General features: G+C 57.6%; 39 protein-coding genes, 3 tRNA genes, 3 rRNA genes and 1 pseudogene (2 of these 46 running past the window's edge). 13 read left to right on the top strand and 33 right to left on the bottom strand.

Going from position 1 to position 57671, the window contains the following annotated elements; all coding sequences use genetic code 11:
- The 3 genes in view from mtnC to GQR90_RS14930 are tightly spaced (each overlapping or abutting the next) and all read right to left on the bottom strand, a layout consistent with a single transcriptional unit that may run on beyond the window.
- On the bottom strand, positions 1–265 hold the beginning of the coding sequence (gene mtnC / locus GQR90_RS14920) for an acireductone synthase (protein ID WP_158774797.1). 416 nt of this gene lie to the left of the window's left edge; 265 of the gene's 681 nt are visible here — the first part of the coding sequence; the start codon lies at positions 263–265; the stop codon falls past the left edge of the window.
- On the bottom strand, positions 262–858 hold the full coding sequence (locus tag GQR90_RS14925) for a 1,2-dihydroxy-3-keto-5-methylthiopentene dioxygenase (protein ID WP_158774798.1): 597 nt from the start codon (positions 856–858) through the stop codon (positions 262–264). Before GQR90_RS14925 ends, mtnC begins: the two co-directional genes overlap by 4 nt.
- The gene (locus GQR90_RS14930) at positions 855–1523 is read right to left on the bottom strand and encodes a methylthioribulose 1-phosphate dehydratase (RefSeq protein WP_158774799.1); all 669 of its coding nucleotides are present in this window, start codon (positions 1521–1523) and stop codon (positions 855–857) included. Before GQR90_RS14930 ends, GQR90_RS14925 begins: the two co-directional genes overlap by 4 nt.
- 471 nt (positions 1524–1994) lie before the next feature.
- Between GQR90_RS14930 and tsaA the strand changes: the two genes are divergently transcribed.
- Positions 1995–2714 (top strand): tRNA (N6-threonylcarbamoyladenosine(37)-N6)-methyltransferase TrmO, encoded by a 720-nt coding sequence (gene tsaA / locus GQR90_RS14935; protein WP_158775573.1) that lies wholly within the window; start codon positions 1995–1997, stop codon positions 2712–2714.
- A gap of 190 nt (positions 2715–2904) precedes the next feature.
- Positions 2905–3483 (top strand): NADPH-dependent FMN reductase, encoded by a 579-nt coding sequence (locus tag GQR90_RS14945; protein ID WP_158774800.1) that lies wholly within the window; start codon positions 2905–2907, stop codon positions 3481–3483.
- Positions 3484–3640: 157 nt separating this feature from the next.
- On the opposite strand, the gene purC is transcribed toward GQR90_RS14945, so the two are convergent.
- The 4 genes from purC to dapA all read right to left on the bottom strand — a co-directional run bounded on the left by purC (position 3641) and on the right by dapA (position 7303).
- A complete protein-coding gene (gene purC, locus GQR90_RS14950; protein ID WP_158774801.1) occupies positions 3641–4357 on the bottom strand; it encodes a phosphoribosylaminoimidazolesuccinocarboxamide synthase in 717 nt (238 codons plus the stop codon).
- Positions 4358–4557: 200 nt separating this feature from the next.
- Positions 4558–5340 carry an MBL fold metallo-hydrolase gene (locus GQR90_RS14955; protein WP_158775575.1) on the bottom strand — a complete coding sequence of 261 codons (783 nt, stop codon included), beginning with the start codon at positions 5338–5340 and terminating at the stop codon, positions 4558–4560.
- Between the two features lie 140 nt (positions 5341–5480).
- Positions 5481–6419 (bottom strand): hypothetical protein, encoded by a 939-nt coding sequence (locus GQR90_RS14960; RefSeq protein ID WP_158774802.1) that lies wholly within the window; start codon positions 6417–6419, stop codon positions 5481–5483.
- On the bottom strand, positions 6419–7303 hold the full coding sequence (gene dapA, locus GQR90_RS14965) for a 4-hydroxy-tetrahydrodipicolinate synthase (RefSeq protein ID WP_158774803.1): 885 nt from the start codon (positions 7301–7303) through the stop codon (positions 6419–6421). Before dapA ends, GQR90_RS14960 begins: the two co-directional genes overlap by 1 nt.
- A gap of 432 nt (positions 7304–7735) precedes the next feature.
- Between dapA and GQR90_RS14970 the strand changes: the two genes are divergently transcribed.
- On the top strand, positions 7736–8212 hold the full coding sequence (locus GQR90_RS14970) for a peroxiredoxin (protein ID WP_158774804.1): 477 nt from the start codon (positions 7736–7738) through the stop codon (positions 8210–8212).
- A 111-nt stretch (positions 8213–8323) separates the two neighbouring features.
- Here GQR90_RS14970 and GQR90_RS14975 read toward each other — a convergent pair whose 3' ends face one another.
- A complete protein-coding gene (locus GQR90_RS14975) occupies positions 8324–9400 on the bottom strand; it encodes an AI-2E family transporter (RefSeq protein ID WP_158774805.1) in 1077 nt (358 codons plus the stop codon).
- Entirely contained in the window at positions 9397–9702 is a 306-nt protein-coding gene (locus GQR90_RS14980) for a sulfurtransferase TusA family protein (RefSeq protein WP_233266342.1), read from the bottom strand. Before GQR90_RS14980 ends, GQR90_RS14975 begins: the two co-directional genes overlap by 4 nt.
- Before the next feature lie 204 nt (positions 9703–9906).
- Here GQR90_RS14980 and GQR90_RS14985 point away from each other — a divergent pair, with 204 nt between their 5' ends.
- Positions 9907–11421, top strand: coding sequence for a M48 family metalloprotease (locus GQR90_RS14985; protein WP_158774806.1), 1515 nt, complete (start codon positions 9907–9909; stop codon positions 11419–11421).
- A gap of 143 nt (positions 11422–11564) precedes the next feature.
- On the opposite strand, the gene nadA is transcribed toward GQR90_RS14985, so the two are convergent.
- The 12 genes and pseudogenes from nadA to purL all read right to left on the bottom strand — a co-directional run bounded on the left by nadA (position 11565) and on the right by purL (position 27330).
- The gene (nadA, locus tag GQR90_RS14990; protein WP_158774807.1) at positions 11565–12644 is read right to left on the bottom strand and encodes a quinolinate synthase NadA; all 1080 of its coding nucleotides are present in this window, start codon (positions 12642–12644) and stop codon (positions 11565–11567) included.
- 278 nt (positions 12645–12922) lie between these two features.
- Positions 12923–12997: transfer RNA gene (locus GQR90_RS14995), tRNA-Lys, on the bottom strand.
- 16 nt (positions 12998–13013) lie between these two features.
- Positions 13014–13088, bottom strand: a tRNA-Lys gene (locus GQR90_RS15000).
- A 37-nt stretch (positions 13089–13125) separates the two neighbouring features.
- A tRNA-Lys gene (locus tag GQR90_RS15005) sits at positions 13126–13200 on the bottom strand.
- A gap of 227 nt (positions 13201–13427) precedes the next feature.
- Positions 13428–14288: a 23S rRNA pseudouridine(2605) synthase RluB gene (gene rluB / locus GQR90_RS15010; protein ID WP_158775579.1), complete on the bottom strand. Its 861-nt coding sequence runs from the start codon at positions 14286–14288 to the stop codon at positions 13428–13430.
- Between the two features lie 1066 nt (positions 14289–15354).
- Positions 15355–15883 (bottom strand): annotated as a pseudogene (gene scpB, locus GQR90_RS15015) (SMC-Scp complex subunit ScpB); the annotation flags it as partial.
- Positions 15880–16941 carry a segregation and condensation protein A gene (locus GQR90_RS15020; protein WP_158774808.1) on the bottom strand — a complete coding sequence of 354 codons (1062 nt, stop codon included), beginning with the start codon at positions 16939–16941 and terminating at the stop codon, positions 15880–15882. The gene GQR90_RS15020 and the pseudogene scpB, both read right to left, overlap by 4 nt.
- A gap of 158 nt (positions 16942–17099) precedes the next feature.
- Complete coding sequence (locus tag GQR90_RS15025) at positions 17100–18314, bottom strand: tryptophan--tRNA ligase (protein WP_158774809.1); 1215 nt, start codon at positions 18312–18314, stop codon at positions 17100–17102.
- Between the two features lie 140 nt (positions 18315–18454).
- Positions 18455–20293, bottom strand: a complete 1839-nt coding sequence (locus GQR90_RS15030) for a DEAD/DEAH box helicase (protein WP_158774810.1) — start codon at positions 20291–20293, stop codon at positions 18455–18457.
- A gap of 186 nt (positions 20294–20479) precedes the next feature.
- The gene (locus GQR90_RS15035) at positions 20480–21301 is read right to left on the bottom strand and encodes a crotonase/enoyl-CoA hydratase family protein (protein ID WP_158774811.1); all 822 of its coding nucleotides are present in this window, start codon (positions 21299–21301) and stop codon (positions 20480–20482) included.
- A gap of 174 nt (positions 21302–21475) precedes the next feature.
- The gene (locus tag GQR90_RS15040; protein WP_199269438.1) at positions 21476–23122 is read right to left on the bottom strand and encodes an FMN-binding glutamate synthase family protein; all 1647 of its coding nucleotides are present in this window, start codon (positions 23120–23122) and stop codon (positions 21476–21478) included.
- Positions 23123–23415: 293 nt separating this feature from the next.
- Positions 23416–27330 carry a phosphoribosylformylglycinamidine synthase gene (gene purL, locus GQR90_RS15045; RefSeq protein WP_158774812.1) on the bottom strand — a complete coding sequence of 1305 codons (3915 nt, stop codon included), beginning with the start codon at positions 27328–27330 and terminating at the stop codon, positions 23416–23418.
- Between the two features lie 183 nt (positions 27331–27513).
- On the opposite strand from purL, the gene mltF reads away from it, so the two are divergent.
- Positions 27514–29007 (top strand): membrane-bound lytic murein transglycosylase MltF, encoded by a 1494-nt coding sequence (mltF, locus tag GQR90_RS15050; protein WP_158774813.1) that lies wholly within the window; start codon positions 27514–27516, stop codon positions 29005–29007.
- 76 nt (positions 29008–29083) lie between these two features.
- Positions 29084–31039, top strand: a complete 1956-nt coding sequence (locus GQR90_RS15055; RefSeq protein ID WP_158774814.1) for a GGDEF domain-containing protein — start codon at positions 29084–29086, stop codon at positions 31037–31039.
- Between the two features lie 45 nt (positions 31040–31084).
- Here the strand turns inward: GQR90_RS15055 and tadA are convergent, their stop codons facing one another.
- The gene (tadA, locus tag GQR90_RS15060) at positions 31085–31561 is read right to left on the bottom strand and encodes a tRNA adenosine(34) deaminase TadA (protein ID WP_158775583.1); all 477 of its coding nucleotides are present in this window, start codon (positions 31559–31561) and stop codon (positions 31085–31087) included.
- A gap of 153 nt (positions 31562–31714) precedes the next feature.
- On the opposite strand from tadA, the gene GQR90_RS15065 reads away from it, so the two are divergent.
- Positions 31715–32578 (top strand): acyl-CoA thioesterase, encoded by an 864-nt coding sequence (locus tag GQR90_RS15065; RefSeq protein ID WP_158774815.1) that lies wholly within the window; start codon positions 31715–31717, stop codon positions 32576–32578.
- Positions 32579–33292: 714 nt separating this feature from the next.
- Here GQR90_RS15065 and rrf read toward each other — a convergent pair.
- From rrf to GQR90_RS15090, 5 genes are all read right to left on the bottom strand, one after another.
- Positions 33293–33408, bottom strand: a 5S ribosomal RNA gene (rrf, locus tag GQR90_RS15070).
- Between the two features lie 157 nt (positions 33409–33565).
- Positions 33566–36454 (bottom strand): 23S ribosomal RNA (locus GQR90_RS15075).
- Positions 36455–36695: 241 nt separating this feature from the next.
- Positions 36696–38236 (bottom strand): 16S ribosomal RNA (locus GQR90_RS15080).
- The 16S, 23S and 5S rRNA genes sit together here, the layout of an rRNA operon.
- Positions 38237–38743: 507 nt before the next feature.
- Complete coding sequence (gene cobA, locus GQR90_RS15085; protein WP_233266344.1) at positions 38744–39703, bottom strand: uroporphyrinogen-III C-methyltransferase; 960 nt, start codon at positions 39701–39703, stop codon at positions 38744–38746.
- Positions 39669–42521 (bottom strand): nitrate reductase, encoded by a 2853-nt coding sequence (locus GQR90_RS15090; protein ID WP_158775586.1) that lies wholly within the window; start codon positions 42519–42521, stop codon positions 39669–39671. The genes cobA and GQR90_RS15090 overlap by 35 nt, the downstream gene beginning before the upstream one ends.
- A 741-nt stretch (positions 42522–43262) precedes the next feature.
- Between GQR90_RS15090 and GQR90_RS15095 the strand changes: the two genes are divergently transcribed.
- The 3 genes from GQR90_RS15095 to nirD are packed head-to-tail and all read left to right on the top strand — an operon-like array spanning position 43263 to position 47805.
- On the top strand, positions 43263–44747 hold the full coding sequence (locus GQR90_RS15095) for an NAD(P)/FAD-dependent oxidoreductase (protein ID WP_158774816.1): 1485 nt from the start codon (positions 43263–43265) through the stop codon (positions 44745–44747).
- Positions 44744–47371, top strand: a complete 2628-nt coding sequence (gene nirB / locus GQR90_RS15100) for a nitrite reductase large subunit NirB (protein WP_158774817.1) — start codon at positions 44744–44746, stop codon at positions 47369–47371. Before GQR90_RS15095 ends, nirB begins: the two co-directional genes overlap by 4 nt.
- Positions 47371–47805 (top strand): nitrite reductase small subunit NirD, encoded by a 435-nt coding sequence (gene nirD / locus GQR90_RS15105; RefSeq protein WP_158774818.1) that lies wholly within the window; start codon positions 47371–47373, stop codon positions 47803–47805. The genes nirB and nirD overlap by 1 nt, the downstream gene beginning before the upstream one ends.
- Positions 47806–48171: 366 nt before the next feature.
- Here nirD and GQR90_RS15110 read toward each other — a convergent pair whose 3' ends face one another.
- The 6 genes from GQR90_RS15110 to GQR90_RS15135 form a co-directional block, all read right to left on the bottom strand.
- Positions 48172–49167: a branched-chain amino acid ABC transporter permease gene (locus GQR90_RS15110; protein ID WP_158774819.1), complete on the bottom strand. Its 996-nt coding sequence runs from the start codon at positions 49165–49167 to the stop codon at positions 48172–48174.
- A gap of 1 nt (position 49168) precedes the next feature.
- The gene (locus GQR90_RS15115; RefSeq protein ID WP_158774820.1) at positions 49169–50056 is read right to left on the bottom strand and encodes a branched-chain amino acid ABC transporter permease; all 888 of its coding nucleotides are present in this window, start codon (positions 50054–50056) and stop codon (positions 49169–49171) included.
- 102 nt (positions 50057–50158) lie between these two features.
- Positions 50159–51448 carry an ABC transporter substrate-binding protein gene (locus GQR90_RS15120; RefSeq protein WP_158774821.1) on the bottom strand — a complete coding sequence of 430 codons (1290 nt, stop codon included), beginning with the start codon at positions 51446–51448 and terminating at the stop codon, positions 50159–50161.
- Positions 51449–51574: 126 nt separating this feature from the next.
- Positions 51575–52354: an ABC transporter ATP-binding protein gene (locus GQR90_RS15125; protein WP_158774822.1), complete on the bottom strand. Its 780-nt coding sequence runs from the start codon at positions 52352–52354 to the stop codon at positions 51575–51577.
- Positions 52354–53184, bottom strand: a complete 831-nt coding sequence (locus tag GQR90_RS15130) for an ABC transporter ATP-binding protein (RefSeq protein WP_158774823.1) — start codon at positions 53182–53184, stop codon at positions 52354–52356. The genes GQR90_RS15125 and GQR90_RS15130 overlap by 1 nt, the downstream gene beginning before the upstream one ends.
- Positions 53185–53618: 434 nt before the next feature.
- Positions 53619–55001: an L-serine ammonia-lyase gene (locus GQR90_RS15135; protein WP_158774824.1), complete on the bottom strand. Its 1383-nt coding sequence runs from the start codon at positions 54999–55001 to the stop codon at positions 53619–53621.
- A gap of 220 nt (positions 55002–55221) precedes the next feature.
- Here GQR90_RS15135 and GQR90_RS15140 point away from each other — a divergent pair, with 220 nt between their 5' ends.
- From GQR90_RS15140 to GQR90_RS15150, 3 genes are all read left to right on the top strand, one after another.
- Positions 55222–56193, top strand: coding sequence for a LysR substrate-binding domain-containing protein (locus tag GQR90_RS15140; RefSeq protein WP_158774825.1), 972 nt, complete (start codon positions 55222–55224; stop codon positions 56191–56193).
- Positions 56194–56402: 209 nt separating this feature from the next.
- A complete protein-coding gene (locus GQR90_RS15145) occupies positions 56403–57137 on the top strand; it encodes a hypothetical protein (protein WP_158774826.1) in 735 nt (244 codons plus the stop codon).
- A 238-nt stretch (positions 57138–57375) separates the two neighbouring features.
- Positions 57376–57671: the 5' portion of a hypothetical protein gene (locus GQR90_RS15150; protein WP_158774827.1), read on the top strand. 31 nt of this gene lie beyond the right edge of the window; only the first 296 of its 327 coding nucleotides appear in the window; its start codon is at positions 57376–57378; its stop codon lies beyond the right edge, outside the window.

Here is a 57671-nt window from a genome sequence, read left to right on the forward strand (position 1 = left end):
CCATGCCCTGCAGCGCCTTGAGCGGTGTGGCCTTGCGATCCGCATCGATCCAACCTTCAAGGATGGCGATCACCTCTTCGACACTGGCCTCGGGTGCCTCTGCCAGTGTGCGAGTGGCGGCTATCTGTTCCGACACGTCGGCACGCTCGGTATTCTCGCGCAGAAAACCGGCGAGATGCTGGCGTGCATAGGGGAAGAGCACCTGATGCACGAAGCTGATCGAGCCGGTAGTCCCTTCGATATCGGTCACGATGGCGCGAATCATGCTGACTCCTCGGAATACGGTGCGGTGGACTGGGTGAAGTGCTCGACCAAGGCCTCGTGACGCGGAAAACGGCTCGCGATATCACTGGAGGTAAAGTTGGCGACCCAGCCTTCTGGATTGGTGAACAGCCGAATGGCAGTGAAGTTCGGCGTAGGACCCATATCAAACCAATGCGGTGTGCCTGCCGGGACGGCGATCAGATCATTCTGCTCACAGCCGACAGCGAAGACGCGCGCGCCAAGATGCAGATAGAAGATACCGCTGCCGCGCACGAAAAAGCGCACCTCGTGCTCGGCGTGACGGTGCTCGTCAAGAAACTTGCCGCGCAAGGCGCTGCGCTCAGGATGATCAGGCGTCAAGCCGATCACGTCAGCGGTGACAAAGCCATTCTCGGCCTTGAGGCGTTCCACGTCATCGGCGTAGGCCGCCAGCACCTGAGTCTGGTCGGTGGGATCACTCAGCTCACAGCCGGCCGTCCAGCGCTCGAAGCGGATACCTTCGGCTTCAAGCTCACTGACGATCTGCACACCATCGGTGGTGATCAATAGTGGACGTGTCGCGTCCTGCTCGGCATAGATCGCTAGAAAGCTCATCGCTGCCTCCTCAATTCCAGTTCACAGCTCATCAGAAAGTCGAGCGCTTCAATATGGCGTCGGCAGGCGGTCATGTTGCTGGCCCAGGTGTAGAGACCATGTCCCCGAATCAGATACCCGTGCAGATTGGCATCGGCGTTAAGCCGAGCCCGCACATCAAGTGCCAGCGCTGCGATGTCCTGAGTATTGTCGAACACCGCCAGACGCACAGGCGTCTCATGGGTTTTTACGCCTTCCAGCGCCTTGTTGAGCTCAAATCCCTCAAGACTCAGCGTATCGCCGCCATGACACAGCGACAGCACGGTGGCCGCGCGGGAGTGGGCATGCAGAATCGCGTGAGCCTCGGGCAGGTCTTCGTACAGCTGACCATGCAGACGCGCCTCGTCAGAAGCCTTGCGAGACGTGCCCAACAGCTTGACGGAGAAATCGCTGACCAGAATATCGCCACTGGTCAGGCGGCCCTTGTGACAGCCGGAGGCGGTCACGGCCATCAAGGTCTCGCTTAAACGACAGGAAAAGTTGCCGCCGGTAGCGGGTACCTGGCCAGCGGCATCCAGTGTGCGCCCAGCGTCAATCAGCTGCTGCTGGGCCTGTGCGAGACAGTCCAGATCCAGCGTCGGTGGCAAGCCCGATGAAGTGGCGGCAATGGCGGTAGGGTCTGACATGATGGAAGTGGCCCTCAAGAGTCCCGTGGGGCGTTCACGCCCGCACGTCAGCATCACGATGCAACGCGGTGGGGCGATGCTCTCGCGGCAGACTACACAAGCCGACAAGGCGAGACCAGTCATGACGCGAGGCAATCATTGGATGGGGCAATCATGGCGCAAGGCATGCCGTACGCTAGCGAGCATGGCATCATGGTATCTGCTGCACTTTTTACGCCCTGTTTCTGACGCGATCCTTTCAGATCTGTCCTACCTGAACTCTCTTTTCGTGCCCTCATTGTCGACGACTTCACCATGACCCACTCAGATTTTCCAAATCACAAAGATTCTCCAGATTGCCCATCCCCTTCAGATCACCTGGGTCGCCTCTCGACACCTGCGACGACCCAAGATAGCGTCATGCTGGCTCGGCGTTTACCGCAGCTGCCTCGGCATCTGCTGGCACAGGCGATCGCCTTGGGTGAGCAGGCCATGCAACCGGTCGGCATCATCGAGAGCTGCTACCCGGACAAGTTCGGCATCCCCCGCCAGCCGGGATTGGCACGCCATGCCACTGCCATCCTGCACCTGCTGCCGCCCTTCGATGACGCGGATTGCGTACGCGGTATAGAGGGATTCAGCCATCTGTGGATCCACTTCCTGTTTCATGCAAGTCCCAGCCGCTGGACCCCGCTGATTCGCCCACCACGCCTTGGTGGCAACGCACGTATCGGAGTATTTGCATCACGCAGCACACACCGCCCCAATCGCCTCGGACAATCAGTGGTGGAACTGGCCGGGGTCGAGACAGGGAGCCGCAGTGGTCAGCAAGGCGGTGTACGTCTGTTACTTCGGGGTCATGATCTGCTCGATGGCACGCCGGTAATGGACATCAAGCCTTATCTGCCGTGGGTCGATGCCGTTCCCGACGCGCGCGCAGGCTATGCACCAGCGCCACCTGCTCGTCACTCGGTGTCCTTCAGTGCGGCAGCTGATGAGATACTTCACCGCAGAGTCGACCACGCCACACTGCGGGCACTGATCGAAGAGGTGCTCGCGCAAGACCCGCGCCCCGCTTATCACGCCGCCAAGCCAGCCGATGGTCAGCGCCAGTACGGTGTGCGCCTTGTGGATGTGGACGTGCGCTTCACGGCACTCAACCAGCCGGATGGTCAATTGTTAATGCAGGTACAGGCTATCGTTACCGCATAACTCCTCATCTCGCTCATTCTCATTGACTGACCATCAGTATCGCTCAGCTAGGCGAATACAACGGCACGTTTCCCTGATCTACATCAGGCAAGACGAATTGCGGGATGGTAGATGGCCACGCCGACTGCCCATACTGAGCAGGCATGTCGACTAACTGCTGTTTATCTGCCATCCCTCGGGAGTCTGCCGTATGAGCGTCCGCCTACTTGCCTTCGCCGCCAGTACCCGCAAGTCCTCTGTCAATCGCCGCCTGATCACCCGCCTGGCGCATCTCGCCGGTGAATCAGATGCCGAGATTACCCTGCTCGATCTCAACGACTTCCCGATGCCGCTCTACGACGGTGATAGTGAGGAGACCAGTGGCCGCCCTGCCAGTGCCGACCAGCTACAGTCTCTGTTCGCCAGCCATCAGGGTCTGCTACTGGCCACGCCGGAATACAACGGCTTCTTCAGCCCGCTACTCAAGAACACCTTTGATTGGTTATCGCGCCCAGCGAAAGATGGCCAAAGCGGCATGGACCCCCTACGCGGCATGCCCGTAGGCATCGTCTCGGCTGCTCCTGGCGCTTTCGGTGGCATGCGTGCACTGCCGTTTGTGCGCCTGTACCTGAACAATCTTGGCATGATGGTCGCGCCACAACAGATTGCCGTATCCCGTGCGGGTAGCGCCTTCCGTGAGGACGGCAGCCTCGATGACGAAGGGCAGGATCACGCATTGGCCAGCATCGCACGTCAGGTAATTGAGCTGGCGCGCCTGCGCAGCGTGTGAACCGACTGATTCGGCGAGTCGCGTATCGGGGCAATGACAGACAATGTCAGTGACTGGCATCGAAGTAACTGAGTGTCACAAAAACGGCCCTCCTGTCGGTAACAGGAGGGCCGTTTTCTATTGCAACACTGCGTGATAGCGAAGTGTCAGGCCAGCATCAGGCGGTAAAATCGATACCGATACGGCGACCCACTTCCTCGTAGGCCTCGATCACGCCGCCCAGCCCCTGGCGGAAGCGGTCCTTGTCGAGCTTCTCACGCGTCTCGGCATCCCACAGGCGACAGCCATCCGGAGAGAACTCATCACCCAGTACGACTTCGCCATTGAAGACACCGAACTCCAACTTGTAATCGACCAGCAGGATGCCGCCGTCGAGGAACAGCTTCTTGAGAATACCGTTGACCTGGTACGTCAGCTCCTTGGCGCGGACCAGGTGCGCAGGCTCTGCCCAGCCGAAGGTCTCAACCAGCGACTCATTGATCATCGGGTCGCCCATCGCATCGTTCTTGAGGAACAGCTCAAACGTCGGCGGCGTCAGCTCAAGGCCTTCCTCAACACCCAGACGACGCACCAGAGACCCTGCAGAAATGTTACGTACCACACATTCCACCGGCATCATGTCGAGGCGCTTGACCAGACATTCGTTATCGCTGACCAGACGCTCGAAGTGAGTCGGGATACCGGCCGCCTTGAGCTTCTCCATGATGAAGGCATTGAACTTGTTGTTCACCATACCCTTGCGCGCCAGCTGCTCGATACGCTTGCCGTCGAAGGCGCTGGTATCGTCGCGGAATTCCAGCAGCAGAAGATCCGGGTCGTCAGTAAAGAAGACAGACTTGGCCTTGCCGGCGTAGAGCGCTTCACGCTTTTCCATGAGGTTCCCCCTGATGACGCACACAGCGTCGAGTGTTTAGGCAGTCGAAATTGGATCGATCACGCTTGAATCTTTGATAGCCACATCGTTGATCGGATGAAAGACCAACCACATGGCGAAATATCCGGGGAGCTGTCCGTCTGGTCAGCTCGTCCTGAATCACAAACGCCCGATCGCAGGGCGACCGGGCGTCGAGACAATCAGGCAATGGCCTGCCAGCCAAAACCGCTATCCTGCGCGGCGATGATCAGGCGGGCATCGTCACCCTCGAGCCAGGGCGCAAGCGCCTCACGGGCGAGTAACGGATGATTGTTGTGCTCCGACAGATGCGATGCGACCAGTCGTTGCAGCCGCGCCAGACCCAGGTAAGGCAAGGCAGCACACGCCTGCGCATTGGCCAGATGCCCCAAACGGCCGCCAACACGCCGCTTGAGACTGGGCGGATAAGGGCCCTGCGCCAGCATCTGCGGATCGTGATTGAACTCCATCACCAAGGCATCACAGTCAGAAAAACACTGCAGTACATGCTCACTGACATGGCCGAGGTCTGTCAGCACACCCAGGCGGCGTGATGCTGTCTCACCGCGCCGGCTGAACACGAACTGTACCGGTTCACGTGCATCGTGCGGCACGGTGACTGGCAGGATCTCGAGATCCTTGATCGCGAACTCTTGCTGAGGCGTGATCAGATGACGACTCGGCAGAATACCGAGCTTCTTCGCACGCCCCGCAAGCCAGGTACCGGTGGTCAGGTGCACCGGAATGCCATGTCGACGTGCCAACGGCCCAACCCCACTCAGATGATCACCATGCTCATGCGTGACCAGCACAGCGTCCAGCTGGGAAGGATGCACACCAAGGCGTGCTAGCCGTGCCTCGGTATCCTTGAGTGTAAAACCGCAGTCGACCAGTACCAGCGCCTCTCGCGTTCTCACCAATGTGCCGTTGCCCTTGCTGCCACTGCCCAGCGAGGCCATTGCCATCACGCCCTGCACCCCATCGAGCAGAAGGCCAGATGCTGCTGCACCGCCCTCAGCGATGGGAAAGGGGATCTGAAACGACGCCACCGCCTCACCCGACGAAAGGTCAGATGAGGCGGTGCAAGGCGTGTCGAACAGCATGCTCAGCGCAGTGTCGACGCCACGGCGTCGAGCAACTCGCGCGCCAGTGCCGGCGATGTGTCTTCACCATCGGTACGGCGGGTAGTGACCAACGTGTGATCGCCTTCCGCACGCAGTGTCAACACCATCGGTAACGGATCACCGTCACCACCGATCCCCAGCCAGCCACCGTCACGATCTTCACGCGGGATGTAATCGATCATGAATTCACCCTGAGAGCGATTCTGATCGGTCAGCTTCTGGTAGTCGGTATCGAAGTTTTTCTGCAGCTGGTACAGAAGCTCAGCCCAGCTACGCTCGGTATCCAGTGCCAGATCAACCTGCCAGGAACCGTTACGGCCTTCCAGGCGAACGCGGTCATCACGGCTCAGCGACTGTGCCGCCAGTGACACACCGCTGTCAGAAGAGGAGGCAGACAGATAACCGCGCAGTGCATTCAGACAGCTACCAGAGACGTCGGCACCTTGCTGACAGCGCACTTCAGACGCATCGGAGCGCAACCCTTGACTGACACTGATCACGCCCTCACTGGTGGTGATTTCGCCCTTGCCGGCATCGATGCTCTGCACGTCGAGGCCCTGATCACGCACGAATGACTGCAAGCGCGTCCAGACAGCCGCCGGCGCGGCGTTCACGGCCAACCAACGGGCATCGCCACTTTCACGCAGCGCCACGAATTCGCGCTCGCCCTGCTCGCTGGTCGCTAGCGGCTGAGGACGCGGAGCCTCGAAGTCTTCGCTGGCCAGGAAGTCGCTACTGGCCTGCGGCACTGGCATGGAATCCTGGTAATCTGCGGCATTGCGGGATGCTGGCAACTCAAGCGGCGACGCAATACTCGCGTCCGCATACTCGCTGTTACGGTCATAGTAATAGCCATCACTGGAGCAGCCTGTGACCGCAAGCGCGGTCAGTAATGCCAGTGGCACAAGACGCTGACTCATTAGCTAGATACCTCAGCCAGTTGCAGTGCTTCATCGACCGTAGAGTGATATTGATCGGACAGCCACGTCATCGGCAGACGTATGCCCGCTTCCGGTGCGATACCCATGCGGTGCATGGCGTACTTGACGGGAATCGGGTTGGACTCGACGCCCAGGGCGGAGTGCAGCGGCATCAGACGCGTGTTGATCTGATGAGCGCGCTCTGCATCGCCGGCCACCGCGGCAGCACACATCTCGTGCATCAGGCGCGGTGCGACGTTGGCAGTCACGGAGATATCGCCATGGCCACCCATCAGGATGAAGTCACAGGCCGTTGCGTCATCGCCGGAATAAAGCGCGAAATCAGTATCCTTGAGGCGATCAATCAGCTCCTGACCACGTTCCAGATTACCGGTGGCATCCTTGAGGCCGACGATGTTGTCGAGTTCAGCAAGACGGAAGACCGTCTCGTTGTAGATATCGGAGCAGGTACGGCCAGGCACGTTGTACAGGATGACCGGAATACCCGCCTGCTCTGCCACGGCCTTGAAGTGCTGATACAGACCTTCCTGAGTCGGCTTGTTGTAATACGGCGCGACGGACAGGCAATAATCAGCGCCCACTTCCTTGGCGTAACGTGCCAGTTCAACTGCTTCAGAGGTGGCGTTGGCACCCGTACCGGCAATCACCGGAATCTTGCCAGCGACCGTTTCAACCACACAGCGGATCACATCGAAATGCTCCGCGAAGGACATCGTGGTCGGCTCACCGGTAGTGCCAGCAGCCACAATGGCATCGGTACCGTTATCGAGGTGAAAACCGACCAGCTTGCGCAGGGCGTCCCAGTCGATCTCGCCGGTGGCTTTCATCGGGGTCGCCAGTGCGACAATGCTACCTGTGATCATCCCTCGATCTCTCCTCTGGTGCCTGATGCGCCAGCCGCTCTTTCTGTCATCTGAGCGATGGCAGACAAGAGCAAGTCTCTGGCATAAGTGGTAAACGCAAGACCATGAATGCGTGAGCATGACATCACGCAGGCCGCGTCAATGGTGTCGATGTTACAAAGACCATCGTGGCCTGTACAGATGCCATATGCCACGGCCCACATCAACAAGACGGAATACGCCTGGTCGGGGGTCTGCACATGGGGCTACAGCACCCACCGTGACGCGGACTTTGACAAGCTGCGACACCCTGCGTGTAATGCAGGGCAGGACGTGAAAAACTCGTGCATCAGCCCGTTTCTTGCCAGTCCTTTTCAACCAGCACCGTTTTTAGCCATCCCTTCTTTCTGCCAACCCTCTTCACGGGTGGCACCTTCCTGCCAGGAGAACACGATGAGCGTTAGCGTCGGCCAGCCAATTCCCGATTTCACTTCTCAGGCCACCAGCAATACCGTGGTCACGCCCGCCAGCCTCAAGGGACAGCAATTCGTCATCTATTTCTACCCGAAGGATAATACCCCGGGCTGTACCACCGAAGGCGGCGACTTCCGCGACCACCTGAAAGACTTCGAGGCCACTAACACCGTCATTCTTGGCGTTTCTCGCGACAGCTTGCGCACTCATGAAAACTTCCGCGAGAAGCAGGGCTATCCGTTTGAACTGATCAGCGACCCGGACGAGATCCTGTGCGGCATCTTTGACGTCATTCATCTCAAAAAATTCATGGGCAAGGAAAGCATGGGCGTTGTGCGCTCTACCTTCCTGATCGACGCTGAAGGCATTCTGGCGCGCGAATGGCGCAGCGTGAAGGTCAAGGGTCACGTCGAGGAAGTGCTGGAAGCGGCTCGCGAGCTGAACACACCGAAGTGAGAATACGCACTCGCACTGACACTTGATGTGCCAGGCCAGAACAGCAAGAACAAAAAAGCCCCGCCAACCGGCGGGGCTTTTTTGTCAGTGAAGAAAACGTCGGGCCTGTTTTCAGAGCCGGTTTTCCTCGGCACGCGCACGGCGCGGCCAGGCGTATAGCAACGACTTCATCAGGGTTGCCAGCGGAATGGCAAAGAACACGCCCCAGAAGCCCCAGATGCCACCGAAGAACAGCACCGCGAGAATGATGGCCACCGGATGTAGATTGACTGCCTCGGAGAACAGCAGCGGTACCAGTACATTGCCATCCAGCGCCTGAATGATGCCGTAGGCGATCATCACATACATGAAGGTATCCCCCAGCCCGAAGTGGAACCCTGCGACTGCGGCGACCGGCAGCGTCGCGCCGGCAGCCCCGATGTAAGGAATCAGCACTGAGAAGCCGACCACTATTGCCAGCAATGCCGAGTACGGCAGCCCGAACACCACGAAGGTGACATAGCTGATACCGCCGACGATAACGATCTCAATGACTTTACCGCGCACGAAGTTGGCAATCTGATCATCCATCTCGTTCCAGACGCGACTCATCAGCAAGCGCTTGTTCGGCAATAATGCCAGCGTGAAGTCCACTAGCCGCTCGCGGTCCTTGAGCATGAAGAACACCAGAATCGGTACCAGCACGAGGTAGATCACCAATCCCATCAGATTGCCGAGCGACGCCAACGACAACGAGACGGCACGCTGGCCGAATTGTGTCAGTTCACGACCTGCGGCCCCGACCCACTGCTGCACCAGCTCCGGTGTGATCAGGCTCGGGAAGCGATGCTGCAGCTCATCCAGCCAACGCTGACTGGAGGCAAACATGCCGGGGATTTCCTGAATCAGATTGGCCAACTGATGCCAGACCAACGGCAACAGGATCAGCGCGCTAGCCAACATGATACCCATGAATACCAGCGTCATCAGCGTCACTGACGCCAAACGCGGCAGGCCACGACGCTCCAGCCAGCTCACACCGCTCTGTAGCAGGAAGGCCACGACCAGCGCAGTGAAAAATGGCGCCAGCATACTGCCAAGCAGGATAACGGCGGCAAAAACCAGCACCAGCACCAGAAACAGGACCACCGCCTCCTCGTCGGAGAAATAGCGCTCGATCCAGCCGCGCAACAGGGTCTTCATGGTCATGATGGGATTTCCTCGGACTGCACGGCGATCAGAAAGCGATAGTCTCCGCTCGCGGTTTCCTCACGGGAGATCAACGAGTGATCGCTCAGTGCCAGATACGCCGGGATATCCCCCCAGGCACCAGCATCACTGGCCAACACTTCAAGCTGCTCACCAGCGACCATACTGGCCAGTGTGAGTTTGGTACGCAGCAATGGCAGCGGACAATGCAGTCCGCGCGCATCAAGATGTCGAGCGTTGGTACCAGATTTTGAGTCAGTCATCGGATTCGCAGTCTCAGCGGTAGGTCGTTCGGATGCCATCTGCCCTTCCGTTATCGTTGTGACGTTCTGCCACGTGCCATGAAGACCGCAGCTTGAAAACGCCCCGATTTAAGGGCACCTTGCCTGACAAAGCAACTTTCCGCCCCGTCAGCAAATAGCAGCGGAGTTGCCAATGTCTGTATGGCCCCCGTGCATGTGCTCGAGTGGATTGCGCATTGCGCCTTATTCAAGAGGATTGCCTGCATGTCGCTGCTGTCCCATCTGAGACGTTCCGCATCATCATTACAGGCGACCGTACGCCCCTCGAGCGTGGGCTTGTCGGGTGTATTGCTCGGCATTCTTCTGCTCGGCACGCCGGCTGTCAGCGTATCGGCTGCCGCCCAGAACGACTATGGCCTACCAGACTTGGGCAGCGCCAGCGGGGGCATTTCCAACAACGATGAATACCGTATCGGACGCGCTTGGTTGCGCCAGTTCCGCGCTCATGTCCGCGAATGGGATGACCCCATCACGCTGGACTGGATCGGTGGATTGGTCCGCCAGCTAGCTCCGTGGAGCGAACTGGATGATCGTAACTTCATCGTTACGCTGGTCGCCAGTAGTCAGCTCAACGCATTCGCCGTGCCCGGTGGTGTCGTCGGAGTCAATACCGGCCTGTTCGCCTTTGCACCAGACCGCGATGCCTTCGCCTCCGTGCTGGCACACGAACTGGGCCACCTCTCCCAGCACCACTTCGCGCGCAACATGGAGCGTCAGGCTGAAACTCGCCTACCGACGCTGGCGGGTTTCCTCGCCGGCATGGTGATCGCCGCTGGCGGGGGTGGTTCGGCCGGCATTGCTGCCATGGCTGGCACACAGGCTGCCGCCATTTCTGATCAGCTGGCCTATTCACGACGCTTCGAGCAGGAAGCTGACCGTGTCGGCATTGAAGCCATGTCTCGCGCAGGCCTCGACCCAGAAGCCATGCCGAGGATGTTCCGTGCCATGCAGCGTATGGCGAGCCTGCAAGGAGGCAATGCACCAGAATTCCTACTAACCCACCCAGTGACAGAGGCGCGCATCGGTGACACCCAAGCTCGTGCCGATGCCATGCCAACCGTCACGCCAGACCCACTCTCGGAGCTAGGTTATTCACTCGTACGGGCTCGTGCGCTGCTGGCACTGAACCTGCGCCAACCGGAGCAGGGGTTGATCGCGTTACGCGAAGACAATCCTGATCCAGAGGCCATTGCCTACTATCAGGCGCTGGCTCTGGCCGAAAACAATCAGACCGACAAGGCGCTGGCAGCGCTGGATCGCCTGCACGAGAAACACCCTGACCTGACGATGATCAGCGCCAGTGCGGTGGAAGTCGTCCGCGATGCACGCCGCTACGATGAGGCCACCACGCGTGCCAAGCGTCTGTTGCGCCTGCAGCCCGACTACCTTCCGGCACGCTTGGCACTTGCCGAAGTCACCTTGCAGCAAGATCCTCCTGCGGCTCGTCAGCAACTTGAAGCCATGTTGCGCGATCACCCCGACGATCCCAAGATCTGGAGTCTTGCCTCCGAAGCCAGTGGGCGCAGCGGGCACAATGCGGAAGCCTTCCTCTACCGCGCCGAGTTTGATCAGCTGGAAGGGCGCATGGACCGTGCCTTTGCCCAGTTGAAGCTGGCGGATGAAGCTGCACGCAAGGACGACGACTTTGGAATGGCTAACCGTATCAGCGCCCGTCGTGAGGACTTCAAGGGCTATCGCAATGCCATCGACAACTTCTGACAGTTCCTCGAATAGCGCCTGAATAGCACAAAGCCTCCTTCATCAAAAAAACCGCCGCCTCGGGATATCGAGAGCGGCGGTTCGTGTGTCACGCGATGACATCAACGCAATGCATGACTGACTGGCAGGCAATTCACTGACAACTAGCGCCGGTTAAACTCCAACATGCGCGTCAGCGGCTTCAGCGCGCGCGTACGCAGGCCGTCATCGACAAAGACTTCCTCAGGGTTAGCCTGAGCCGCATCGCGCCGTAGCACGGCCGCCAGGTTCTCCAGGCCGTTCATCGCCATCCACGGGCAATGCGCGCAACTCTTGCAGGTCGCACCATTGCCGGCGGTCGGTGCCTCAAACAACTGCTTGTCCGGCGCGGCCTGCTGCATCTTGAAGAAGATGCCGCGGTCGGTTGCGACAATCAGCTGCTGCTGAGGCAACTCCACGGCCGCCTTGATCAGCTGGGAGGTAGAGCCCACCACGTCCGCCAGCTCTACCACCGCCTGCGGCGACTCCGGGTGCACCAGCACCGCGGCGTCCGGATAGACCTTGAGCAGATCCGTGATGCCTTGGGCACGAAACTCGTCGTGAACGATACAGGCCCCATCCCACAACAGCATGTCGGCGCCCGTCTGCTGCTGAACGTAGCCACCCAGATGCTTGTCCGGCGCCCAGATGATTTTCTCGCCCTGCGCATGCAGGTGCTCAATCACATCGACGGCAATCGAAGAGGTCACCACCCAATCGGCGCGCGCCTTCACGGCGGCCGACGTATTGGCATAGACCACCACGATGCGCTCTGGGTGTGCATCACAAAAAGCCGCGAATTCGTCTTCCGGGCAACCGAGATCCAATGAGCAGGTCGCCTCAAGCGTTGGCATCAGCACACGCTTCTCGGGCGACAGAATCTTGGACGTCTCGCCCATGAAGCGTACGCCCGCGACAATCAGCGTCGACGCCTCGTGGCGGGCACCAAAGCGGGCCATCTCGAGAGAGTCGGCCACACAGCCGCCGGTTTCCTCGGCAAGCTGCTGGATGGCGTCATCGCAGTAGTAATGCGCAACCAGCGCAGCATCTCGCTCGATCAGCAGCTGCTTGATCTCCTTGATCAGCGCGGCATCTTCTTCTGCAGGGCGGGTCGGGCAATAAGCGCGGGCCAGGTGCTCGCGCACCTGCTCACGGACAGCATTGTGGGCCTCACGACCCGGCGTGGCGTATGTCAGGCTATTCATGTGTGTCTCACCTAGCCCACAGGGGCTCCCCCTGTGCTGAGTGGGTCAGGGCTCAGCCATGGACCTTATCTGCCCGTGGTGGCCCTGCCTGCGCCGCAGCTGGGCTCCCCAGTCTGCCGCGTGTGCCTTGGGCGTCTATCGCCCGCAGCATTGCCCGCATCACACGGGCCCTGCAAGGATACTCTGGCACATGCCTTCTCTCCAACCACGAAGGTAGCAGCCGTTTTCTTTGCCATAACAAAAATTGCCCCGCGCCAATGAAGGCACGGGGCAAAATCTGGTGGGTCGTGAGGGATTCGAACCTTCGACCAATTGGTTAAAAGCCAACTGCTCTACCACTGAGCTAACGACCCAAAACTGGGAGGCGGATGGTGGGTCGTGAGGGATTCGAACCTTCGACCAATTGGTTAAAAGCCAACTGCTCTACCGCTGAGCTAACGACCCGCCGCCGGGTGCTTTGCAAGAGACCATTTCCAGGAAATGGTGGGTCGTGAGGGATTCGAACCTTCGACCAATTGGTTAAAAGCCAACTGCTCTACCGCTGAGCTAACGACCCTTGCGAAGCGGGGCGTAAGATACCGCCAATCCAGAGACGACGCAAGTGTTTCGCGAAAAAACTTCAAGTAAATGACTAGCTTGACCACTGCCAGCCTGCTCGGAGCTTACCCACGAAAGAGCGCCAGAAACACGCAAGCCCGCGACAGGCGCGGGCTTGCGTGGCACTCTTGCGATGACGCTCACTCACTGACAATACCTTGAGAAACATGGCATTGGTGAATGCTGTTAGCGCGGCTTGCGAGTGCTCTGCGGCGGCTTCTTCATCGCACGCACCGGACGACGCTTTTGCTTGTCGCGGCTCCAGCGGTTCTGCTCATCCGGTGTCAGTGCCGGCGCCTTGCGATGTTCAAGACCTGACATCGTGGATAGCTCATCGATTTCGCTTTGCTCCAGCTCCACCCACTCGCCAGCCCGTGCCCGCTTGTCGAGGAAGATGGTGCCGTAACGGACACGCTTCAGACGGCTGACGGTCAATCCCTGGGAGTCCCACAGACGGCGAACTTCCCGGTTACGGCCTTCCATGATGACGACGTGGAACCAGCTATTGATGCCTTCGCCGCCAAACTCCTGCACATCAGTAAAGCGCGCAGGGCCATCTTCCAACATGACACCGCTGACCATATTGACGACGTGCTCGCGCTTGACCTCGCCCATGACGCGCACAGCGTACTCGCGCTCAATCTGGGTCGACGGATGCATCAAGCGGTTGGCCAGCTCACCATCAGTGGTGAACAGCAACAGACCACTGGTATTGATGTCGAGGCGACCGATCGCAATCCAACGCTCACCTTTCAGGCGCGGAAGACGCTCGAAGACCGTACGACGACCTTCCGGGTCTTTACGCGTGCACAGCTCGCCTTCCGGCTTGTTGTACATGATGACGCGGCGTGCACTTTCCTCAGCACCCTTGAGGTTCTGCGGACGGTCATCGAGGCTGACCTGATGATGCGGCCCGATACGATCACCCAGCTGAGCAACCTTGCCATTGACCTTGACGCGGCCTGCGCTGATCGCGACTTCCATCTCACGACGCGAGCCGAGACCAGAACGCGCCAACACCTTCTGCACCTTCTCGTCTTCAAGCAGCTTGTCGCCCTTGGCCTGCGGCGGCAACGGACGCAACTCAGGCGCGTCTACCGTTGCCTTCTTGCCGACGTTGGCCTTGCTGCCACGCGTGGACTTGCCGGTGTCGCGTGACGGGCGAGCCAACGTCTGCTCTGCAGCATTGTCGCCAGCCTTGCTGCCAACGGCTGAAGTCTTGGCAAATTCTGCCTTGCCTGAACCCGATTTACCGGCGACCGCCTTACCAGCGCCTGCTTTGCCGGCGACGACCTTGCCTGTGCCCGTTTTACCAGCGCCAGTTTTACCCGCACTGGACTTGCCAGCGGCATCCTTGCCTGAACGGAACTTACCCGCGGCATCTTTGTTGCCAGCCGGCTTACCGTTGCTCGGCTTGCTGCTCGCCGGACGAGAGGTCTTGCGCTTGTCGGAATCTGTCTTGCTCATGACATGAACCATTTCATCAATAGGAGTTTCGCTTACGCAGGGTCGTCATCATCGACGGTCCCGGCAGTGGAGGAGTCGTGCGGCTGCGTATCAGCAGCGTCGTCATCCTCGTCTGCACCGCGCAAACGTTGGCTAAGGCGCGCTTCGAGTGTAGCGAAGTCGAGTCCCAAGCCTGTGGACGCCATCCCGGCGTGATCTTCTTCCGCCCGTGTGGCGGAGGGTGTCGCTGTCGAGGGGCGCGAAGACATCTCAAGGGGTACATTTTCAAGTGCACGCGCCTTGAGTGCCTCTTCAAGCTGCTCGGCGGTTACTTCTGGCGGTTGCCAGTCATCAGGCACTGCCGTCGCCGTGGCGTCGTCAGGAATAGCGGGAGTCACCTCACCATCATCATCCTGCATCGCCACGGGGTCATTATCTGTTTCTGACACACTGACGACATCCGTACTTGCGATATCAGTACTTGCAATATCGGTACTTGCGACATCAGCGTCGTCCGCTTTACTACCTGCCTTACCGGCGTCTACCTCACCGCCATCCTGCTCGGCACCCTCATTTTCAGCATCCGGATCTTCCGGTAACGGCAAGGTCTGCGAGGGCGGCACATCATACAGCTCTGCCTCAAGCTGTTCGAGTCCTTCGAAGCCTTTCAGTTCATGCACCGGCGGAAGCTCCTCAAGCGTCTTGAGCCCGAAGTCATCAAGGAACTGCCGCGTGGTGGCGAAGACTGCCGGACGCCCCGGCACATCACGGTGCCCAACAACCCGCACCCAGCCGCGCTCGACCAGCGTACGCATGATCGATGAGCTAACGGTTACACCTCGCACCTGCTCGATATCACCGCGGGTCACAGGTTGACGATAGGCCACCAGCGCCAGGGTCTCCAGTAGTGCACGGGAATAGCGCTGAGGGCGCTCTTCCCATAACCGCGAGACCCACGGCGAAAACTGCTGACGAATGCGCAGTCGCCAGCCACTGGCCGTTTCAATCAGCTCCAGCGCGCTGTGCCTGGGCAGGTGACGCTCACCTAGTCGACCAAGCGCTTCACGAAGTGCTGGTTTGGTAGGGCTTGTGTATTCATCGAACAGACCTGCCATACGCTCCAGCGTCAGCGGCTCACCGGCCGCCAGCAGCGCGGCTTCAATGATCTGGTCGAGAGGGACATCGCGCTGACTCATGACGCCGCGTTCTCCTGCTCGTCGGATTGAGGGGAAAGGGAGGAGGCTGCATCGTTCTGACGTTCATCACGTTGACCAGCATCAATCTGATCAGCATCCGCAGGAAGTGGCTCATCGAAAGCTCCCTGTCCCGGGGCTACCTCATGCTCGTCGCCGAATTCCTGCGCTAGCCAATCATTATCGCCACCATCAGGCTCCGGCGTGCGTGCACGCACATGGATGGGTGACAGCGGCGCATTCTGCACGATTTCGATCAGCGACTCCTTGGCCAACTCCAGGATCGCCATGAAGCTGACAACGACACCAGCACGTCCTTCCTCCAGCGTGAACAACCGCTCGAAGGGAGTGAAGTGCTCATGCGTCAATAGATTCATGATGATCAGCATACGTTCGCGGGTCGACATCACCTCACGCGAGATCGTATGCGCCTGCACGAGATCTGCCTGACGCAGAAGACCAGACAGTGCACCTAACAGCTCGGAAAGATCGACATCAGGATGCGCCACGTGCGTCTCGAGCTCAGGCAGATCTGCCGTCGCGATAAACCAGTCACGCCCTTGACGCGGCAGGGTATCCAGCTCTTCAGCTGCCAGCTTGGTCTGCTCGTATTCCTGCAAACGGCGGATCAGCTCGGCACGCGGATCCTCTTCACTCTCGTCGTCGTTCTGACTCGGCTGGCGCGGCAACAAGCTGCGCGACTTTATCTCGGCCAACATGGCGGCCATCAGCAGATATTCACCTGCCAGATCAATCTGCATGGCATGCATCAGCTCAACGTATTCGATGTACTGATGCGTGATGGCAGCGACATTGATCGCGAGAATATCGAGGTTCTGACGACGGATGAGATATAGCAGTAGATCCAGTGGCCCCTCGAAAGTCTCGAGAAACACGCGCAGTGCCTCAGGCGGAATATAGAGGTCTTGCGGCATCTCGGTGAGCGCCGTGTCGTTGACGCGCGCCAGCACAGCCGATGCCGCAACAGGGGTGGCAACAAGCGGTGCGGAGTGATGTCCATCGGCCAGGACAAAGCTTGCGCCATCGAGCAGGTCGCTCATGAAATCTCCTGCGGACGTCCGCGATAAGTGAACCACTAGGACGCGCGGCGGCTGGGGGACGGGCATTCTAGCTGCTCGCGGCCTATCCCCCAAGTCATGATGTTGCCTGTCGCTAACCCCGCACACTAGATGAGTGCTGGCGACATGGACGAGGACGCTTACCGGTAGGTTAGCCCAATGACGCGCCTCAGCTCATCCAGCGTATCGCGCACGGTATCACGGGCACGTTCAGCCCCTTCCGTCATCAATGTGCGCACCTTGCCGTGATTGCCTTCAAGCTCCTCGGCGCGATCGCGTATCGGCGCTAGCGTGGCATCAATATGCTCGATCAGGCAGCCCTTGCAGTCCAGACAGCCGATACTGGCATCGCGGCAGCCGTTGGCGGCCCACTGACGGTCAGATTCAGGCGTAAAGCTCTCATGCAAGCTCCACAGCGGGCAGCGCTCAGGGTCGCCGGGGTCACTACGTCGAACACGCGCGGGGTCCGTTGGCATCTCACGGACACAGGCCTCGATTTCACGGCGGTTGCTGCGCAGGAAGATCGCACCATCTCGGGAGCCACCACTAGCATTGAGCTCCATCCCCAACAGCGGTGGCGTCTCGCTTTGCCAGTGTTCCGGCTCACCCAGAATACGTCGCCCTCCACCTTCCAGATAGCCCAGCAGACGCTCCTGCTGATGGCGATTGAGCTTGTCTTGCTCAGCCAGCAAACCACGAGCGCGCTCAAATGCTTCGAGGTCACCCTCTTTCTGGTAGGCGTTCAGCCATTCGCGATAGCGACGGCCACTCTTTTTACCCAGCCGGGCGATGGCCCGCTCGGCCTGTTCCTCAAAGCCGGCATCACGGCCATAGCGATGATTGAAGCGCCGTGCCACTTCACGGGTGAACTCGATATGCGCGCGCTGCTCGGGGCCGGCCGGCACTACCTCCCCCCTCAGCGCCAGAATATCGGCGGCTTGCATCAGGGGGGCACTGAGCATGGCAAGGCTGGCGCCCTGCTGCTCACCGAGGTCCGCGACTATTTCCCGATAGCTGGGCAGGCGCTCCAGCCATGCCTTGGGTGTGACGCTGGCCAGAATCATGTGGATGTCGGTGAGCTCTGGCACCCACGACTGAATGAATAGCGTCGATAACTTGGGATTGACGCCACAGGCGAGGCAATCGATAACCATCGCCCAGCTGTACTGCTCGATTTCGTGAGGTGCATGGCCGCTAACCGCCAGCGCATTCCAATCGGCGACCAGAAAATAGGCATCATGATGGTATTGCAGTTCGGTCCAGCGCCGGATCACTGCTTGATAGTGTCCGAGTTGCAGGTGTCCGGTGGGGCGTAAACCGGACACAAGCCTGGCCGAGGTATCGGTGGCACTCACCTTGTGAGTTCTCCTGAAGCGTATGAAGCGGCCAGTCTATCAACCCCAGCACCCGATCAGCATCCCCGCGACGTCGTGTCATTTGTCGAATACGGCCAGTCGGGCCATCGCAAACTACAAAATGACGATGAATAGCCATATCAGCCTGCCGCGATACCCGTACGATAACGGCCAGCATAGTCGAACAACTTGTCGCGAATCTGCCAGTAACGGCCGCTCTTGCGCCCGATGACGAAGTCGGGCGCCTTGAGCCGCCCCTCTCCCGCCAGTACCTCGGCAATGTTCTTGGGTGCCCAATCACTGCCCGGCGCACGCAGATGACGGGCAAGGAAGCTCAACCGGAACGCATGTCGTTGTGGCGCCGTTTCCAGCGCGAACCATTCGGAGAGGTCAGTACCATCTTCATCAAAATAAGTGACCTTGAGGCGTGGCAGGCCACGCCCATTGCGCGTCTCTTCCAACTGCCAGCCGCTGACGCGTAACACTCGAGCGTCACGTAGCTTGAGTGCATCGCGTAGCTTGTCATCGGGATCGACCAATCGTGCCTGACAGCCATGACAGTGGCGTGCGGCAATGTCGTTGGCTTCCCCACACTGTGGGCAAGCCTTGGCACGGTAACGAAAATCGCATTGCACCAACTTGGTGGCCTTGACCGGCGAGCCATCGTTGCCTGGCACAGGCTCAGCCTCGTGCCTAGGCTCCGCTGCGCCCAGCAGTGCGGATGGCTCGACCAACCCCTGACAGCGTCGCCCGAAGTGCTCGATGACCAGATCTCCGTCCTTGCGCCCCCAGAAGAGATTGGCGTTGCCACACACCGGACACTCGACCTGAACTGGTTCGGTGTCACCTGCCGGCTTGGGGGTCGCCACTTCCGGCGCGTAGAGATCCCAGGGGTTGCCCGCATAATCAAGAATCAGGCAGTCGGACTTGCCGGGACTGAGGCGCAGGCCGCGACCGATGATCTGCTGATAGAGACTGACCGATTCCGTCGGTCGCAGAATGGCGATCATGTCCACATGCGGTGCATCAAAGCCCGTCGTCAGCACGGCTACATTGACCAGATACTTGAGCTGCTGCGCCTTGAACGCCGTAATCAACCGCTCACGTTCATCGCCGTGCGTAGTACCGGTAATCAATGCCGCCTCGCCTTCGGGCAGCAAGCCAGTCACTTCCTCAGCATGCTCGACGGTAGAACAGAACACCATTACGCCACGTCGCTCACGCGCCTGCGCGACGATATCCAACACGATGCCGGGTGTGGCGCGTGAGCCCTGCACGACGTCATTGAGTTCCTCTTCCTTGAAGCTGCCACCAATGCCTGGCGCAAGTTGCGAGAAGTCGTAGCGCGCCACGGCGACATCAATACGCTTCGGTTCGCTCAAAAAGCCCTGCCGCACCATCAATCGCAGTGGCTGCTCGAACACACAGTCACGAAAGAAGCAGTCGTCATCGCCACGCACCATGCCGTGATAGTGGCGGTGATAGATGAACCCCTGCCCCAATCGAAAGGGAGTCGCGGTCAACCCCAATACCTTGAGGCGTGGATTGCGCTCACGCAGGTGGGCAATCACCTTGCGATAGCTGGCATCTTTCTCCAGCGAGACACGGTGACATTCATCGATCACCAGCAGCGTGAAAGCAGGCTCATATGCGGTAGGACTAAAGGCATCAAGGTTACGCACCACCGATTGCACCGAGCCGAACACCACCTGTCGCGTGGCCTGTTTACGCTTGAGGCCTGCGCTGAAGATATCGGCTTCGAGTTCGTAGGCCTCGTACTTGGCGTGGTTCTGCTCGACCAGCTCACGCACGTGCGCCAGCACCAGCACCCGCCCACGCGCGATGCGCGCTAGCTCAGCGATGACAAGCGACTTGCCACTACCTGTCGGCAGCACGATGACACCCGCTTCATCAGTGGCGCGAAAGTGCTCGACGGTGCGTCGAACGGCTTCGTACTGATAAGGGCGCAGCTCAAACATACGATAACCGGCCCGAGAAGAACGCAACATGAAGGAGGTAAACAGAACACATGACAGAGCCACCGAGTCGAATATGAATGCGGAGATAACGCATCATTATCCGCTTTGATGTCCCTGCCAGCCAAGTGGCAGGGGTGGACAACCTGAGCAGGCCGCCCATTGAGGAACAGTACCCCTGACTGGGGATCAAAAGCGCGGTGCACGTCCTCCCAGTTTGGCCGCCACACACTCCATATGCTCAGCCTTGCCGAGCAAACCGGACTGCAGCGTGGCCTCTAGCGCTAGTGCATCAGCCTCAGGGGCATCAAGTGCCTCGGCATAAAGTCGGGTAATCGCACGAATGGCGTTCGGTGAGCGGCTAGCGATCTGACGTGCGAGTGCCAGTGCTTCCTCGCGCGGACTGGAAATAACACGCGTCACTAGCCCTGCCTCAAGTGCCTCTCTCGCCTCGACCTTGCGCCCACTCCAGCTCAATTCATGTAGCCAGTCGCGACGGACACCACGTGCTGTGACGCTGATACCCATATCAGGAATGATGCCCCAATCAACTTCGAGAATGGCGAGGCGTGCTTCAGGGGCACACAGCCGGATATCTGCTCCGAGCGCGATCTGCAGACCGCCACCAAAGACATTGCCATGCAGTGCCGCGATCACCGGTACTCCGCCATCCCGCCAGCCCAGCGATAGTTGCTGCACCGTATTGCGCCCCGGCGTGCAGCCATTGGCGCCCGCGACCAGCAATTGCGGCACGCGCACGGCATCACCCATGATGGCCGCCATGTCGAGCCCGGCACAAAAGCTGGCACCTTCTCCCGACAGCACGATGGCACGCAGACTGCCCTCCTCGACGCGTGCTTTCAGCTCGGCCTGCACGCCCAATATGGCCTCGATCATCTGCCAATCCAGACCGTTATGCTTGTCGGGACGATTGAAACGCACATCGGCGACATGTTCGCAGATCTCGACGGTCACGCGACGCGAATCGGAACTGCTGGGGGCTTCACTCATGGCGGTCTCCTCGAACAGCGAACAAAGCGACGATCAGATATTGATCAAAAAGCAAGACGGGCAGCCACTCTGCCCCTTGTCGACATGCGGAATCTCAGGATCAGTGTGGCCGCCCGTGACGAATTATAAAACGGTCGTTTGGTCGCAGATCACGCCAGTCTGTGATGAAGACGCCTAATCACACTTGGCGCCGGACACCTCCGTCAATGAGCGCGGCTGGAAGCTATGCGCCTGTGCCATATTCCAGATACGGCGATAGAAGGGATAGTCATCCGCCTCTTCCAGCAGGGCGCCGGTCGTGAGGAAGGGATGCAGATGCGAGAACAACTTGATCTCATTGTCAGAGACACGGTGTACGAGGTGGTCTGGCGTGATTTGCCATGGTGTCGAGAGACCCGAGGCAGCGATGATTTCCGCCAGCGCATGCAAGGTGTTGTGATGGAAATGACGCACCTGATCCGCCTTGTCCTCGACCACCAGTGATTTCTGTCGCAGATCATCCTGGGTGGCGATCCCGGTTGGACATTTATTGGTGTGGCAACTCAATGACTGGATGCAGCCCAGCGCAAACATGTAACCCCGCGCAGCATTGACCCAATCCGCCCCCAACGCCAATACACACGCGATATCAAAGGCACTGATGATCTTGCCACTGGCCCCGATGCGCACCTCATCACGCAGGCCAGCTCCCACCAGCGTATTGTGGACGAATAGCAGCCCCTCGCGCAGCGGTGTGCCAAGGTGATCCGTGAATTCGGTCGGTGCAGCACCGGTACCGCCCTCACTGCCATCCACCACGATGAAGTCGGGCACGACACCTGTCTCACGCATCGCTTTGACGATGGCCATGAACTGCCACGGCTGCCCCAGACACATCTTGAAGCCAACCGGCTTGCCGCCGGATAGCGTACGCAGCTGCTTGATGAACGCCAGTAGCTCGAGGGGCGTCGAAAACTCACTGTGGCTGGCCGGTGAGATGCAATCCTTGCCCATCGGGATGCCACGCGTCTCGGCAATCTCGGCGCTGATCTTGCTGGCCGGCAGGACACCGCCATGGCCGGGTTTGGCACCCTGGCTTAGCTTGATCTCGATCATCTTCACCTGTTCGCTGGTCGCCTGGCGAGCGAACTTGTCGGCATCAAAGCCGCCTTCATCATTGCGACACCCGAAATAGCCACTGCCCAGCTCCCAGATCAGATCACCGCCGAACTCACGGTGATAAGGGCTGATGCTGCCCTCGCCGGTATCATGAGCAAAGTTGCCCAGCATCGCACCCTTGTTGAGGGCACGGATGGCATTGCCACTCAACGAGCCGAAGCTCATTGCCGAGATATTGAACAACGACGCATTGTAAGGCTGGGCGCACTGGTCGTTACCGATCGTCAGGCGGAAGCCCGTCGAATCCGGCACCTCCGTAGTTTGCATCGAGTGGCCAATGAACTCATAACTGGTGGAGTAGACATCCAGCAACGTGCCGAAAGGCTGCGACGAATTGCGTTGACGACCACGCGCATAGACCAGCTCACGCTGCTTATGGGAGAACGGCAGCTGGTCGGTATCCGACTCGAACAGATACTGGCGCATTTCAGGGCGCAATGCCTTGAACAGGTAGCGCAGATTACCGATCACCGGATAGTTGCGGCGCACCGCGTAATCCGTCTGCTGAAGATCATTGATGCCGACCGCGACCAACACGGCCATCAGCAGCGTGAAGGGCCACATCCAAGCCGTCATCAGTGCCAACGGCAAGCCTGCCAACAAGCCGATGATGCACAGGCCAAATACGCTATAACGTGATAACAGCGACCATTTCAATTTCATCAAACGTTCCTTTACCTGCGAGCTGCAATGTCAGGGCAGCAAGTGATTCGAGCGAGTGAACCGAGCGACGGGGAGTAATACGCCAGTTAATCTGTCACTGACGCTTTGCTGACATCAGACTGCCGCAAGAAGCGCCCGCTGTCTTCATCAGGCGCAAAACGGGCCGTTCAGTCGCAGGCATCATCGCGTCAATGGCGACCCACAACGCAAAACGCCCCCGCGGAATGAACCACGGGGGCGTCTATCATGCTGTCACTCGTCTTGACTGATCAATCGCGCGATCACTCTCGATATCAATCAACCCAGCGACGTGCATTGCGGAACATGCGCAGCCAGGCGCCATCCTGCGTCCAGTCATCAGGACGCCAGGAGTTGGTCACGGCACGCGCCACGCGCTCCGGGTGCGGCATCATGATGGTGACACGCCCGTCGTTGGTGGTGAGGCCGGTGATACCGGACGGCGAGCCGTTCGGGTTGGCCGGATAGCGAGCTGTCGTCTGCCCGTAGTTATCCACGTAACGCAGCGCGACCTGACCGCTGCCCTGCATCTTGCGCAGGTGAGCACTGTCGCGGAATTCGGCACGCCCTTCACCATGAGCAATGGCGACCGGCAGACGCGACCCTTCCATGCCATCGAGGAACAGCGAAGCGCTTTTCTCGACTTCAACCATCGCCACACGTGCCTCGAACTGCTCGGACTCGTTGCGTACGAAACGCGGCCATGCCTCAGCGCCTGGAATCAGTTCCTTGAGCTGGGAGAGCATCTGGCAACCATTGCAGACACCCAGCGCAAAGCTGTCGTCACGCGTGAAGAAGCGCTCGAACTGCTCGCGGGCACGAGCATTGAACAGCACCGACTTGGCCCAGCCACCGCCAGCACCCAGTACGTCACCGTAGGAGAAGCCACCACAGGCCACCAGACCACGCATGGTCTCAAGGTCCACACGACCGGCGAGAATGTCGCTCATGTGGACATCGATGGACTCGAAGCCGGCGCGATCAAATGCCGCTGCCATCTCAAGCTGACCATTGACGCCCTGCTCACGCAGTATTGCCATGCGTGGCCGAGCACCAATGTTCAGATACGGCGCGGTGATGTCGTCGTTGATGTCGAAGGTGACCTGAGCCGACAGACCCGGATCACGCACATCATTAATGGACTCGAATTCACTCTTGGCGCAGTCAGCATTATCACGCGCAGATTGCATGTGATAGCTGGTCTCGGCCCACAGACGCTCAGCACTGGCGCGAGTGGTGGAGAGCAGGCACTGGCCCAGCAGCGTGATGTTGATCTGCTCATCGCCACGCGGCGTGGCGATCACGCCACTGTGCGCGAGACCGGCAGCCTTGAGCTCGGCAAGAATGTCTTCAGTGTGCTCACGACGCACCTGAACCACGGCGCCCAACTCTTCAGCAAACAGCGCGCCCGTGGCCTGGCCCGGCGCTGCAGCGGTCCAATCGAGGTTGATGTCGAGACCGACACGACCCGCGAAGGACATTTCCATCAGGGTGGTCAGCAGTCCGCCATCACTGCGATCGTGATAGGCCAGCAACTTGCCTTCGGCATTGAAGCGCTGAATGGCATCGAAGAAGGTCCTGAGGTCTTCCGGACGCGCCAGATCAGGAGCTTCGTTACCCACCTGACCATAGACCTGTGCCAATGCCGAGCCACCGAGACGGTGGGCACCATGGCCAAGATCGATCAGGATCAGATCCGTCTCGAGCGCTTCGCCGTTCAGCGTGCGACGCAGTTGTGGTGTCAGGGTACGCATGGCATCGGTGACGGGTGCGAAGCCCGTCATCACCAACGACAGCGGTGAGGTGATGGACTTGTCTTCACCGTTCTCATCCTGCCAGGCGGTGCGCATGGACATGGAGTCCTTGCCAACCGGAATGGTCAGATCCAGCGCCGGACATAGCTCCATGCCCACGGCATGCACGGCATCAAACAACGCCTGATTCTCACCGACGTGATCAGCGGCGCTCATCCAGTTGGCCGAGAGCTTGACGTCAGATAGCTTGGCGATCGGCGCGGCGGCGAGATTGGTGATCACCTCGGCCACCGCCAGGCGCGCAGAGGCGGCTGGAGAGATCAGCGCGACAGGTGTGCGCTCGCCCATGGCCATGGCTTCACCGACGTGACTGTCCAGCGAGCTGGTGGTCACGGCGCAGTCAGCGACAGGCACCTGCCACGGACCGACCATCTGATCGCGGGCGACCATGCCAGTGATCGAGCGATCACCGATGGTGATCAGGAATTTCTTGGAGGCCACGGTCGGCAGCTGCAGCACGCGTGTCATCGCTTCGCGCAGGTCAAGGTTATCCAGGCCCAGTGCAGGCAGTTCAAGCGACTGGCGCTCGAAACTGCGTGACATCTTGGGCGCCTTGCCGAACAACACGTCCATCGGCAAATCGACCGGACGCGTATTGAAGTGGCCATCCTCGACGATCAGCTCGTGTTCTTCCAGCGCCTCACCGACGACGGCATACAGGCAGCGCTCACGCTCGCACAGCGCTTCGAAGGTGGCGAGATTTTCCGGCGCCACCGCCAATACGTAACGTTCCTGAGACTCGTTGCACCAGATTTCCAGCGGACTCATGCTGGATTCAGCACTCGGCACGGCACGCAGATCGAACAGACCGCCACGTCCACCGTCCTTGACCAGCTCCGGCAGCGCGTTGGAGAGACCGCCCGCGCCCACATCGTGGATGAAGCAGATCGGGTTGTTGTCGTCCAACGCCCAGCAGCGGTCGATGACTTCCTGCACGCGACGCTCCATTTCAGCGTTATCACGCTGCACGGAGGCAAAATCGAGATCTTCGCTGGAGCTGCCGGAAGCCATGGAGGAAGCGGCACCGCCCCCGAGGCCGATCAGCATCGCCGGGCCACCCATCACGATCAGCTTGGCGCCCACCGGGATATCACCCTTCTCGACGTGCTGGCTACGAATATTGCCGTAACCGCCGGCGAGCATGATCGGCTTGTGATAGCCGCGACGCTCGATACCACCGGCGCCGAAGGCATCCTGCTCATAGGTACGGAAGTAGCCATTGAGGTTGGGACGACCAAATTCGTTGTTGAAGGCGGCACCACCGATCGGTCCTTCAAGCATGATGTCGTAGGCCGTCTTGATACGCTCCGGCTTGCCGTAATCCTGCTCCCACGGCTGTTCAAAGCCCGGAATGCGCAGATTGGAGACGCTGAAACCAGTCAGGCCTGCTTTCGGCTTGGAACCGACGCCGGTCGCACCTTCATCACGAATCTCACCACCGGCACCGGTCGCCGCACCCGGATACGGCGCAATGGCCGTCGGGTGGTTGTGCGTCTCGACCTTCATCAGGATGTTGATCGGTTCCTGGTGATAGGTGTAGACGTGTTCTTCACCGACCGGGAAGTAACGCCCAGCTGTCAGACCAGACATGACCGCCGCGTTGTCGCTATAGGCCGAAAGCACGCCATCCGGGTGATGCTGATAAGTGTTCTTGATCATCTTGAACAGTGAATGCGTCTGCGCTTCGCCGTCGATGGTCCAGTCGGCATTGAAGATCTTGTGACGACAATGCTCGGAATTGGCCTGAGCAAACATCATCAGCTCGATATCGGCCGGATTGCGTCCCAGATTCTTGAACGCTTCGACCAGATAATCGATCTCATCTTCTGCCAATGCCAGGCCCAGAACACCATTGGCCTTGGACAGTGCATCGCGTCCACCCCCGAGAATATCGACGTGAGCAAGCTTGCCAGGTGGCTGATGCTGGAAGAGGCGCGCCGCATCCTGAGTCCGCGTGAGCACGGTCTCGGTCATGCGATCATGTAGCTGCGAGGCAAGTAACGCGAACAGCTCTTCGCTGAGCGGAGACGCGAGCTTGATGCGGTAGGCAATGCCACGCTCAAGACGGCGTACCTGCGGGAGACCGCAATTGGCGGCGATGTCTGTCGCCTTGGAAGACCACGGTGACAGCGTGCCGAGACGAGGAATGACGAGAAAGAGATGGCCTTCGGCTGAGCTCTCGTCACGACTGGGGCCGTAGTCAAGCAGGCGCTCCAGCGTTATCCGATCGGTGCTGCTCAGCTCACCATCGACCTCGGCCAGATGCAGGTACTCGGCATGAAGAGATTCCACTTCCGGCACCAGCTCACGTAACGTAGCTAGTAGACGGGAGTGACGGAAGGCGGAAAGGGCAGGCGCGCCTCGCAGTTCGAGCATGGGCAGGGAAAGCCTCTGAAGCAGCGTGAACGGACAACCGCCAAGCGGCGGTAGCAAGCGCATATCATACGTGAAAGGTGGGCATGAACGAAGCCCGTCCGCCTTTCACGCATGATATACGTTGGATGACAGTGTGCTGAGCTGACGGTATGGTAGAAGCCCTGCCGCGAATGATGCTAACGCATGCTCAAGACCTCGTTCTCCTCCCTGATAACGCTTGTGCGCCAACTATCGCGCCATGCACGCCGGCTCACCCTCGTCACGGTAGCAGTGCTGATCCTGCTCATGCCTGAACGCACTCTGATCGACCAGCCCACCACGCTCGATGAAGTCCGCGCGCGCGACTTCTTGCAGGTAGTCACCCGAAATACACCAACAACTTATTACCGAGGCCGCCAAGGCCCTACTGGTTTTGAATACGAGCTGGCTCGCGATTTCGCCGATTATCTCGGCGTCAGCCTGTCGATGGACGCAGAACACAATATTCAGAGCCTGACACAGAGTGTCCGTGACGACCAAGCTGACTTCGCTGCCGCCACGTTACCGCTGGATCTCTCCGAGCAAGATCTACGCTTCTCACGTCCCATTCTCGAATTACAGGCGATGGTGGTCTATCGTCGCGGAATGACGCCCCCCAAACAGCTGAAAGACCTGATAGGCAAGCGCATAGGTGCGATCAAAGGTGCAGGTACCAGCTTGATTCTGCGCGAGCTACAACAGAAAATCCCCGAACTCAGCTGGCAAGAAACCAGTGAACTGGAAGTGGCTGATCTCCTGCAACGCATTGAGGATGGCAGCCTTGATGCCGCCGTCGTCTATGCGCATCAATTCAAACTTAACCGCTTGTTCTTCCCGAATGTGGAGAATGGCTTCAGCCTGGGCGACCCATTAACACTCGCATGGGCCTTCCCTGCTCATGGCGATATTTCATTGCTGACGGCGGCCAATGATTTTCTCGAAACACGCAGCCAAGACGGCACGCTTGATCAGTTGGTAGAGCGGTACTTTGGTCACGATGATTATCTAGAGTATGTGGGGGCACGCACTTTCATTCGGCAGGCTCGCGATCGCTTGCCTCGCTATATCGACACCTTCAAACAGGCGGCACGAGATACCGGCATCGACTGGAAGCTGCTCGCTGCGCTGGGGTATCAGGAATCTCATTGGCAGCCCCGCGCCACCTCTCCTACTGGAGTACGAGGCCTGATGATGCTGACGAATATCACCGCTCGTGAAATGAATGTGGCCAACCGTTTGGACCCCGTTCAGAGCATCGACGGTGGATCGCGCTATCTTGTGAGTATCAAAAGTCGGCTACCCGATGCGATAAAGGAGCCAGATCGCACCTGGATGACGATGGCAGCTTATAATGTCGGCCTAGGGCACCTGTATGACGCAAGGCGTATCGTGAAGATGAAGGGCGGTGATCAGAATCGCTGGAAGGACGTACGCGAAGCCTTGCCACTGCTTCAGAATCGCGAGTGGTATCAAAAGGTTCGCTATGGGTATGCTCGTGGGGGAGAGCCTGTCATCTATGTCCGCAACATCCGTAGATATTATGAAATATTGAATTATGTTTACCGTAGTCAGCAGCAATTTTACCAACTGGATGAGCGACAAAGCACAGATAATGAAGGGAGCGATAATCCCTTCGACACAGTCCCCCCGATTCTCTGACACATGGAGGCTGGGACTTCAGATCTACTGTGAGCTGGATGATATGCAATGCATCAAGAGCCTCTAAGGACAGGGAATGACACGTAGATTCATCTTGATGTTACTCAGCCTGCTCGCCCTTGGCATCGTATTGTTGGGCTTATGGCCTCATGCAGGCCATGAGGCCAACGCGCTGCTATTGATGATGCTGACACTTCAGGCGGCTGGGCAAACTGCATGGCACTGGCGTAGCTTGTTCCTGAGTCAGTTATTCCTCGGTGTATCGCTCTTCATCAACCTGTTGCTCGTCTGCACTTTCCTGCTACCAGAAAGCTGGGTTGGTGTAGATCACTGGAGTGCACTACTTGATGCATTACCTGGTGATTGGCACATTGCCAACATTCGCCCACCCATTCTGATTCTACTGGCAAGCTTTGGTCTCACTAGCTCGCTGTTACTGCGCCTGCGCCTGGGTCTGGGGTCCTCCATTCAATTGGCCCAGGTATCACTACTCCTGATATTTTCGATTACTGCTGATACGACTCTGTCAGTGGCCAGCATGCCCCTCGCCGGGACTGAGCGAATCACACTCCTTTCCTTCTTGGGCTTATTACTACTCGCCCAGTGGATCGATTTACTCCCTGCATTGACACAGATGTGGCGACGTAACGTCCTGCCTCTGATCATTTCCACCACGCTTACCTTTATCTGCTTGCTGGCTTGGCAACAGCAGAGTCAGGATGAGAACAATCGTATCAATCAAGCGACCTATGTATTGGGCGACAAGATTGCAACTCAGCTGTCACGTGAGATCAATGATCAGCTTAATGCCATGCGTCGCTTTGCGGGCTTCTGGAGTCTGATGGGGCAAACCCCTATCAGAGGGGAGTGGCAGCGTTTGGCGAGAAGTTATTACAAGGATTTCGACTATTTCCAGAATATTGCCTTTATCGATCCCGATAGCGTGGTAACACGCGTCTTCCCTGATAAGGCCGGAAATCATGATACGCTCGGAGTTCGCCTTTTTGATGTGCAGCCAGATACTCCACTGCGTAATCCGCTAGAACTAGGTATCGAGGGGCATACCGGCATTATTGATCTACTGCAGGGAGGCAAGGGCATGGTCTCTTATCTTCCGGTACGCAACCCTCGTGATGGCAGCATACTCGGTGCCATTGCCATGGTGGTTAACCTGGCACCGCTACTCGACAAGGCGCTGAACTCAGCGCGCGATGAATCATTTGCAATCACCTTGTCCGAGCGCGGCAATATCTATATCCACGTCGGCCCCGAGAGCCGTCTGGCACCTTGGGGACACAGAATCCCCATTGAACTACCGGCGACAGACTTGACACTCGGCCTACAGCCAACACAGCACTTCCTTGCGGCCAGTCGCGGAAGGCTTCCAGAAGCGACGCTGTTGACTGGCATCTTATTGGCCTACCTGCTCTTCCTCGTCATCTATATGTACCGTCGCGTCTCTCAGGAACATGGCATCGTCAAGAACGCCAATGATGCGCTCAAGGAAGAGATGGTGCGCAGGGAGCGCTTGCAGAAGGAGGTCCAGTGGTTGGCCCGCCACGATGAACTTACCCAGCTCCCTAATCGCCGTTATTTCCTGGAGCAAGTGCAAAGCTTCAGTGGCAAGATGCCGCTCACGGTGATGATTCTGGATATCGATTTCTTCAAATCGATCAACGACAAGCTGGGGCATCTCGAAGGCGACCGTTATCTACAGAAAATTGCGGCAGTGTCACGTGCACCGGTCGAAGCGGCTGGTGGTATTCTGGCACGCTTCGGTGGCGAGGAATTCGTGGTGTGCATACCAGAGTGTCCTCGCGCAGTCGGGCGGACACTTGCAGAAGAATTGAGACGCGCCGTGCAAGGTGCTGGCTTACCTCAACCTGCTACTGACAGCGTGGTGACAGTGTCTGTTGGCATGGCGTGCGTAGCGCGTGCGCCTTTGAGACTTGAAGCACTCTTGCAGGCGGCAGATGAAGCTCTCTACCGCGCCAAGTCCGGCGGTCGCAATCAGGTACAGGTCGCGGCCTGAACTCCACGGGCATCTTGTCGTCACCTTTACCTGTCCGACCCCCCATCATTCTGGCGCAGTGCTACGACGCTCAGTAAAGAACTGCTTGAGGAGCCGTCTGGATTGGGCCGCGAGTACGCCCCCCTCCACACGCACCTGGTGATTGTGCCAAGGCTGTGAGAACAGATTGGCTTTTGACTCGACCATCCCTGTCTTCGGTTCCGCAGCACCATAGACCACTCGCATCAGCCGAGCATGGATCAAAGCCCCACTACACATCATGCAGGGCTCTAGCGTCACATACAGTGTGCAGCCATCTAGTCGATAGTTACCCACATGGACAGCTGCTGCACGCAAGGCCTGCACCTCGGCATGTGCAGTAGGGTCCGGTGTTCCCACTGGAGCATTGAAGCCAACGCCAATGATCTCACCTTGTGCATCAACGATGACGGCTCCGACGGGAACTTCTCCCGCGTCATAGGCCAGACGCGCCTGGTCCAAAGCACGGTGCATGTAATAGTGGTCATTGCGAGGGACATCCATCGCAGGCAAAGACGTTGCTCTCTCGTCGCTCACCATCATTCTCCGGTATCCTGATGCCATTGATGCAAGGCTCCATGATACCGGCTTATTGAACAACCCTCTGCCTGGAATCATGCCAGCCTGCCAGTCTCTTGTTCACCGAAGGATGGAATGATGACCCCAGCTTCAACGCCTCCCCTGGAAGCTCTAGTGACATTGCTTGGCCTGGAAACACTGGAAGAGAATCTCTTTCGAGGACATAGCCAGGATTTGGGCTTTCCACAATTATTTGGAGGCCAGGTCTTGGGGCAAGCATTGTCTGCTGCCACACGCACTGTCCCCGCGGAGCGCAAGGTACATTCTCTGCATGGTTATTTCCTGCGTCCAGGCGACGCCCACAAGCCTGTCGTGTATCAGGTAGATGGCGTGCGCGATGGAGGGAGCTTCACTACCCGCCGTATCAGTGCCATCCAGAATGGCAAGACCATCTTCTTCTGCAGCGCTTCTTTTCATGGTCAGGAAGAAGGATTTGAGCACCAGCAAGCAATGCCAGTAGGCGATAGCCCCGAACAATTGATTGAGCAAGGGGCAAAGATCGAGCGCTACGATGGTCATCCCATTGAGTTTCTGCGCATGCCGTCACCATCCCCAGAAGCTAACGAGGATAAGGTCTCGCGTAGTGGCCTGATGCCACCCCCTCGACAGCGGCTATGGTTTCGATTGGCCGGTGACTTGCCGGAAGATGATGCGCTTCATCGCTATCTCCTGACCTATAGTTCCGACTTCAATCTGCTGGCGACAGGGCTGATCGGTCATGACGTCTATTTCGGCTCACCTGGACTTCAGATGGCGAGCCTGGATCACTCTCTCTGGTTCCATCGCGATGTTCGCGTCAATGATTGGATCCTTTATGAGATGGATAGCCCATGGGCGGGAGACGCACGCAGCTTCTCTCGCGGCAGCCTGTATAATCGCCATGGTGAGCTTGTTGCTTCCAGTGCCCAGGAAGGACTGACACGGCTGCGCAAGCATCCATGAACCAGAGTAGGCCGTGAAGTCCACTTGGCAATATAACGAATAGATGATCACGGCAACGCCCTCACAAGTTTTTCTCGGCAGGGCGTTGTCATTGACTCATCTCTTCCAATCTTTAAGGCTACCGCCGCGACTTCAACGCCGACCGCACGCGCGTACAGTTCTCATCTCGATAGCGTTGCTTGTAATCGTTTCGCTGAGCTTGCCAACTCCGCATCTGACTCGAAGACCCACCCCCTCGACGCATGTCGGTATAGTATTCGATCTTGTCCTTGATGATCTGACAGCGCTTTATCTGCGACTCGCGCTCACCTGCAGATATCATTTGTGATGACATCACGCCTATCAGCAGTGCCATAAGCCCGACCGTACACCTTGCAAGACCCACCAATGATGATCTCGATGAATAGTGCGAGAGATATTTCGACATCACGCCTCCTTGCGCCCGCTCCAGTCTGTTCCAATGGTTATTTCTACTCCCATGCTTCTACAAGAATATTGGCCTGAAGCGTGGAATGCCTTCGCACGAAGGATAACGCCCTGGGAGCATCCTCGGCTTTGTGTATCACCGACCAGTGCTCGCCAAACGACAACGCCCCTGTCGCGGTGGCGACAGGGGCGTTTGAGAGATATTACTTCAGATATTTTCTGGGTATTTTTCTGTGCACAAAGAGAACCGCCCCTGTAGCAAGGCTACAGGGGCGGTTCAGTATAAGTGCCTGACGATGACCTACTCTCACATGGAGAAACTCCACACTACCATCGGCGCTAAGCGGTTTCACTTCCGAGTTCGGCATGGGATCGGGTGGTTCACGCTCGCTATGGTCGTCAGGCGAAACGGTGGTACCTTGCGGTACCTGAGTCTCAAGGCTTTCGGGCCTCGTGACTCGCAATATGAATCATGCTGAACGCTATGTCGGAGCTGTCTGACGCACACTGTCGTGTGTCGTAATCCCGGCGGTTCGCCGAAGCAAACCCCTTGGGTGTTATATGGTCAAGCCTCACGGGCAATTAGTACTGGTTAGCTCAACACATTGCTGTGCTTCCACACCCAGCCTATCAACCTTGTAGTCTTCAAGGGCCCTTCAGGAGGCGCAAGGCCTCAGGGAAGTCTCATCTTGAAGGGGGCTTCCCGCTTAGATGCTTTCAGCGGTTATCCCGTCCGAACGTAGCTACCGGGCAATGCCACTGGCGTGACAACCCGAACACCAGAGGTTCGTCCACTCCGGTCCTCTCGTACTAGGAGCAGCTCTTCTCAAACTTCCGACGCCCACGGCAGATAGGGACCGAACTGTCTCACGACGTTCTAAACCCAGCTCGCGTACCACTTTAAATGGCGAACAGCCATACCCTTGGGACCGACTTCAGCCCCAGGATGTGATGAGCCGACATCGAGGTGCCAAACACCGCCGTCGATGTGAACTCTTGGGCGGTATCAGCCTGTTATCCCCGGAGTACCTTTTATCCGTTGAGCGATGGCCCTTCCATACAGAACCACCGGATCACTAGAACCTACTTTCGTACCTGCTCGACGTGTCTGTCTCGCAGTCAAGCACCCTTATGCTCTTGCACTCAATGCACGATTTCCAACCGTGCTGAGGGTACCTTCGTGCTCCTCCGTTACTCTTTAGGAGGAGACCGCCCCAGTCAAACTACCCACCATACACTGTCCTCGATCCAGATAATGGACCTGAGTTAGAACGCCAATGATGTCAGGCTGGTATTTCAAGGTTGGCTCCACCTGAGCTAGCGCCCAGGTTTCCAAGCCTCCCAGCTATCCTACACAGACAACATCAGCATCCAGTGTAAAGCTATAGTAAAGGTTCACGGGGTCTTTCCGTCTAGCCGCGGGTACACAGCATCTTCACTGCGATTTCAATTTCACTGAGTCTCGGGTGGAGACAGCGTGGCCATCATTACGCCATTCGTGCAGGTCGGAACTTACCCGACAAGGAATTTCGCTACCTTAGGACCGTTATAGTTACGGCCGCCGTTTACCGGGGCTTCGATCAAGAGCTTCGGACGAATCCTAACCCCATCAATTAACCTTCCGGCACCGGGCAGGCGTCACACCCTATACGTCCGCTTGCGCGTTTGCAGAGTGCTGTGTTTTTAATAAACAGTTGCAGCCACCTGGTATCTTCGACCGGTAAGAGCTTACGGAGCAAGTCCTTCACTCAAACCGGTGCACCTTCTCCCGAAGTTACGGTGCCATTTTGCCTAGTTCCTTCACCCGAGTTCTCTCAAGCGCCTTGGTATTCTCTACCTGACCACCTGTGTCGGTTTGGGGTACGGTCGCATATGATCTGAAGCTTAGAGGCTTTTCCTGGAAGCGTGGCATCGGCAACTTCCTGACCGTAGTCAGTTCGTCTCGCATCTCGACCTCAGAGGAACCGGATTTGCCTGATTCCTCGGCCTACATGCTTTCACCAGGACAACCAACGCCTGGCTCACCTAGCCTTCTTCGTCCCCCCATCGCAACCATATCCGGTACGGGAATATTAACCCGTTTCCCATCGACTACGCGTTTCCGCCTCGCCTTAGGGGCCGACTCACTCTGCTCCGATTAACGTAGAACAGAAAACCTTGGTCTTCCGGCGGGGGAGTTTTTCACTCCCCTTATCGTTACTCATGTCAGCATTCGCACTCGTGATACCTCCAGCAGACTTCTCAATCCACCTTCATTGGCTTACACGACGCTCCTCTACCGCTCATCCATAAGGATGAACCCGTAGCTTCGGTACCTGATTTAGCCCCGTTATATCTTCCGCGCAGGCCGACTCGACTAGTGAGCTATTACGCTTTCTTTAAAGGATGGCTGCTTCTAAGCCAACCTCCTAGCTGTCTGAGCCTTCCCACATCGTTTCCCACTTAATCAGGATTTTGGGACCTTAGCTGACGGTCTGGGTTGTTTCCCTTTTCACAACGGACGTTAGCACCCGCTGTGTGTCTCCCACACTGCATTCATCGGTATTCGGAGTTTGCGTCGGGTTGGTAAGTCGGGATGACCCCCTAGCCGAAACAGTGCTCTACCCCCGATGATGATATGTGAGGCGCTACCTAAATAGCTTTCGAGGAGAACCAGCTATCTCCGGGCTTGATTAGCCTTTCACTCCGATCCACAGCTCATCCCAGCATTTTTCAACATACTTGGGTTCGGGCCTCCAATTGATGTTACTCAATCTTCACCCTGGCCATGGATAGATCGCCCGGTTTCGGGTCTATACCCTGCGACTGGTCGCCCAGTTAAGACTCGCTTTCGCTACGCCTCCCCTAATCGGTTAAGCTCGCCACAGAATATAAGTCGCTGACCCATTATACAAAAGGTACGCGGTCACAGAACAAGTCTGCTCCCACTGCTTGTACGCATACGGTTTCAGGATCTATTTCACTCCCCTCGCCGGGGTTCTTTTCGCCTTTCCCTCACGGTACTGGTTCACTATCGGTCAGCCAGGAGTATTTAGCCTTGGAGGATGGTCCCCCCATGTTCAGTCAAGGTTTCTCGTGCCCCGACCTACTCGATTTCACGATACTCAGACTTCGACTACGGGACTATCACCCTGTATCGTCAGGCTTCCCAGCCTGTTCGTCTGTCAGTTGTATCGCTTAAGGGCTGGTCCCCGTTCGCTCGCCGCTACTTGGGGAATCTCGGTTGATTTCTTTTCCTCCGGGTACTTAGATGTTTCAGTTCCCCGGGTTTGCCTCTATAGGTTATGTATTGGCCTATAGATACTCACCTGATGGTGAGTGGGTTTCCCCATTCGGAAATCGTTGGGTCGCAGGGTATTTGCCACCTCGCCAACGCTTATCGCAGGCTATCACGTCCTTCATCGCCTCTGGCTGCCAAGGCATCCACCGTATGCGCTTAATCGCTTGACCATATAACCCCAAGGGGTCTGTCAAGGATTACGAATTGTCGGACAACTCCGACATATCGTTTGATGGACATATGCTTGGCGCACATATCCATCGTCAGCATGATTCACATTGTTAAAGAGCGGCTGTTCAGTGAACAGTGAGAAGCGCACTCGTAGGAGCGCGCTTGCCACTGCCGGCTAAGCCAGCAATAAGATCAGGTAATTCGTTGTGAGCACTTGCCGCGAGCGATAAACAGTGTCGATAAGGAGGTGATCCAGCCGCAGGTTCCCCTACGGCTACCTTGTTACGACTTCACCCCAGTCATGAACCACACCGTGGTGATCGCCCTCCCGAAGGTTAGGCTAACCACTTCTGGTGCAGTCCACTCCCATGGTGTGACGGGCGGTGTGTACAAGGCCCGGGAACGTATTCACCGTGGCATTCTGATCCACGATTACTAGCGATTCCGACTTCATGGAGTCGAGTTGCAGACTCCAATCCGGACTGAGGCAAGCTTTATGGGATTGGCTCCACGTCGCCGTATTGCAACCCTTTGTACTTGCCATTGTAGCACGTGTGTAGCCCTACCCGTAAGGGCCATGATGACTTGACGTCGTCCCCACCTTCCTCCGGTTTGTCACCGGCAGTCTCCTTAGAGTTCCCGACATTACTCGCTGGCAAATAAGGATAGGGGTTGCGCTCGTTACGGGACTTAACCCAACATTTCACAACACGAGCTGACGACAGCCATGCAGCACCTGTCTCAGAGTTCCCGAAGGCACCAATCCATCTCTGGAAAGTCCTCTGGATGTCAAGGGTAGGTAAGGTTCTTCGCGTTGCATCGAATTAAACCACATGCTCCACCGCTTGTGCGGGCCCCCGTCAATTCATTTGAGTTTTAACCTTGCGGCCGTACTCCCCAGGCGGTCAACTTATTGCGTTAGCTGCGCCACTAAGTCCTCAAGGGACCCAACGGCTAGTTGACATCGTTTACGGCGTGGACTACCAGGGTATCTAATCCTGTTTGCTACCCACGCTTTCGCACCTCAGTGTCAGTATCAGTCCAGAAGGCCGCCTTCGCCACTGGTATTCCTCCCGATCTCTACGCATTTCACCGCTACACCGGGAATTCTACCTTCCTCTACTGTACTCTAGCCAAGCAGTTCCAGATGCCGTTCCCAGGTTGAGCCCGGGGCTTTCACACCTGGCTGACTTAGCCACCTACGCGCGCTTTACGCCCAGTAATTCCGATTAACGCTTGCACCCTCCGTATTACCGCGGCTGCTGGCACGGAGTTAGCCGGTGCTTCTTCTGCGAGTGATGTCCTTCCTCTAGAGTATTAGTCCAAAGGCTTTCTTCCTCGCTGAAAGTGCTTTACAACCCGAAGGCCTTCTTCACACACGCGGCATGGCTGGATCAGGCTTTCGCCCATTGTCCAATATTCCCCACTGCTGCCTCCCGTAGGAGTCTGGGCCGTGTCTCAGTCCCAGTGTGGCTGATCATCCTCTCAGACCAGCTACGGATCGTCGCCTTGGTGAGCCATTACCTCACCAACTAGCTAATCCGACATGGGCTCATCCGATAGCGCAAGGTCCGAAGATCCCCTGCTTTCTCCCGTAGGACGTATGCGGTATTAGCCTGAGTTTCCCCAGGTTGTCCCCCACTATCGGGCAGATTCCCATGCATTACTCACCCGTCCGCCGCTCGACGCCTTCTAGCAAGCTAGAATCGTTTCCGCTCGACTTGCATGTGTTAAGCCTGCCGCCAGCGTTCAATCTGAGCCATGATCAAACTCTTCAGTTGATAAGCTTGATAGTCTGTTAAGCAGACCAAACTTGGTTCAGAGTCAAACTTCTCGTGAGAGGCTTGCTCCGATATTTGGTGACCTTGTCACCACTCATCGGCAAGCGCTCACACGAATTACCTGATCAAATTTTTAAAGAGCGTCGCTGTTAAGCGAGGAGGCATATTCTACCAGGAACGCTTGAGAAGTCAAGCACTTGGTGATGAGTCAGTCGACTGCCTCTAAGCATCATCAAGTAGTGAGGGGCGATGCCCGTTCACGTGTTCCGTAAGGTGTGCGGCGTATTCTAGCGAATCTGCCGGGATTGTCAAGTGGAGTGTTTCGGAGAGATTTGAAAAACATCAATCGAAACAATCACCTGCACACCTCTTTCACCGCTGGTAACGCCCTGCGTCACCGGCAGCGGATGCGTACTTTACGCACCGAACTGGTTCAGCGCAAGGGCTTTTTGAAAGGAATCTCACATGAGCGTCAGATGACTGTCATGACCACGACTCTAGCCCGCGCTATGCACATGCTGCCACCTCATTTACCAAGGGTTCACTCTTTTGCGCGTTGAGCTCGACTGCCCGCCCTACCGCCATCTGACAGACACTACCGACCACAATCAAACAGGGTGTCGGCAACGGATATTCTGCCAACCGCTCGACCATGCTATCCAAGGTGCCATGCAACGTCTGTTGTCCGGGGAGGCTGGCATTGGCGATCAACATCATCGGCCAGTCTGCCGGTAGGCCATGATGCATTAGCGCATTGCAGATCATCTCCAGTCGATTGAGACCCATATAGAAGACGAGCGTTTCATCGCGACGCGCCAGTTGTGCCCAATCGGGTTGCTCATCTTGATGACATAGCTGAGCAGTGACAAAGCGTAGGCGCTGAGCGTGAGCCCGATCTGTCAGCGGCATCCCCAATGCTGCCGCCGCACCGGAGGCCGCAGTGATACCCGGCACGACATGACGCCTGATGCCCGCCGTATCCAATGCCGAGAGCTCTTCACCCATACGGCCAAAGACACCGGGGTCCCCCCCCTTCAGGCGTGCGACACGCATGCCCTCCCCTGCCAGGCGTACCATCAGCGATCCGATTTCTGCCTGAGGAACACTATGATTGCCGCATGCCTTACCGACGTAATAGCGCTCACAGTGTACTGGTAACTGTGCGAGGATCTCATCACCGACCAGTCGATCGTAGACCACGGCATCTGCTGCATTCAGCATTCGCCATGCCTTTAACGTCATCAACTCTGGATCACCAGGCCCAGCACCGATCAGCGCCACCTCGCCCGGCAACAATCCATCCCAATCTGGCGAGATCGTGCCGACATCTCCACGCAAGCCTGATTGTGAACCCAGTACGCCGGAGCCACGGCGAGTTGTCATGGCATCGCGTATCACTGCCACGAATGACATGACGATAGGCGACATGGATTCACGCCATTTCCAGCGACGTATCAGTACGCTCATGAGAACGCTCCTCTTCGACAAGACGTTTGAGTTCAGGCAGACAGGAACCACAACGAGTGCCACACGCCAGCCGTGCGCCCAGTGATTCCACTGATGTATCGCCAACCTGGATAGCATGACGGATAGTGATTTCGCCAACCTGATGACAAGCACAGACCATCGTCCCGACCTCGGCTTGCCCTGAGGGCTTCCCGGCCAATAAGCTGCGGCGTTCACGCGGCGCTAGCTGATCGTTGGCGAAGCACTCGCCTAACCAGGCAACATTGGGCTGACGAAGCGCGCTCGATGAGGCCGGTGCTACTCTAAGCCACCACTGAAGCCTTCCTTCCTTAAGGCCAGCAGCACGCAACTCTTTATATGCGTCATCCTCCCCCCATAAATCAGCAGCTATCCCCAACTGTTCGTGACACCACTTCCGCCAATCGGGCTGTCCTCCACCGGCGAGCTGATAGCGCACTAGCGAGCCTTGCGGAATGCGCGCCCAATACCACCCTTCCAGTGCCTCCATAGCCACCGTGAAATCGGTACGCTGTTCAAGAAGCCCTGGGGCCAGCAGCAATGTCGCCTGCCACTCACACTCAAGTGCGACCACTTCTACTGCGCCATGTTTGGATTCCGGCTGGCCGGATAATGGATCCGTCAGCCCTGCCAACAACGCTCCAGCACGACCATGACTGGCGAAGTGATCATTCCAATGCATCGGAATAAAAACTTCCCCTACACGTTGCCCGCTAGAGATGCGGACTCTTGCGCGATAGTCGCCACGAATAGCCCCCTGAGCATCACGGCTGAAGATACGTGCCAGCGCACCATCCTGTAATTTTCGCGATTCAGCATCACGTGCATGTAACTCGACATACGGCTCGGCACGATGATTCATCAGACGTGGGCTTCGCGCCGTGCGCGTCATGGTGTGCCATTGATCCCGTATACGCCCGGTGTTCAGACGTAATGGCGTCTCACTACTCAGCAGTTGACAAGGCAGTTGAGGGATTATCGGCACTAATCGCGCACGCCCATTCGGCGTGTTGAAGGTGGCATCCTCGAACAAGCGCGGAGTGCCCAGCAAGCTGCCATGCGCATCACGCCGCACGGGCCACTGAATAGGCTTGAGGTTGTCATACTCTGCACGGTCCAGCTCTGCCAGCGGTGCAATATTGAATAGCCGCTTCACACAAGAAGCCTTGTCACCAATGCGCTTGCCCGCTTTCATGCGTGGCGAGGCATTCCGATAGCCGGAGAGCCGTGCATGCTCGCGGAAGATGGCATGTGGACCTGCATAGCTGAATGCCTGGGAGTAACCCATGCGCTTGCCGACTTCCGCCAGCTGCCACCAGTCATGACGTGCTTCTCCAGGTGGCGTTAGCAGACCACGCTGGCGCGAGATACGTCGCTCGGAATTGGTCACGGTGCCGTCCTTCTCCCCCCAGCTGCTCGCCGGTAGCACCACATCGGCATAGGCCAGAGTGTCGCTGTCTGTCACACAGTCAGAGACAATCACTAGCGGGCAGCGGGCCAGTGCCGCGCGAACATTGTGGGAGTCCGGCAAACTGACGGCCGGATTGGTTGCCATGATCCACAGCGCCTGAATCTCACCACGACCCAATGCAGCGAATAACTCTACCGCCTTATGACCAGGGGCTTCAGGGATATTCGGCGCCTGCCAGAATTCGCTGACCAGAGCCCGCGCCCCCGGTGTGTCGTAATCCATGTGCGCTGCCAGTTGATTTGCCAGCCCACCCACTTCACGGCCGCCCATGGCATTGGGCTGGCCAGTGATCGAAAACGGCCCGGCACCCGGCAATCCCAATTTCCCTCCCGCCAGATGACAATTGATGATCGCGTTGCACTTGTCTGTACCGCTGGTTGACTGATTGATGCCTTGAGAAAAGAGCGTTACTACATGCAACTGAGTCGTGAACCAGTAATAGAAGGTTTCGAGACGCTCGACATCGACATCACAGTCACGCGCAATTGCCGCCAATGAGCACTCCTCGCGCCGAGCCTCAGCAAGCGCCGCATCAAATCCCTGGGTATGAGCTTCAAGATAGAGGCGGTCAAGTCGACCGCGCTCTGCCATATAGGCCAATAGCCCATTGAACAATCGAGCATCACTGCCAGGGCGGATGCCCAGATAAAGGTCGGCGATCTCACAACTATCGGTCACTCGTGGATCGATCACCACGATGCGCAATAGAGGATTATCGATTCTCGCCTGCTTGAGTCGCTGGAAGAGTACTGGGTGATTCCAGGCAAGATTGCTACCGACCAGCACCACCAGCTCCGCGCTCTCGAGGTCTTCATAGTTGCAAGGGACCGCATCTGCCCCGAAGGCCCGCTTATGTGCGACGACTGCCGAGGCCATGCACAGCCGCGAGTTGGTATCCAGGTGCGGCGTACCTATAAAGCCTTTGAACAGCTTGTTGGCGAGATAGTAGTCCTCTGTCAGTAACTGCCCCGAGAGATAGGCCGCGATACTATCTGCGCCGTGCATCTCGCGGAGCTGGCCAAAACGAGTCGCGATCAAGTCCAGCGCAGTGTCCCAGCTCACCTCGCGCAGAACGCCTGCCGCATCTCGCACCTGCGGATGCGTCAACCGCCCCTGTGGTGACAATGTCTCGGCAAGCGCTGAACCTTTGACGCATAGACGGCCATAATTGGCAGGATGCTGATCATCCCCTGCGAGCGACACGATGCGCGGCCCGCTCTCGTCTTCTTCCAACTCAAGCGCCACACCACATCCCACACCACAATAAGGACATGTCGTCGTGGCACAGCGCCTGGCCGGCACTGTGGGCGCCGCGGTATCGGTGGCCATCAGTATTTCATGTGCAATCGGGCTGTTACGGGTCTGCATCAACATCACTCCCCGGAGCGTTGCGCCACAAAAAAGGCGCCTGATGACCAAGCACGTAATGTGCGGTCATCAGGCGCCTTTGCCTGCAGCTCACGAAAAGATCGAGCTTAACTACTCACTAATACATACAAGATGTTGGCTGACGTGACCGCCGTTGGCCGAATCAAGCAAGCGTCTTTGCCTGGTTGATCCGCCAGCTACCCCTGTATGCGAATGTCATACCAGACGCAGATAACAGGCCACTTACTGATGTTATTCCACAAGAACAACGCCTTACCCTCACTCAGCGCTCGATATGGTGACACCGATACTATTCGCCATACGTAGAGCGCACCAGCAAAGTGCGCCAGCGCCATTTACTGCACCAGCAGCCCACGGCACCCCCTCTAATGAACACATGCTTTCGATACAATAGCGACGCAACTCAATGATAATGCGTCGATTTAACCTCGACGGCACTAAATTCGCTCCTATCATATCGGGTTGAGTCAATGACGACTCCGGATCGAATGTCTCACCGTGCACTAGTGCTTTCGATTCGACATACCTGATGCAGCGTCCCGCTCTTTCGGCACTGCACCTCGCATATCCAATGCTTAGCCACCGTTTTCAGGCAAAGACGCCTGCACGACGCCGTGATCATCACGACGCCGCGCAGGCGTCTTTTTTTATGTGCAATACGCATCACCGCAAGGAGGCAGCATGCAGCAGCCATCTTTTCCCGATGACTCAGCGGCTATTGCAACATCTTCATTCGATGACGCTATCGCAAGGCTCGTGATCATCGGTCACGGTATGGCCGCGCAGAAGCTGTTAGAGCAACTGGTCGCACTTGCACCTGATGAAAAGCTTCCCTGGCCTGTACTGGTCATCGGCGAAGAACCGCACCTACCGTATAACCGCATCCAGCTATCGCCGTTACTGGCCGGAGATGTCAAGGCAGGCAGCTTGACCAGCCAATCCGACGACTGGTTCACCGGCCATGGGATTACACGCCTCAGCGGCGATTCCGTCGTGCAGATTGATCGAGAAGCTCGCCAGCTAGTGACTACCAATGGATGCCGCCTACCCTACCAGCGGCTCGTCATCGCCACTGGATCACGCCCTGCACTGCCGCTGACCTTGCCGATATCGACACTAACGCGCCCTCGGTCTGCAACAGCCCATGCACCAACAGACTGGCCCGAAGGTTTGATGGGGTTTCGAGAGCTAAAGGATGTCGAGCAGATGCGTCTGGCGTGTAGCGAAGGCGGTCGGGCGCTGGTAATCGGTGGTGGACTTCTGGGGCTAGAAGCTGCGGAAGGGCTACGCAAAGGCGGGCTAGACGTCACTCTTCTTCAGCGTAGCGAGCGATTGATGAACCGCCAGCTGGATGGCATCGCCGCAGGCCTACTGGAGCAGGAACTGACAGGCCGCGGACTCGACATCATCACCAACACTCATCTGGACCAGTGGCTTCAGTCGCCTGATGGCCGCATCACTGGCGTACGCCTTACCAATGGCCGTGAGCTTCAGGCTGATCTGACCGTCGCCGCCACCGGCATTCGTCCCGAGATGTCGCTGGCGCAGACCGCCGGCCTGACATGCCAGCGCGCGATCTGTGTCGATGGCCATCTGCTCACCAGCGATCCCCATATTCACGCGTTGGGGGAGTGTTGCGAAGTCGACGGCGAGACCTTCGGGCTGATCGAACCCATCTGGGCTCAAATAGAGGTACTGGCCCGCCAGCTACTCGAATTACCGACAACACCCTATTGCAATGCCCCACTCGCGACCCGCCTAAAGGTCAGTGGTATCGACCTTTATAGCTGCGGTGAGCTTACGCCAGCCGAGGGGGATGAAGTCCTTGTCTATCAAGATTCCGTTCTCAACGATTATCGCCGCCTATTACTTCGCGACAACTGCTTGATCGGTGTCGTGCTCTACGGCGATGTCAGCGCTGGCAATGCGCTCTTCGAAGCGCTCAAGGCCGCCACACCACTCGCGGACATTCGCGAAGATCTGTTGTTCGCTCCTGAAGAAGCACTAGCGCGGCTTGACGATACGCCTCCCCCTTCGCCCAACGACCCCACGAGTCGTGCACGCAACAAAAGCGCTAACACCAAGCCTGATCCTGGTACCGACATCAACACCGCCCAGCGCGATAGCGCACACATTACACCTGACTCTCTTGAGGAGGCCGCATGAAAAACCTGATCATCATTGGTAACGGCATGGTCGGTCATCACTGCATCGAGCAGCTGATCGAACAAGGCGCCACCGCCCACTATCAGATTCATGTCTTCGGCGAAGAGCGCCACATCGCTTACGACCGCGTGCACCTCTCGGAATACTTCACAGGGCGCGATGCTGAATCACTGGCACTGGGGAGTGCCGAAGACTATGTCGCAAGCGGTATCACGCTGCACCTCGACGAAGTTGTCATCTCAATTGACCGTGATAACGGTGAAGTCGTCACCTCCCGCGGGCGCTATCCCTATGACAGCCTGGTAATGGCCACGGGCTCGACACCCTTTGTACCGCCCATCGAAGGACTTGGGGCCATGGGAAGTGTCGCTGCGGCGAGCAATCGACTGGTCTATCGCACACTGGAGGATCTCGACCAGATTCGCGCTGCAGCCGAAGGGAAGACTCGTGGCGTGGTGGTCGGTGGTGGTCTGCTAGGGCTTGAAGCGGCCAATGCGCTCAAATCGCTCGGACTGGAAGCGCATGTGGTCGAGTTCGCCCCACGACTGATGCCCGTACAGCTGGATGAAGACGGTGGCCAGACATTGAAGCAGCACATCACCGCGTTGGGCGTCGGAGTACATCTCAACCGCGCCACCACTAGCATCGTGCCTGGCAATGACTACAAGTGGCGCATGAACTTCGCCGATGGCGAACACCTGGAGACCGATCTGATCGTGTTCTCTGCCGGTATTCGCCCACAGGATGCTCTGGCGCGTACCGCCAGCCTCGAAATAGGTGAGCGTGGCGGCATCATCATCGATGACGAGTGCCGCACCTCCGACCCCGAAATCTTCGCCATTGGCGAGTGCGCACTATGGCAATCGCGCATCTTTGGCCTGGTAGCACCCGGCTATCAAATGGCACGGGGCGTGGCCTCCTTACTGGCGGCCAGTACCCATGGCGAATCTGACGAGGCGGGAGACAGCTTCTGCTTCCAGGGTGCCGACATGTCGACCAAGCTCAAACTGCTTGGTGTCGATGTTGGCTCCATCGGCGATGCACATGGCCAGACGGAAGGTGCCATCAGTTATCGCTACTGCGATGAAGCAGAAGGCGTCTACCGTCGTCTCGTCGTCTCGAAAGACCGCAAGCAGGTGCTCGGCGCAGTCCTGGTGGGCGATAACTCCCGCTACGACACACTGTTGCAATATGTCAGCAATGCTATCGCGGCACCCAAGGACCCGGCAGCACTCATCCTTCCCGACAGCAGCGGTGAGGCGATTACGCTAGGCGCTGATGCACTGCCAGCAACAGCGACGCTGTGCTCATGTCACAACGTCTCCAAAGGCGACGTCTGTGGTGCCATTGATGCTGGCCACAACGACCTTGGCGCCATCAAGGCCAGCACCAAAGCCAGCACCGGCTGCGGTGGTTGTGCGGCATTGCTCAAGAAGGTCGTCGATGCAGAACTCGAGAGCCGCGGCGTCGAGGTTGATCACTCACTGTGCGAGCACTTCGCCCACACGCGACAGGAACTCTACTCACTCGTGCGCGTCGAGAGTATCGAGACCTTTAGCGAGCTGATGGCCCGCCATGGTCGCCATGCTGGTGCGCTGGGCTGCGAGATCTGCAAGCCGGCAGTGGGCTCCATTCTCGCTTCCTGCTGGAATGCGCCCATTACCGACCCCTCGCATATCCCGCAACAAGATACCAACGATACCTTCATGGCCAATATGCAGAAAAACGGCACCTACTCAGTCGTGCCACGCATTCCCGGTGGTGAGATAACGCCTGACAAGCTGATCGCTATTGGCGACGTTGCCAAACGCTACAACCTCTATACCAAGATCACCGGCGGCCAACGCATCGATCTATTCGGCGCCCAGTTACACGAGCTGCCGGAAATCTGGGGCGAGCTGATCGCGGCCGGCTTCGAAACGGGGCATGCCTACGGAAAATCGACACGGACAGTAAAGTCCTGCATCGGTACCACCTGGTGCCGCTATGGCGTACAGGACAGCATGGCGATGGCCTTGAGATTGGAAGATCGCTACAAGGGCCTGCGTTCACCACACAAGCTCAAGTTCGCCGTATCCGGCTGTACACGTGAATGTGCCGAAGCCCAGAGCAAGGATGTCGGTGTCATTGCGACCGAGAATGGCTGGAATTTATATGTCTGCGGTAACGGCGGCATGCGCCCGCGCCATGCGGAGCTATTCGCGACTGACCTCGACGACGAGACTCTCATCAGCACGATTGATCGCTTCTTGATGTTCTATATCCGCACTGCTGATCGCCTGCAGCGCACGTCGGTATGGCGTGAAGGTCTCGAAGGCGGCCTCGACTATTTGAAAGACGTCATCATCGACGACAGTCTCGGGCTCGGCGACGTGCTGGAGACCCAGATGCAGCTGGTGGTCGAGCGCTACGAGTGCGAATGGGCCAATGCGCTCAAGCATCCTGAAAAGCTCAAGCGCTTCCGCAGCTACGTGAATGATCAACGCCCGGATCCCGACGTGGTCAATATCGTCGAACGCGGGCAGATTCGCCCGGCACCCACAGCATTGATTGCCAGTGATGGTCCTAGTGCCGAGGCTTCTTCTACCAACGCCACTCACCAGCTGGCCACGGAGATACGCTAATGACGACGTCTACACTCACCGCATCGAATGGCACCTCCATGGATAACTCGCACTGGGTCACTCTTTGCCAGCGCGAAGACCTCGTCGAAGGCTCAGGCGTCGCCGCCTGGCATGAGACGTCAGAAGCACAGCAGAGCCAATCTTTTCAGATAGCACTATTTACACTGCCGACCACTGGAGGCGATGCGCCGCAGGTCTTCGCCATCGATCATCGCGATCCTGTCTCGGGGGCCAACGTGATGGCGCGTGGATTGCTGGGTGATCAGTCCGGTGAGCCACTGGTAATATCGCCCCTCTACAAGCAGCGCTATCGATTGAAGGATGGGCAATGCATCGAGGATGCCGCGCTCCGGCTCAAGGTGTGGCCAGTACGCGTTGAGGGAAATGCCGTTCAGGTCGGCTTTGACCAACCAGCCGCAGCGCAGACGGCCTGACATGTCGAACAAACAGCACAGTAATGGTGCAATAACGTGCTGCAACGCACCATGACGCCTCCCGTTACAGCCCAAGCTAGCAGTAGCCATGGTAGTGACGATGAGCATCACTGCCCGTTATTACTCATAAATAGATGATTTTATTTGAATAAACAAGAACATGGCATTGGTAATGCAGTATATTGATCGAGGTGGCTAATGGCGGCTATCTCGCATGGCGTGCTCATTGCTGAGTCGAGGATCTGGGACCGGCGTATCCCCCTCGATATACAATGGCATTTAAGCCCGCCCCTCAAGGGGGCGGGCTTTTTTTATGCGCGCAAGTAAGTCAGCGTTTACCCGCACTTCTCTGAGCTGTTCTCTCTATCACTCGCGTGCTTTGCGTTTCTCAAGCCAGCGCTGGCACTCACCGACGATACCGCTACGGAAGCTCAGCACACAGATCACGAAGATGGCGCCCAGAATGACACTCACCCAGTCACCCAATGCCGACTGAGCCAGCTGATGCTGTAGCCCGATGACCAGCCCGGACCCCACCAGCGGGCCCAAGAGTGTGCCAACACCACCCAACAGCGTCATCAGAATCACTTCCCCTGACATATGCCAACTGGCATCGCCCAGCGAGGCAAGTTGGAAGACCAGTGTCTTGGTCGCACCGGCCAGTCCCGCCAAACCTGCCGAGAGTACGAAAGCCACCAACTTGTAGGCATCGGTGTGGTAGCCCAGTGAGATGGCACGTGGTTCATTCTCACGGATAGCCTTGAGCACCTGCCCGAACGGCGAATGTACCACTCGCCTGATCAGCGCAAAGGCCACCACGAAGATAGCGAACACGAAGTAATAGAGGGTGTGATTATCGGAAAGATCGAATAGCCCGAACAAGTCGCCACGTGGCACGCCATGTAAACCATCCTCACCATGGGTAAAGGGTGCCTGCACAAAGAAGAAGAACATCATCTGTGCCAGTGCCAGCGTCACCATCGCAAAGTAGATACCCTGCCGCCGAATGGCCAGCGCACCGAACAGTGTACCCAGTACCACAGCACCGAACGTCCCTGCCACGATCCCCAGCGCTGGACTCAACCCCGGGTACTCCGCGAGCAGAAAGCCGGTGATGTAAGCACCGGTCGCCAGGAAGGCTGCATGTCCGAAGGACAGTAATCCGACGAAGCCGAGCAGCAGATTGAAGGCACTGGCAAATAGTGCAAAGCATAAAATCTTCATCAAGAAAACGGGATAGGCCACCCATGGTGCCAGCAAGCCGAGCACGAAAAGCACGAGATAGAACGCCCCGATCGGTGTGATACGACGGGCTGTCTTGCCAGCACGTGCGGCATTCTGATCTTGTTCCAGTACTGCCATGTCAGGCCTCCTTTCCGAATAGCCCCGCGGGGCGAAGCATCAGCACCATCACCATCACCACGAAGATCACGGTGTTGGCGGCCTCGGGATAGAACACCTTGGTCAGCCCCTCGATTATCCCCATCGCCAGCCCGGTGAGAATGGCACCGAGAATCGAGCCCATACCGCCGATGACGACGACCGCGAACACCACGATCAGCAGGCTGGAACCCATGGTCGGCGATACCGGGTATAGCGGTGCGGCCAGCACCCCTGCGAAGGCTGCTAACGCTACGCCCAGTCCGTAAGTCAGCGACACCATCAACGGCACATTGATACCGAAAGCCTGTACCAGCTCCGGGTTCTCGGTACCGGCACGCAGATAGGCGCCGAGTCGCGTCCGCTCGATCAAGAACCACACGGCGAAACACACCACCAGCGCTGCCACCAACACCCAGGCACGATAAGTGGGCAGGAACATGAAGCTGAGTTTGAAGCCGCCGCTCAATGCCTCTGGAATGGGGTAACTCGAACCCGAGACACCAAACAGATTGACCAACGTACCTTCAAATATCAGTGCCAACCCAAAGGTCAGCAGCAAACCATAGAGGTGATCCAGATGCTGGATACGCCTCAGCAGCAAGCGCTCCATGACGATACCTAGCGCACCGACTACCAACGGCACGACAATCAAGGCCGCCCAGTAGTTGAGCCCGAGATATTGAGCCCCCAGCAGCGCCGCGAAAGCCCCGAGCATGTATTGCGCGCCGTGGGCAAAATTGATGATGCGCAGCAGGCCAAAGATCACCGCCAACCCAAGGCTCAGCAATGCATAGAAGGCGCCATTGATCAGCCCCAGCATCAACTGCCCGAACAGCACCATCAGAGGTATTCCAAAGATCATGGTCATCCGCCCATTCCTTATCAGCAGGCCTTGCCAGTGTCAGCGCAGCCAACATGGGCCGCTCGCGTGAAAGACCACGAGAGGCCTGCTGGCCATCAGCTCTCCTGATCAGCCTTGGCCCTTGACCAGCGCACACTGGCTATCTGCCAGCGGTCGGTAAGCCTCTTCACCAGGAATGGTGCGCACCACATCATAGACATCCCATTCGCCTTTTGACTCGGACGGCGCCTTCACCTTTACCAGATACATGTCATGTACCATACGGCCATCGGCACGGATGGTGCCGCCCTTGGCGAACATGTCATTGACCGGTGTCTCACCCATCTTCGCGCGCACGGTAGCGGTGTCGTCACTGTCAGTCGCAACAACGGCATTCAGGTAATGCATCGTGCTGGAATAGATACCGGCCTGCACCATGGTTGGCATACGCTCATTCCGCTCGTAATAACGCTGCGACCAGGCACGTGTTTCCTCGTTGAGGTCCCAGTACCAGCCAGTCGTAAGTTGCAGTCCCTGCGCCACATTGAGCCCCAGCGCATGCACGTCGTTCAGGAAGATCAACAGACCCGCCAGCGATTGCCCTGATTGCACCAAGCCGAACTGACTGGCTGTGGTCAGCGCGTTGACGGTATCCGCACCAGCATTGGCCAAACCGACGATCTTGGCGCCAGAGCCCTGTGCCTGAAGGATGTATGAAGAGAAATCGCTGGTCGGGAACGGATGGCGCACCTTGCCGACGATAGTGCCACCATTCTCAGTCACCACCTTTTCCACATCGCTCTCCAACGCATGACCAAAGGCGTAGTCAGCGGTGAGCAGGAACCAGCTATCGCCCCCTTCATCGACAATCGCCTTGGCGGTGCCGTTGGCCAGCGGATAGGTGTCATAGACCCAATGGATGTGATTGGGTGTGCAGTGTTCATTGGTGATACTGGAAGCCGCTGATCCCGAGACGATACCCAGCGTGTCCTGCTCGGCCAGAATTCGCGTGACCGCGATGCTCACCGAGGACGCCACCAGCCCGGCGACCATGTCGATGTTCTGCTGGTCGATCCAGCCATGTACGGTATTGGCTCCCACATCGGCACTGTTGCGATCATCGGCGCTCAATACCTCGATGGGCTTGCCGTTGACACTCCCTCCGAAGTCCTCAACCGCCATTTTCAAGGCATCCAATCCACCGGGGCCGGCCAGATCACGATAGGTGCCTGACATGTCAGCCAGATAACCGATCTTGACCGTATCGTCACTGATATCCGCCTGTGCGATACCCGCCGACAGCAGCGTGCCAACGAGAGCAGCACCTGGTGGAAGTACACGTCTAGCGCGCAAGGCAAGACTGATACGCAGTGATAGTAGTGATGGCTTGTGTGAAGAAGAGCGAGCAGTGGCGTGCATGACATCTCCAGACCGGTCGAACCGGCAATATTGTGATTGTTGTGTTGAGACGTGCGGGGAAAACTTAGCGATCAAGAGGCGGCTATTCAGATAACGACAGTCATGATGAACACACGCACTAGTCGATTAGACGCCCAGCATCCGATGCAGATACTCATGGCGTGCCGGCAATTCTTCGGCGGTGATTTCCTCTTGAATGGTGCCGTGCTCCATCAGATAGTGTCGGTCGGCTAGCGGTGCGGCAAAGCGGAAGTTCTGCTCCACCAGTACGATGGTCATACCCCGCGCCTTGAGCATCATCAGTACCTCACCCAGCTTCTGATTGATGACCGGCGCCAACCCTTCGGTGATCTCATCGAGCAACAACAGATCAGCCCCCGTCCTCAGAATGCGTGCCAGTGCCAACATCTGCTGCTCGCCACCGGATAGACGCGTGCCTTGGCTATTACGGCGTTCATGCAGATTGGGAAACAGCGCGTAAAGCTCCTCAAGAGTCATGCCACGCAAGTCTTCTCCGTTGCCCACTCCTTTTACCATCGGCGGTAGCAGCAGATTTTCCTCGACGGTCAGGCTCGAAAAGATACCGCGCTCTTCGGGACAGAAGCCGACACCAAGATGCGCAATGCGATGCGGGGCTAACCCCATGCTGTCCCGGCCCTTGATCAAAATCTCGCCGCTGCGCCGCCCGACCATATTCATGATCGCGCGCAACGTGCTGCTACGACCGGCACCATTACGCCCGAGCAAGGTGACCAGCTCGCCGCGCCGCACGGTCATGTTGACGCCATGCAGTACGTGAGACTCGCCATACCAGGCATTCAAGTCACGTAGACAGAGCTGTTCGTCACGCACTGGTGACACGGCGGCCCTGGCTGTTGTCGCGGTATCTTCAAGTGCAGTGGTCATCAAGCCTCCTCGTGCTGAGCAGCGGCAGACTCGGACACTTCACTGCCTAGATAGGCTTCGCGTACTTCGGCATTGGCCGACACACTGGCATAGTCGCCTTCTGCCAGTACTCTTCCGCGCGCCAACACACTGATGCGATCACACAGCCGGCTGACCACACTCAGGTTATGCTCCACCATCAATACGGTGCGCCCGCGAGCCGCAACACGAATCAGCTCCACGACACGATCCACGTCTTCCGCTCCCATTCCCTGGGTTGGCTCATCGAGCAGCATCACTGTCGGCTCCAGTGCTAGCGTGGTGGCAAGCTCCAGCGCTCGCTTACGACCATAGGGCAGACTGGCTGTCACACGATTCGCATCCTCGTGCAGCCCCACCTGTTCCAACAACTGCAGTGCGCGCTCGTTCAAGCTGTCGAGGCAACTTTTCGGCTTCCAGAAATGAAACGACGTCCCCAGCGGTCGCTGTAGTGCGACCAGTACATTTTCAAGCACTGTCATCTGACCGAAGACGGCGGAGATCTGGAATGAGCGCACCAATCCCAGCCGCGCGATTTCATGCGAGCGCATGCGGGTGATCGACTTGCCCCGATAGAGAATCTCGCCACGGGTGGCCGGCAGAAAGCGAGTCAGAAGATTGAAGACCGTGGTCTTGCCGGCACCATTAGGACCGATCAGGGCATGGATATGCCCTTCCTGTATCTGCAGATTGACATCATCGACGGCCGTGAAGCCTCGAAAGTCCTTGCTCAACCCCCGGGTCTCGAGGATCGGCACCGTGGTAGAGGCACCGCCGGTCTCGCGAGGTCCCTGTATGGGCGGTGATGGCATGTCGGTACTCCGTCTCTGACCGGCAAGCCGGCAGTGTCTGTGGCGACAAAAGCAGATAGGGGCACAGCACCTACCTCATCGCAGTAGGCGTTGCGCTAAACGCAATTTACGTTAACGTAAACTAGAACATGAGATCTCAGACTGCCACCATCGACAGGAATTACTCGACCAATAGCCGATATATCAGATACTTCTTTCATACTGACAAGTTACCGCGCACCTCAGATGCCAATACTGCTTCCGGTCTGCCATCATGCGTCCTCGACGGCGCAAAAAAAGACGCCTGTTCTGTCACGGAAATCCGGACTGAACAGGCGTCAAAGAGGGTTGCCGAGCACATGATCTCTGGCCAGAGACCACACGATAGCTCCCGAAGGTGGCAAGCCTTCGGGAGATGAAATCAAACTGAAGCGTCTAGCGCTTACTGCATGCGATCAGCACTCGATAGCATTGACTGCAAGGCCTCCCTTGGAGGTTTCCTTGTATTTGTCCTGCATGTCACGACCGGTATCGCGCATGGTACGAATGGCCTTGTCGAGTGAGACGAAGTGATCGCCATCACCATACATCGCCATCTGCGCTGCATTGATCGCCTTCACGGAGGCAATGGCATTACGCTCGATACAGGGAATCTGCACCAATCCACCGATCGGGTCACAGGTCAGGCCGAGGTTATGCTCAAGACCGATTTCAGCGGCATTCTCGACTTGCTCCGGTGACCCCCCCATCAATTCAGCGAGTCCAGCGGCCGCCATCGCGCAGGCCGAACCGACCTCACCCTGACAGCCCACCTCAGCGCCCGAGATAGAGGCGTTTTTCTTGCATAGAATGCCAACGGAAGCTGCGGTGAGCAGGAAGTCGACGACGTCCTCCTCACGAGCATCTTCCTGAAATTTCATGTAATAACTGAGGACAGCGGGAATGATGCCTGCAGCTCCATTGGTCGGCGCAGTGACCATGCGGCCACCCGCAGCATTCTCTTCGTTGACTGCCAACGCGAACAAATTGACCCAATCCATTGCCGAGAATGTCGATGTAATGATCGACTTGCTGGTTTCAACATCCAGCAAGCGGGCATGAAGTCGCTTGGCACGTCGCTTGACGTTGAGACCACCAGGCAAGATTCCCTCATGCGTCAGGCCATTATCGATGCACTCGTTCATCACTTCCCAGATACGCCACAGGCCACGGCGCACCTGCGTCTCACTGCGCAGTGAACATTCGTTGGCCATCATCAGTTCACTGATACGCATCTTGTGCATGCGGCACAGCGCCAGCAGCTCATTGGCAGTATTGAATTCGTACGGCAGGCGAATGCTTTCATCTTCCAGTAGCGGATCGCGCGCAGCCGCTACTTCATCAACGACAAATCCACCGCCTACTGAGTAGTAGACATTGCGATATAACTCATCGCGGTGACCATGAGCGATCAACCGCATGGCATTCGGATGATAGGGCAGCGGCGCATCACTCCACTGCATATCACGCACCCAGACGAAGGGCACCGCAATACGGTTGTCGAGCAGTAGCGTTTGGGATTCCAGCAGTTCCTCGACGCAGGGCTCGATCATGGCCGGATCAATCGTCTCCGGTAGCTCACCCATCAGACCAAGAATGACCGCCTTATCAGTATTGTGGCCAGCACCGGTCGCGGACAGTGAACCATGTAGCTGCACTTCAACACGTGCGACACGTTCGAGAAGATCACGTGCCCTCAGCGTCTCGACAAACTCAGCCGCTGCACGCATCGGCCCGACGGTATGGGAACTAGAAGGGCCGACACCGACCTTGAAGAGATCAAATACGCTGATGGACATGACAACACCTCGTCTCGAAAGCTCGCCGCGTCTCTGCGCCTGCAAGTGGATGAGGTAATCATGATGGGGATGGGGGCAAGGCGACAAACCATAAAAACTGGCCATCGGTTTAGCTCTACTAAACCAAGTGCGATAAAACCGGCGTACACTATGCCGTTAGCGTCATCTATCTTCAGTCATATTCGACTTCAAGTATTCTCAGACAGATCGAGACTCTCTCATGTCCACCACGCCTGGCTTTACAACAGGTCTCACGACACCTAATCCTCGCCATCTGAATGGTCAGACACATTCATGGTTGCAGGTGTTCGCCTGCGCGGCTCGCCATGCCTCCTTCACCCGTGCCGCAGAAGAGCTTCACGTCACTACCGGTGCCGTCAGTCAACAGATAAAACAGCTCGAAGAGCGCCTGGGATTCAAGCTATTCTTGCGCCGCTCACGTGGACTGGAGTTAACGGGGGAAGGCGCACGCCTGGCACGTGTCGTTGAACAATCCTATGGTGCGGTAGGTCTTGAAGTGAAGCGGCTTCGCAGCGGCCTGATGAGTGGCGTACTTCGTTTGCGCTCAGTACCTTCTTTCTTGTCCAAATGGCTGGCACCCCGCCTACCACGTCTACAGGCACGCTTCCCCGATATCGAACTACACGTGCGTGCCGAGGACAGTGATTCGCCATTACGCGAGGGCGATTTCGAGTTAGCAGTTGACCTTAACGATGGCCATTATCCCGGCATGCAGGTCACAGATTTGATGGAGGAGGAAATCTTCCCCGTCTGTCACCCCGGCTTGATGCGCGGTCGCCCACCGTTACGAAGTGCAGCCGATCTGGCCTGGTATCCGTTACTTCATGATGTCACTGCCTGGCGCGGCAGCCATGATCACGCCGAGTGGGAATTCTATCTGGCCAGCATCGGTGCTCCAGAGGTCAACGTTCAGCGTGGCTATACCTTCAACCGCAATCATCTATCGATGGAAGCCGCGATTGCAGGGATGGGTGTCGCCATGGCACGCCGTACGCTCATCACGACGGAATTGACCAGCGGCACACTGATCGCCCCTTTCGGCGAACGGGTATTGACGGGGAAGCGCTATGTCATCGTGCACCCTCATGGCACCCTGGATGATGGCCGCATACAGGCGGTACATGACTGGATTGTCGAGGAAGCTGAACGCGATCGCCTGCGACAATTCTGACAATCAGGGCAATTCAATCCAGAGCTCCACTGAAATGGCGAAGACGCCGACTGATGCTTTCCGGCATTCACGTTGCAGTCAGCGATGCTCTTATGGCATCTCACAGTTTTCTTAAGACAATATTAACTCAGCTCATTGGCGGCGTTATAATAAGCAGGCAAACCATACTCTTACCTGACAGGCAGTCTCACGACTGTCCGGAGCGCCTCTTGTCTCGCCTGACACCCCATACCCCCAGTCATGGCTCTGTTCCGCTGCCCATCAGTGCCGAGCAGCCACTCTATGGCCGACAGCCTACCTCGCTCTTCATGCAGGCCTGCTTGCGCCTCGCGATCTATGCGCCGCTTATCGCCGCGATGATGATGCTGGTCATGCATGATGCGCATCACTTCAATGATATTGGCTTTAGCGAGTCCAGCTGGACTGAACACATGCAAAGTACACTGCTGGCCTTGAGTGCCGCTGCGATGTGGGCAGTACATTCGCGCCTGCCAGACCTGCGTACCATCAGCTTGCTGCTGTTCGGGCTATTTGCCGCCTCGCTGATACGCGAGCAAGACGCACTGCTTGATGAAGCGATCGGTGATGGCAGTTGGCAGGTGCTGGTCAGCCTCGTCGCTATCCCAGTGCTAATTGCCGTATGGCGTAATCGAGCACGCTTCGTGGCGGAGTTTGAGCACTTCGGGCGCAGCTTTGCCTTTGGTCTTTTTGGGGCCGGCTTCCTCACTACCTATGTGTTCTCGCGTCTTTACGGACGCACTGAATTCTGGGAGACATTGATGGGCGATTCCTACCTCCGCTCAGTCAAGAATGCTGCTGAAGAAGTCACCGAGCTATTTGGCTACACTCTGATGGCGGTAGCAGCGATCGAGATCATCCTGCTAGCCATCCGCATGGGCCGCCAACGCCGCGCAAGACTGAGGGAGCTGGGTGCACTTCGCTAATTCCTGTCGCAAGAGCCTCTTATCTCGTGTAATCCCAGAAACCGTCGCTATCATAGCGGCGGTTTTTTGTAGGCTGACAGCCTTCATCCAGGCAGGCAATTTCAGCAATGGACTGGACACCAAATGAGAATGATTATATTTTACTATTCAGAGGATAACATTCAACTATCCCACTGCTGGTAGAAAGACATAGATGAGACATGGACCGTGTCACACCTTCATTCCCAAGGAGCCTCACATGCGCTGGTTCAGTAGCTACCGCTTGCACGGTCACAGTCTTGCCCCTAGTCTTCCGCAGCACAGTCTGATCATCAGCATGCGTTGGCCCAGTCGCTGGCGATTGGCACCAGGCTCCACCGTCGTGGTGGAACATCCCAAGCTAGGGCAATTGATCAAACGCCTGCACCGCATCGATGCCAACGGCCGACTCTGGCTCCGCGGGGAACATCCAGATGGGTTGAGCAGTGAGCAGATGGGGCCGGTATCAAGACACTGCGTCAAGGGTCGTGTCGTCTTCAGCGTGGCAGCAGCCCC

The sequence above is a fragment of the Cobetia sp. L2A1 genome, from assembly GCF_009796845.1.
Classification (GTDB): domain Bacteria; phylum Pseudomonadota; class Gammaproteobacteria; order Pseudomonadales; family Halomonadaceae; genus Cobetia.

Bases quoted from the DNA above. Each gene is read 5' to 3' on its own strand.
- GQR90_RS14925 (WP_158774798.1), bottom strand. From the start codon at position 858: ATGAGCTTTCTAGCGATCTATGCCGAGCAGGACGCGACACGTCCACTA.
- GQR90_RS15055 (WP_158774814.1), top strand. From the start codon at position 29,084: ATGACACGTAGATTCATCTTGATGTTACTCAGCCTGCTCGCCCTTGGC.
- tsaA (WP_158775573.1), top strand. From the start codon at position 1,995: ATGCAACCGGTCGGCATCATCGAGAGCTGCTACCCGGACAAGTTCGGC.
- GQR90_RS15115 (WP_158774820.1), bottom strand. From the start codon at position 50,056: ATGACCATGATCTTTGGAATACCTCTGATGGTGCTGTTCGGGCAGTTG.
- nadA (WP_158774807.1), bottom strand. From the start codon at position 12,644: ATGAATAGCCTGACATACGCCACGCCGGGTCGTGAGGCCCACAATGCT.
- purL (WP_158774812.1), bottom strand. From the start codon at position 27,330: ATGCTCGAACTGCGAGGCGCGCCTGCCCTTTCCGCCTTCCGTCACTCC.
- GQR90_RS15120 (WP_158774821.1), bottom strand. From the start codon at position 51,448: ATGCACGCCACTGCTCGCTCTTCTTCACACAAGCCATCACTACTATCA.
- GQR90_RS14970 (WP_158774804.1), top strand. From the start codon at position 7,736: ATGAGCGTTAGCGTCGGCCAGCCAATTCCCGATTTCACTTCTCAGGCC.
- mltF (WP_158774813.1), top strand. From the start codon at position 27,514: ATGCTCAAGACCTCGTTCTCCTCCCTGATAACGCTTGTGCGCCAACTA.
- GQR90_RS14945 (WP_158774800.1), top strand. From the start codon at position 2,905: ATGAGCGTCCGCCTACTTGCCTTCGCCGCCAGTACCCGCAAGTCCTCT.
- GQR90_RS15135 (WP_158774824.1), bottom strand. From the start codon at position 55,001: ATGTCCATCAGCGTATTTGATCTCTTCAAGGTCGGTGTCGGCCCTTCT.
- GQR90_RS15095 (WP_158774816.1), top strand. From the start codon at position 43,263: ATGCAGCAGCCATCTTTTCCCGATGACTCAGCGGCTATTGCAACATCT.
- GQR90_RS15065 (WP_158774815.1), top strand. From the start codon at position 31,715: ATGACCCCAGCTTCAACGCCTCCCCTGGAAGCTCTAGTGACATTGCTT.
- GQR90_RS15020 (WP_158774808.1), bottom strand. From the start codon at position 16,941: ATGAGCGACCTGCTCGATGGCGCAAGCTTTGTCCTGGCCGATGGACAT.
- GQR90_RS15030 (WP_158774810.1), bottom strand. From the start codon at position 20,293: ATGTTTGAGCTGCGCCCTTATCAGTACGAAGCCGTTCGACGCACCGTC.
- GQR90_RS14975 (WP_158774805.1), bottom strand. From the start codon at position 9,400: ATGACCATGAAGACCCTGTTGCGCGGCTGGATCGAGCGCTATTTCTCC.
- GQR90_RS14955 (WP_158775575.1), bottom strand. From the start codon at position 5,340: ATGGCAATGGCCTCGCTGGGCAGTGGCAGCAAGGGCAACGGCACATTG.
- cobA (WP_233266344.1), bottom strand. From the start codon at position 39,703: ATGAGCGTACTGATACGTCGCTGGAAATGGCGTGAATCCATGTCGCCT.
- GQR90_RS14930 (WP_158774799.1), bottom strand. From the start codon at position 1,523: ATGTCAGACCCTACCGCCATTGCCGCCACTTCATCGGGCTTGCCACCG.
- GQR90_RS15140 (WP_158774825.1), top strand. From the start codon at position 55,222: ATGTCCACCACGCCTGGCTTTACAACAGGTCTCACGACACCTAATCCT.
- tadA (WP_158775583.1), bottom strand. From the start codon at position 31,561: ATGGATGTCCCTCGCAATGACCACTATTACATGCACCGTGCTTTGGAC.
- purC (WP_158774801.1), bottom strand. From the start codon at position 4,357: ATGGAAAAGCGTGAAGCGCTCTACGCCGGCAAGGCCAAGTCTGTCTTC.
- GQR90_RS15040 (WP_199269438.1), bottom strand. From the start codon at position 23,122: ATGAAATTGAAATGGTCGCTGTTATCACGTTATAGCGTATTTGGCCTG.
- GQR90_RS15035 (WP_158774811.1), bottom strand. From the start codon at position 21,301: ATGAGTGAAGCCCCCAGCAGTTCCGATTCGCGTCGCGTGACCGTCGAG.
- GQR90_RS15125 (WP_158774822.1), bottom strand. From the start codon at position 52,354: ATGACCACTGCACTTGAAGATACCGCGACAACAGCCAGGGCCGCCGTG.
- GQR90_RS15110 (WP_158774819.1), bottom strand. From the start codon at position 49,167: ATGGCAGTACTGGAACAAGATCAGAATGCCGCACGTGCTGGCAAGACA.
- GQR90_RS15130 (WP_158774823.1), bottom strand. From the start codon at position 53,184: ATGCCATCACCGCCCATACAGGGACCTCGCGAGACCGGCGGTGCCTCT.
- GQR90_RS15090 (WP_158775586.1), bottom strand. From the start codon at position 42,521: ATGGCCACCGATACCGCGGCGCCCACAGTGCCGGCCAGGCGCTGTGCC.
- GQR90_RS14985 (WP_158774806.1), top strand. From the start codon at position 9,907: ATGTCGCTGCTGTCCCATCTGAGACGTTCCGCATCATCATTACAGGCG.
- GQR90_RS14980 (WP_233266342.1), bottom strand. From the start codon at position 9,702: ATGGCATCCGAACGACCTACCGCTGAGACTGCGAATCCGATGACTGAC.
- GQR90_RS14960 (WP_158774802.1), bottom strand. From the start codon at position 6,419: ATGAGTCAGCGTCTTGTGCCACTGGCATTACTGACCGCGCTTGCGGTC.
- nirD (WP_158774818.1), top strand. From the start codon at position 47,371: ATGACGACGTCTACACTCACCGCATCGAATGGCACCTCCATGGATAAC.
- dapA (WP_158774803.1), bottom strand. From the start codon at position 7,303: ATGATCACAGGTAGCATTGTCGCACTGGCGACCCCGATGAAAGCCACC.
- nirB (WP_158774817.1), top strand. From the start codon at position 44,744: ATGAAAAACCTGATCATCATTGGTAACGGCATGGTCGGTCATCACTGC.